The sequence below is a fragment of the Pseudomonas sp. FSL W5-0203 genome (assembly GCF_001896155.1).
Taxonomy (GTDB): Bacteria; Pseudomonadota; Gammaproteobacteria; order Pseudomonadales; family Pseudomonadaceae; genus Aquipseudomonas; species Aquipseudomonas paracarnis.
This window is the reverse complement of the sequence record NZ_MPOR01000039.1, coordinates 1-53335: the sequence shown is the minus strand read 5'-3', so window position 1 is coordinate 53335 and position 53335 is coordinate 1. Positions and strand designations below refer to the sequence as shown.

The window sequence follows — 53335 nt, the reverse complement described above, 5'->3', positions numbered from 1 at the left end:
TGCCCACAGAATTGGCGCCAGGCATAGATCCCTGTGGGAGCGGGCTTGCCCGCGATGGCGACCTGTCAGTCAATGATTCTTCAACTGACCACCGCTTTCGCAGGCAAGCCAACTCCCACAGAGAGAACGATCTCAAAACACCGACCACCCAATCCGCTCACTCAACAATTCCAACGCCTTCATCCCCGCCAGCGAGTTGCCCGCTGCGTTCAACTCCGGCGACCATACGCACACCGTAAACTGCCCCGGCACCACCGCGACAATTCCGCCGCCGACCCCGCTCTTGCCCGGCAGGCCCACGCGGTAGGCAAAGTTGCCCGCCTCGTCGTACAAGCCGCTGGTGGCCATGATCGAGTTTACCTGCTTGGTCTGGCGCGCCGTCAGCACCTGCTCGCCACTGTGGGCACTCACGCCTTCATTGGCCAGAAAGCTGAATGCTCGGGCCAGGTCCAGGCAGCTCATCTGCAACGCGCAATAGTTGAAGTAGCTGTGCAGCACCGCGTCCACATCATTGTGGAAGTTGCCAAAAGACTTCATCAGGTAGGCCATGGCCGCATTGCGCGCACCGTGCTGGGCTTCCGACTCGGCCACAACGCTATTGACCAGGATCTGCGGGTTGCCCGACAGGCGCCGTACAAAGTCGCGCATCGACAGAATCGGCACGGCGAAGCGTGACTGGTTGATGTCGCAGATCACCAGCGCGCCAGCGTTGATAAAAGGGTTGCGCGGGCGGCCACGTTCGAATTCCAGCTGCACCATGGAGTTGAACGGCTGCCCCGAGGGCTCGTGGCCCAGGCGTTCCCAGATGGATTCGCCGCCATGGTCGATGGCCTGCACCAGGCTGAAGACCTTGGAAATGCTCTGCACCGAAAACAGCGTGTCTGCATCTCCAGCGCAGTAGGCCGTGCCGTCGTTGCCGTATACCGCGATGCCGAGTTGGTTGGCGGGCACGTCGGCCAGCGCGGGAATGTAATCGGCGACTTTGCCGAGGCCGATCAAGGGGCGCACTTCGTCGAGGATCGACTCCAGCAGCGCCTGCATAGCTTGTCCTGTCATCTTTGTTCGAATCAGTGGTAAACGAGGCGCGGAGGATACGTCAATGGGCGCGCAACACCCACACAATCTCTACCACCCGCTCGGCAATCACCACGTAGATCAGGATCAACAACAGTTGCAACGCCAAGTGATAACGCAATTTGGCCAGGCGGCGAATGCCATCGCTGACGTTCAACAGCATCAGCACCGTCGACAGCACAATCAAGCCCCAGCCCGCGACGCTGGAGGCGAAGATACCGATCAGCAACTCGCGCGGTCCCACCAGCGCGTTGGTCCCCGCCGCAAACAACAATGCGCAGACCAACAGATTTTTAACATTGTCGAAAATCTGCGTGCTCAGGTCGTTTTCCAGCAACGCCAGGTACCGCGTCCATAAAGTGCGCATGCTTGAATACCGAGTGGGAAGGCTCGTCAATCAAGGTAGTTCAATTGTGGACGCTGTCGAGCTTTGGCCAGGCTCAGAAATGCGCCACATCCGACACTTCTGTATCCAGCACATCCTGGGCCAACGCCCAGGCGCGATCCTTGGACTCCACCACCAGCAGCGGGTAACCCCAGGCCTTGCCGAACGTCACGGCAAAGGGCTTGAGGGCCAGGCGCTTGGCAGCGCTGGGCTCCACTTGGATCATGCCTTTGACGTAGGCGCGCAAGGCAGCCTTGTTTTTCTTCATCCAGATAGAGGCGCGCTTGCGCTCTTCGTGGGCGTGTTCATGACTGTTCTCATCCACGGCTTTTTCGTGCAGCAGCAAGAAGGGCTGCTCACGGGCCAGCAGACGTTCGAAGGTCAGGAAGGCGTCTTCCGGCGCACCTTCGCTAGGCGCGTCGAAAAAGATTTTCACCACCGGGAAAGTTGAACTGTCGAGTCGCATGGCAAAGCTCCTTTGATGAGATTGGTTCTCATCATAGGGCGACTGGCGCTGGACAGCATTGCACAGAATAGCCAGAATATTTCGCAATCCAGCCAAGGCAGTTCTCACCATGGTTCATCACCGCCTCGACCAGTACGACCCCTGCCGGGTCCGCGACGCCGCCGCGATCCCTCGCTCGATTGTTGCAGTGGGCGCCTCGAGTACGTCCGAACGCTGGGAACATACCCCTCACCACCATCAACACGGGCAATTGATCTACACCTTGCGCGGCGTGGTGCATTGTGTGATCGAGGCGGGTATCTGGATCGTGCCGCCGCAATGCGCGTTGTGGATTCCCGGCGGAGTAACCCACGCGGCACGCGGTGCCGGCGAAGCGGATGTGTACTGCCTGTTGATCAACCCGAACGCCGCCAGCGCCCTGCCCCGGCAATGTTGCACGCTGTCGGTGTCGCCATTGCTGCACGAATTGATCGGCAAGGCGGTCAGCTTCCCGCAGCTCTACGACGAAGACGGCGCCCAGGGCCGCCTGGTGGCGACGTTACTCGACGAGCTGGCCCAGGCCCCCATCGAAGCCCTGCATTTGCCGATGCCCCAAGACCCCCGCTTGCATCGGCTGGCCAACAGCTTATTGGCCAACCCCGGCGATAAATCCACCCTGGGCGAATGGGCCGTGCGCATCGGCATGAGCGAACGCAGCATGACCCGCCTGTTGTTGGAAGAGATCGGCCTGAGCTTCGGTCGCTGGCGCCGGCAGTTGCATGTAATCCTTTCACTGCAGCGCCTGGCCAACGGCGAGAGTGTGCAGAGCGTGGCGCTGGACCTGGGTTATGAAAATGCCAGCGGGTTTATCACCATGTTCCGCAAGGCCATGGGCCAACCGCCGGCGCGTTACCTGGCGGACCGTGCCAGTACCGTCGGGCCGCACAGCAACGCGTCAACTATCGCCTTGACGTGAGGTTTTGATGATCGTTCCCACGCTCTGCGTGGGAATGCCTCGTGTGCCGCTCCGCGTCACGCTTAGGGACGCAGAGCGTCCTGGGCTGTGTTCCCACGCAGAGCGTGGGAACAATCCAATCCACATCCGACTCAGTTCTTGTAGTCGGTATCGGTACGCTCAAGCTGGCGCACCAGCGCATTCCAATGCCGCGCCACGCCCGGGCCTTCGCCATTGCTGAACACCTTGGCCTGCTGCTCGACTTTGGCCACCACCTCTGCGGGTGGGAAGATCAACTCGGCATTCCCCGCTGCCTGTGCCGCAATCTGGATGTTGCAGGCCCGCTCCAGGCTTTGTAGTTGCTGGAAGGCATGCTCGACGCTGACGCCACCCGTCAACAAGCCGTGGTTGCGCAGGATCATCACACTCTTGTCGCCCAAATCCGCCACCAGCCGTTCACGCTCGTCCAGGTCCAGCGCCACCCCTTCGTAACCGTGGTAAGCCACACGCCCCGAGAATGCGATAGCGTGCTGGGAGATCGGCAACAACCCCTGCTTCTGCGCCGACACCGCAATACCGTCGCGGGTGTGGGTGTGCAGCACCGCTTGCAAATCATGGCGTGCGCCGTGGATGGCGCTGTGGATCACATAGCCGGCGTAGTTGATCCCCAGGCCCGTTGGGTCATCGACGATGGTGCCGTCCAGATCGACCTTGACCAGGTTGGAGGCGCTGATTTCGTCGAACAACAGCCCGAAAGCATTGATCAGGAAATGCGCCTCGGGCCCTGGCACCCGCGCTGAGAAATGCGTGTAGATATGATCGGTCCACTTGTACAACGCCGCCAGTCGGTAGGCCGCGGCCAACTTGACCCGCACCTCCCACTCTTGCGGTGTTACCCGCTGGCGCACATTGCTCAAGACACTGGAAATCGGCGTGACGCTACTCATGGCAAATCTTCCTGGATGGCCTAAGGGGACTTCCAGGCAAGGCTAGGGGATGGTCATAAATAATAAAAAGCACATTTTAATCTAAGCTAATTATTATATTTATTTATAAAAAGCAGCAATGGCAGCGTTCAGGCCACCACGGGAGCAAGCTCCTTCGCCGCCAATCAACTCAGCAGGTTCAACGCCCGTTGTTGAGCTTTTCGTTGATTGCATCCGTTTGCCGTTCAATGTCCTTGATCGAGGTCGGCGTCACGACTTTGTCGATGGTGTCAGTCTTGGGGTTTGCAGGTTCAAGCGTCTGCCCTTTGGTGGCCTGGGCATTACCTTTTTGCGCGTCTTCAGAGCTGACGGGGTCGGGGGTTTTATCGGCGGTTTTATGATCAGTCACAGTGCAATCCTCCTGGCAGTGGCAGGCCCCTGAGATGGCGGCCCTATGCAGCAGAACCCTGGGAATCCGAATTGGTTCAAGTCAATTGCCGCGCCTCACCGCTGGGCAAAAAAGCGCAAAAAATTTTAAACCTTTTACCCGCCTCTCGATTCAACAGTCAGGTAACGGCATCCCGCCATTTCCAAGGAGAGACACCATGAAAACTCGACTGATGAAACCGATGGGCCTTACCTTCATGCTGATTGCAGGCTCGATTTCCACCGCGATGGCGGCGACCTCCAACGACTTTGTCGACAACGCCGCCGAGGGCGGTATCACCGAGGTGGAAGCGGGCAAGCTGGCCCTGGAAAAAAGCAGCTCGGCGGACGTAAAGACCTTCGCCCAGCATATGGTCACAGACCACACCAAGGCCAATCAGGAACTGATGGCCCTGGCGAAAAAACTCGATATCGAAGTACCCGATGACGCCGCGCTCACCGACCAGGCGAAGAAAGCCATCCTGGAAATGCGCGATGAATCCTTCGACAAGGCCTATGCCAACAACCAGGTAGCGGCCCATGAAAAAACCGTCGAACTGTTCAAGAAAGAAGCGGCCTCCTCGGACAATCCCGAGCTGAAAGCCTTCGCCACCAAGACCCTGCCCACCCTTGAAGCCCACCTGAAAATGGCCAAGGAACTGCAAACCAAATACGCCCATTAATCAACCCATGACCTAAGGAGACCCTCGACCATGAGCGCGCAACTCAACGGCAAGCACATCCTCGTCATCACCTCCAACACCGGCATCGAGCGCGACGAGTTGCTCAAGCCTCTGGAAACGCTGCGTGGCTACGGCGCGACCGTGACGCACGCCTCCAGCAAAGGCGGCACTACCCAGACATTTGTCGGCGACACGGAAAAGGACCAGACCGTGGAATCAGACGTGCAACTGTCGGATGTTGTCAGCGCCGACTTCGATGCGCTGGTCATCCCGGGCGGCACAGTGAATGCCGATACGCTGCGCCAGGATACTGCCGCACTGCGCCTGATCAATGAGTTCGTGCAGGCCGGCAAGACCATCGCGGCGATCTGTCACGGGCCATGGACCCTGATCGACGCTGGCGTGGTCAAGGGCAAAACCCTGACCGCCTATAAAAGCGTGCGCATCGACCTTGAAAACGCCGGCGCGGCCAGCGTAGTGGATGCCGAGGTTAAAGAGTGCCAGGCCAATGGCTGGACCTTGATCACCTCGCGCACGCCGGACGACCTATCGGCGTTCAATCAGGCGATTGCCAAGGCCATCGGCGGCTGATCGGCTTAGCGCAATGAAAACAGGCGCCCCATGGGCGCCTGTTTTTTATCACTCACCGCTTCAGCTTTTACGCTGCTGCGCCATTTCACGCTTGGGTCCGAACATTGCCCACGCAATCAACCCCAGCAGCGGCACGAACACCAGCACCACGACCCACAACCCCTTGGTCTCCCATCCGCCAGTGCTGCGCAAAACGATATTGATCGCCCAGAGTTCCAAGAGCAGCAGAACCACCGCCAATACGATCCAGATATATTCAATTTGCATGATTCACCTCCTGAAGTCTAAGCGTTAGGTCAAGCAGAAGCCCCAAGGGTTCCATTAGAATTTTCCTGGCCCCACTTTATGGCCCCCCGTTGCGCTGGAGTGTCAGCAACCGGCTGTGCGTTGTGCAACCTCAACGCGGCCCGACCATGCAAGCTGCACGACCGACAAGCGCACATGAAAATATAACCATCTGATTTTAAAGATGATTTATAACCATAAAAGTTGGTACGCCTGATGCAACCTTCCTCACCACGAGGCGTGCACTTCGACACGCCCGCACACCCCCGTGAGGTTACCTATGAATGCCATCGACCTGCTCAAAGCCGACCATGAACGCGTCAAGACCCTGCTGACCCAGTTGAGCGAATCCACTGAACGCGGGGTGAAAAAGCGCACCGAGTTGCTGGCCAAACTTGAAATGGAAGTCACCCTGCACACCCAACTTGAAGAAGAAATCCTCTACCCCGCGTTCAGGAAAGCGGGTGGCAAGGAACAGGACATCATGTACCACGAAGCCAAGGAAGAGCACCGTACCGTCGACTCGCTGGTCCTGCCGGACTTGAAAAAGACCGACCCATCTTCCACCGAGTTTTCCGGTCGCGTCAAAGTGGTCAAGGAGCTGCTTGAGCACCATATCGAAGAAGAAGAAACCGAGATGTTCCCCCAGGCCAAGAAACTGCTGGGTAAAGCGCTGCTCGAAGAGCTGGGGGCCGAGATGGAAGCGATGAAGGCTGCGCACAAAAAAGCCATGGCGAAAAAACCGCTGGCCGCGTAACGGCTGCCTCCTCGTAGCAATGTTCGCGCGACAGTGACCCACAGGCCCTGTCGCGCTATCGATTTGCACCGATGATTTCTCCTCGCTCACTCAGCGATCCCGCCGACCGAGCCAGCCTGGCGCCCCATGCTAGCGTGCCATTGCCCTTGGCAGTGGCCGGGGGCTTTCAGGAGATTCATCACAATGGACACGCACTCCCCCACCTATACCCACCTGTTCAAAGAGGACTGGCACCTGCTGTGTTCGGCCTCTTCCATGGCGGCAATCGACTCCCCGATCGCCTACCTGAAGGCGTTATACCTGTTTGCCCAAGCGCTGGAAAAAAGCGGTAAAGGCAAACAGCCCAAGGTCACCCTCGACCAGCGACGCCCCGAACTCAAGACGCTGCCCCTGGACGAACGCAGCCTCAGCGCTGTGATTCCTCAACTCTCGATGATCAACGAAACCCTGTCCCGCCAGATTGACGTTCACCTCAAACAAACCCGTCGTGAATACCGCGGTCGCTCACTTGATGAGGTGCTCGGCAAGCAACGTTTCCCCTTCGTGCTGCCGTTCGAACGTGCGCATCGCCAGTGCTGGCTCGGTTTGTCCGGCAACAAGCCACAATTGGGCGAACTCAGTTACCGCATCAGCCTCAAGCTGCCCACCAGCCAGCGCGCGCAAAACACTTACGGCGTGGTCAGGCACGAGGCCTATGAAGCGCAACTTTTGCTGTCCGGGCTGAGCCCTGCCCAGCAGGTGTTATTGACCGAGCCTTTTTTAAAAAGATCAGGAGACGTACAGGCAGAGGATTTTTTTACCCAGCACTATGGCACCCAGCAGCAGCCCCTTGAGGAGTTGCCCCACTGGTTGCAAAAAACCGGACTCACCGCCGATCAGACCGAAGCGCTACTGGCCTGCGGCAAGTATGTGCCGGTGCTGTCGAGCAATGTTCTGGCAAGCGCCCTGCCAACGCCGCCGGCCAAGCTGCGCCTGCACGACGGTGCTGCGTACGTGAACGGGCCGATCACCGAGGCTGGCGCGACCCAGTCGCCCCTGTCGATCACTACACAGGACAAGGGTGCTGCGCGCCTGCGCAATACCTCATGGGAACGTTACCAGCGCCTGCACCGAATGATCCGCCTGCAACGCTGGACGCAATTGCCCTTCGACGCACTCGACGCCCTGTCAACGAGCGTCGTGCGGCGTGAACACGAGGGCGACCCGGCGCGGCCCGCCAACGACAATACCCTGCGCGCACTGGGCGTCTATCGCTATCTGGAACGCCGCTACAGCCTGTCATTGCAAGCCTTTGCCGCCGTGCTGGATGAAATACCGGTGTGGGCACCCGGTACTCGCCTGTCGCTGTACGACCAGTTGTTCAACCCCGGCCCGTTGCCAGGCCAGGCATTGACGCTGGACAGGCCGACCCTGGCGTTGAGGGAGGAAATCCCGACAACCCTGCGCCACCAGCTCTGCACCGGCCTGCACCTGAGCGACACCCCGGCCTCGTTGCACTGGCTGATCAAGCAGGCCCGCCTGCATCTACCCGCTGCTTGCCCGACGCTGACGTTTTATAGCGCGCTGTATCGCCAAACCCGGATCGCGCGGATGTTCGGGCTGTCAGTGCTCGACAGCTACCATATGGCGGCGCTGCTGGGCGGTAAGGATTACACCACCCAACTGGTCAACCCGAGCCTGCGTCGCTCGGGCGTCAATGCCCCTGCCGACCTGCTCGATGTGCTGATGCAAATGGACTGGCTGGTCCGCTGGCTCAACGACACGGGTCAAACGGTTGATCAGCTTCGTCGTCAACTGCTATTGGATGCCCAATCCCCACCGCCCCACGTGCAGACGTACATCACCCAACTCGATGAGGTGGTCGAACTGACTCAGCATGGCCTGTTGGCGCAAGAAGACCTCGCTGACCTGTCATTGCCCCAGCCCGAGCCTGACACCAAAGCGGCGCCCATTGCCTGGCATGCCCTCATCGTACAAGGGCTGCTGCACAGCCAACCGCTGCTCAAGCCCGCGCCGCCCAAAGAATTGCCCAATGGGCTGGTGCAGCTTATCGAAGCCCAGACGCTGAGCCTCAACCCAGAACGCAACACGGCTCTGCACAGCGATGCCAAACAGGCAGTGACCAAGAAGCTCGGCGCGTTCTACCAACAAATGCAGCCGCTTAAAGCAAACATCGACACGCTGCTCAACGCCCCCTCACACCTTGCCGGTGACACCGCCGCGTACCTGCAATGGCGCAAACTCGTGGTTCGACAAATTGCCCGAACCGCCACTGCCGAATCCACCACGGAGCTGCACAAAAATGTACTGCTGAGCCTACCGGATGCCGAAGTGTCCTTGGGGCTGGCAGTGAGCCGTGAGGCCTTGCAGGCCTTTGTGCTCCATCCGCACTGGCTGAGCCCGGACCACACCGCGGCCTCGCTGCTCAAGCTGACGCTGAGCACGCTGTACCTGCTGCAACGCTTTGCCCATTGCCTCAGCACCTACGGACTGGCCCAGGACCGCGTGCTCGCTTATTTGCAGCGCGCCAATTCATCCTCCGTTGAAGGCTCCGCCGTATCTCACGATGGGGCTTGCACTTCGCAACTGGCCGCATTGCTCAAGTGGGATGTCGATGAAATCAACCTGCTCGTTGAATCCCTGCCTGCCAAACAGGTGAAGACCCTGGCCGACCTGGACTGGCTCCTGCGTTGCCATGAAGCCGTCAGGCTCACCGGCCTCTCCGCCAACGCCTTGCTCAAGGCTGCCGACCTGCATGCCACCTTGATGAATGAAGACTGGCAACACGTTGGCTCGGCATTGATCGCCACAGCCCCCTAACCCCGTTGTATTTCGCCTGGTTCAAGGAATGACCATGTCTGACACCCTCACCCACCACCTCAACGAACACCTGCGCGACGCGATGCTGGGGTTCTACCTCAACAGCGTGCTGCCTGAAGACACGGCAGTGGCCGATACCGTCAAGACCGTCGACGATGTCTATACCTATTGGCTGCTCGACCCCCAGGTCCGCCATACGGTGCCCACCACCCGTGTCGCCAGCGCCATTGCCAGCCTGCAGCAGTACATCACTGGCATTTACCTGGGCCTGGAGCCCGGCTACGACGAACAGGGCATGAGCGCTGTCGAGCAGATCGAGTGGCGAGACCAGTTGCTGTCCTATTCACTGTGGCGTGCCCACCAGCAACTTCAGCACTACCCGGCCACCTACCTGAGCCCTACATTGCGCCATGGCAAAAGCGACAACTTCAGGCAACTGGAGAACCAGCTCAACCAATTTCGTATCGAGCCTGCGCCGCTGCAGACAGCCGTCCACAGTTACCTCAGCCGCTTCGAAGCACTTGCCAACATCAAGACCCTCAATGGTTATATCGATGGTGATAAAGACAGCTTTGCCAGCAGCACTTATTACTTCACCGGCAAGTCCAGTCCGGAAAACACCTATTACTGGCGCACGCTGAAAATGGCCTCGGGCGACGCGACCACTCCGCCAGCCTGGTCCTCCTGGCAAAAGATCCCGCTGTCGATTGACGATAACGTCCCCGAACAGACGATTCGCCCGGTGGTGTTCAACGGGCGCCTCTTCGTGGTGTGGGCCCAATGCATCAACCCGACGTCGTCGTCGAGGGACATCACCCGGATCGGGCGCGGTGATGTTGAATCGGAGAAGGAATACCAGCAACGGCTGGAAACCCGGATAAAGACCACCTATCTACAGTTGCGCTTGTACTTTTCCTATAAAAAACTGGATGACAGTTGGAGCGTGCCGCAGGCCTGCATTCAGGAATACAGCCTGGCACAGGGCCTGGATGACTTGAGCTCGGAAGACCTGATGAGCGCCACTGCGTCCATCGCCGTACTCGATTCAAAAAGCCAACCGCCGTCACTGTTCCTGGGCCTGAGCGCACAGCCGAACCATCAAACGGCTTCCCCGCACAACGGCGTGCATCGGCATTTCTTTCAAGCCGTACGGCTGGATCAGCACTTCAACGTCCATTGGCTTGAAACCCAGGGCAGCACTCGGCGGATGTTCTACTGGCATAAAGAGGCTGAACTGGCCGGGCGCTACCTGGCCCTGTTCGGGCACCACAACAGGGCCAGATTTCAATTCAGGGCGCCCGACACGGTCCAGGTCAAAGTCCACTCCCTGACCAACGACGCGCCCCATGGCACCACCCATGGCTGGAACTACGAAGACAATCAACAGCATATCCGCAGTCTTTCGGCTGAGAGCGATATTCGGTTCAACCGAACAACGTCAGTACTGGAGGTCACCACCCGCCTGGCGAAACGCTTCGAACCGCACCGCACTGTCAGGTTCAGCAAGGCAGACGCACTGGTCAATTTGACCATCACCCTCAGCAGCAGCGGTCCTGCCCAGAACGAGACGCTGGCGTTAGGCCCCACCGCAGAAATTTTCCTGGAGGGCGCCAAGCTGGCAACCTTCTCCAACGTGCGCATCGACTTGACCCTCAAGTGCAATGAGACCGGCGTCAGCTATGCCCAACTTATAAAAAATGCTGCGAATCAGCCGACGACCTTTACCCTGCCGCAAATTGAAAAAGATGAAGAAAACCCGAAAAGCACGACATTCAATCTGCGCGACCAACGCATTAGCCAAGAAGCCTTCGACTATTTTTTCAATACGCCAGACGCCACCTATACCGTCACCCTGTCGTTCTACAACAATCAGGCGCAGACCAGCAGCCATGCCTACGACTTAGTACTGGACAAGGTCCAGGTCCAGCAGAAACAACGCCTGTACAAACCCGTGTTGATGTATCCCAAACAAGGACACAGCGCTTTACCGGAAAGCCCTCACCGCAATAACACGGTACTCGTCGGCCTGGCAGACGCTTCTCGGCGCACCCTGCGCGACACGTTCACTGAACTCTCCGAAACGCACACGCTTGAGGCGCAGATCGAACTCTCCCCCACGACCTTGCACCCCTACGACGAGGACTCCACTGACACGACGGCTTCCACATTGACGCTGATTCACGGCGTGTTGCTGCTGGAAAGCGATGTGCATTACCCCGACCCCATCATCCTGGGCTACGCGCTGAAAACCGCGACCTTCACCCTGCCGCCCGATAACAGCACCCCCATCATTCCACTGGCTCCGTTTATCCGGCGACTCGCAACCCCGCCCTATGGCGCGGCAGAATTCATTGACTTCGACGGGTCCACGATCGAGTCGATCGATAAGCCTGAAAACAAACGAGCGCCCATACGCACCAACACCTGCGTGGCCGGGCTGCTGGCAAAAACCGCGGGCGCAGGTTTGCATGAGCTGTTTGCCTTGGCCCCGGATGCCTGGCGCGAGCCGCCATTGCCAGGCGAGGAAAAGCCCAGTCCACTGGACTTCCACGGCCCCCATGGCACCTATTGCTGGGAGTTGTTTCTTTACCTACCCTGGCTGTTGGCACAACGCCTGAACCAGGAGCAGCAATACGCCGAGGCCGAAACGTGGATACGCTACGTGTTCGATCCCGTACACCCATCCGGGTTCTGGCGCCTGCCTGCGCTGCTTACCAGTGCACCACAGCGCCACAACGCCTCTTCCCTGCCCCACCCATTGGCGACAAGCAGCGCGGTACATTTTCGTCAGGCGCTGTACCTGTTGTACGTCGACATCCTGCTCAATCGCGGGGATGCAGCGTACCGGCAAATGACCCGTGACGGCCTGGCCGACGCCAAGTTGTGGTACATCCGCGCCAAGGGCTTGCTCGGGCCAAGACCGCCGCTCAACCCGGTCGATCCCTGGGCAGCCACGACCCTGGACAAACTGCAAAACCCTTCCACGCTCGACAGCACGACAGTACCTGCGGGCACCTCGCGGCTGTGTCGATCCCTGAGCCCTGATCTGCTGCTGCGCTGGGACAAAATCGAATCTCGCCTGCACAACCTGCGCCATCACCTGGACCTGACCGGCAAGCCCTTGAGCCTGCCGCTGTACGCCGCGACCCTGACGCCTCAAACGCTGCTTGCCGCGTACCAGCAAGGGGCGGTCGGCGCCAGCCTGCGCCCGTCGCTGCGCACCGCCCAGGCCGCGCACTATCGCTTCCAGGTATTGCTGGGACACGCCTTGCAAGCGGTCGACAACCTGATCCAGTTGGGGGCGACCTTACTGTCGTTGTTCGAACGCAAAGAGCAGGCCCAGTACCTGGAAACCCAGCAGCAGCAAGCCTGGGACTTGGCGAGGCTGGCCGTCGAGCAACAGGCCCAGGCCGTACAGTTCGATGCGAGGAACCAGCAAGCGCTGCTGGCAGGACGCCGCATGGTCGAAGCGCGGGTGACGTTCTTCGAACAGCAGCTCAAGCGAGGCATCAGCCCGGCCGAGGCCCAGGCCACCCAGGAGTACCAGGACAGTGCGCGCTGGGACACCGCCGCCGCCGTGGCACAAGCCGGCGCGGGGCTGGCGATGCTGATACCGAATATTTTTGGCACCTCCAACGGCGGCGTGCGCTACGAGGGCGCTTTTCACGCCCTGCACGCGACGGCCCAAGGCATTGCCAATGACAAGCGCGCCAACGCTGCCCACCTGGACCGCACCGACCTGTTTGCCCGACGCGCCGCCGAGTGGGCCCATTCGTTGGAACAGGCACGCCTTGAGCTGGCCCAGGTCGACGCCCAGTTGCAGGCTTACACCGAACAGCAAGCCCATACCCGCTTGCAACTGGGCCTGGCCCAGACCAGCCTGGCCCAAGCACGAAGCCTGTACGACCAGCTCGGCAAACGCTTTACCAACGCCCAACTGTATCAATGGCTCAATGGCCAACTTTCCACTTTCTACTACCAAGCCTATGACTCGAGCCTGTCGCTGTGCCTGGCGGCCGAGGCCTGTTGGCAGGAAGAACGGGCTCAGTGGGACAAGCACTTCATTCAAACCCAGCATTGGACCCATCAATATCGCGGCTTCAGCGCCGGCGAAGCGCTCAAGCAAAATCTACTGAGCATGAGTAACGCCTACGTCACCCACAACGAACGTTTGCTGGAGATCACTAAAACCGTGTCGCTGCGCCATCTGCACAGCCAAGACCCTGTGGCCACGCGTGACATGCCCTGGGCCGCGCTTAAAGCCGACCTGGTAAAAACCGGCGCCTTGACCTTTGAACTGACCCTCAAGCTGTTTGACGACGACTACCCAGGCCATTACTTGCGGCGTATCAAGCACGTCAGTGTGTCCCTGCCCGCCACGCTGGGGCCCTATGAAGACATCAAGGCCATCCTGACCCAAACCGCCAATACCACGCACCTCACCCCCGCGACCAGACACACCGAAGCCGCGGTAAAAAAAGACCTGCGCGCCAAACAGCAAATCGCCCTGTCCAGCGGGCTCAACGACAGCGGATTGTTCACCTTGAACTTCGACAGCGACGAGCGTTACCTGCCGTTCGAATACACAGGAGCGATCTCCACCTGGCAACTGACCTTTCCCAACCATGCCCGGCAAAACGCCCTGCTCGAATCCCTCACCGATATCATCGTGCACCTGCGCTACACCGCTAAAAACACCGGAGGTCAACGATGAGCGTGCGGCCGCCCGAACTCTTGGAACCGAAGATTCCTGCGCTGCCCAAGGGCGGTGGCGCCATCCAGGGCCCCGGCGCGCAATGGGGTGCCGTGGGCACACGGGGTGAGGCGTGCCTGGAGGTGCCCTTGCCCATTTCGCCGGGCCGTGGCTTCACGCCGGCCCTGAGCCTGGGTTATCGCAGCGCCCTAGGCAACGGGCCCTTCGGCCTCGGCTGGGCGATGTCGGCAGGCGCCATCAGCCGTGATACCCGCAAAGGCGTACCGGCCTACGGTGATGACGACCGTTTCATCAGCCCCCAAGGCATCGGCATGATCCCTGAGCGTGATGCCGACGGCGCAATTCAGGCCACCACCTGGGACCACTATAACGGCCTGGCCCTGGATGAACCCCACCGAGTGGTGCGCTATTTTCCGGTGATAGAAGCGCGCTTCGACCGTATCGAGCATTGGTCTTGTGACAGCGACAAGGCCGGGTTCTGGCTGGTTCAGGGGGCCGACGGCTGCGTGCACCTGTTCGGCAAGACTCTGATCGCGCGCTGTGCAGACCCAAACGACGGCCTACGTGTTGCCCAATGGCTGTTGCAGGAAAGCCTCAACCCTTTGGGTGAGCAGATCTATTACCACTACAAACCAGACGACCAGCCGCCAAGCGCCGCCAGGGACTATCGCGCCCAGCGTTATCTGGCGCGGGTGTGCTACGGCAACCTCAAGCCCCTTGAGCATCTGGCGCTGTGGCGTGCGGACGCCCTCGCTGACAAGCAATGGCACTTCGAACTGCTGCTGGATTATGGCGAACGCCACACCGGCCTGAGCCAAGTGCCGACCTATGCCGAACAACATGCCTGGCCGATCCGCAACGACCCGATCAGCAGCTATGCCTATGGCTTTGAGCTCGGCACCCTGCGGCGGTGTCAGCAAGTGCTGATGTTTCATTACTTCCCCGACGAGCCAAGCCTGGGCGTCGAGCCGGTGCTGACGCGGCGTCTGTTGCTGGAGTACACCCATCGCCACGCCATCGGCAGTTGCCTGAACGCTGTGCACAACCAGGCCTTTGACGCCCAAGGGGACGCCAGTGCCTGGCCGCCTCTGGAGCTGGCCTACAGCGCCTTCGTGCCGACGCTGGACGCCGCGCGCTACCAAGCGTTCGACGCCATGGCGGGCATCAACGACGGGCAGCATTATCAACTGGTCGACCTGTACCGCGACGGTTTGCCGGGCATCCTGCACCGCACCGATAAAAGCTGGTACTACCGCGAGCCGCTCAGGGCCCCCGGCCGGGCCAGCAGCAATGCGCTGATCTATGGTCCATGGCAGGCCCTGCCACGCATCCCCCTCGCCGATACCGCCCAAGCCACGCGCCAGGCACTGGCGGATCTTGACGGCGATGGGCATCTGGAATGGGTGGTGGCGCAACCAGGGCTGAGCGGTTTTTTCAGCCTCGACTCGCAGCGGCAATGGTCGGGTTTCGTGCCTTTTGCGGCGATGCCCCAGGAGTTTTTCCATCCCCACGGGCAACTGGCCGACCTGATGGGCAGCGGAAGGCTGGACCTGGTTCTGATCGGCAGCCGCAGCGTGCGCCTGTACGCTCAGCGCCAGGACGGCGGGTTTGATCCTGGCCAGCAGGTGCGCCATGCGCCCGACGATGAGGGACTGCCAACCCTCAGCCATTCGCCGGCCGAATTGATCGCCTTTTGCGACCCCCTGGGCAGCGGCCAACAACACCTGGTGCGCATCCGCCATAACGAAATCAAGTGCTGGCCCAACCTCGGCCGTGGACGCTTCGGCAAAGGGTTTGTCTTCGCCACGCTGGCGTTCGACCACGCCAGCTTCGATGCCGAGCATATTCGCCTCGCCGACCTGGACGGCTCAGGCGCGGTGGACCTGATTTACCTGGCGCCTGAACACATACAGATCTATATGAACCGCGCCGGCAGCGGGCTGGCATCGGAGCCACTGACACTGCGTTGGCCCGAGGGCGTGCGCCATGACGCGACATGCCAGGTCAGCTTTGCCGACCTTCAAGGCCTGGGCTGTTCCAGCCTGATCCTGAGCGTGCCGCACATGACACCCCAGCACTGGCGGTATGACTTCGTCAGTCTCAAACCGTATTTGTTAACCGCCACGCTCAACAACCGGGGGGCCTCCACCCAACTGAGCTACCGCAGCAGCGCCCAGGAATGGCTCGACGAAAAACAGCACGGGCAAACCCTGGGAGTGCCGCGAGGCAGTAGCCTTGCGTTCCCGGTACAGGTGGTCAAGCGGCAACAGCAAAAGGATCTGGTCAGCCGTAACCGCTCCACCCAGTATTTTCGTTACCGGCAAGCCTGCTACGACCGTGAGGAACGCCAGTTCATCGGCTTTGGCCTGGTGTTGCACACCGAACAACCTCCTACGGCCGATGCGCCGCCTGGGGTGTTGACCAAACGCTGGTTCCACACCTTTGAGCCCTCGCAGGAGGCTTTTTACCCGGGCGACCCGCAGGCGCCCGCGCTGGGGCCAACCCTGCTGGGCCAGTTGGAGGCCGGGCGCACAGGAGATACGCTGATCGCTACGCCCGGCGCAACCACCCGCCGCGCGATGCAGCGTGCATTGGCGGGTAGCCTGCTGCGTGAAGAGGTGTATGCCGCCGCCGATGCGCCACCACAGGCAGTGCCGTATTCGGTGCAGCAACAGCGCTATTTCATACGCCAATTAAGCCCGTCGGCCAAGGCCGGCGAGCCGGCGGTACTGCTGCCACTGTTGCTGGAGTCGCTGACCTGCCGCTACGAGCGCCAACCGGACGACCCATGCTGTCGGCATATCCTCAATCTGCGCTGGGACCGCTACGCCGGCAATCTGCACAGCGTGGTGGTCGACTATGCCCGTCGCAAGACGGTCAGCGACGCCCCACCGCCGGGGCCAGCCCACGAGCAGCAGTGGTGGCGTGACGCACACGATTCGGCGCAGCAGGCGTATTACCTCAACGAAACCCGCGCCCGCTTCATTCACCTTGACGCCGCGCAGCGCTGGCGCTTGCACTTGCCCTACCAGCAACGACGCAACGTGCTGGTCCTGAGCAAAGAGGCGTTAGCAATTGAAAAAATAAGCTATGAACACTTCATTGCGCAGGGCCCGTCCGCTCCACTGGGAACAGCGGCCGAACGCAAGCTGGGGGGGCTGTCGGTGCAGCATTACTGCGTGGCGGAGCACACCGCCCCCTTGCCGGCCGGCACCGCAAGTTTTCAGGCGCTGCCCGCCTATATCGAGACAGCCGAACTCGATCAGCAAGCGCTGGAGGTGTATGAGGGCCGCCCTGTCGCTGCCACGCTGAGTGCACAGCACTATCGGGCCATGGCCGCGTTCCTGTCACCGGCCCCCGGGCAGGACGAGGCTATCACCCTGTGGTCGCTCGGCCAGGGGTACACCCGTTACGGCCAGGCTGAAATGTTCTATCGGCCTCGTCGGCATCAGGCGAGCCTGAGCCATGGGTTCACGCAGTCCGAGTACGACCGCTATGGGCTGTACATCATCAAGGTGCAATTGGCGGACGGCTGCACGACCCAGGCGCAGTACGACTACCGTCTTGGCCTGCCGGTGACGGTGACTGACGCACAGCGTACGCAACGCTACGCGCACTACGACGCCCACGGGCAGCTGCTGGCGACCGGCCTCAAGGGAGAGGAGCAAGGAAAGCCCGTCGGCCATGACGCCCAAACGCCCTTCATCCGCACGCCCGATACGGGCCCGGCGCAGGCCCTGGCTGATCCGAAAGCGGCGTTGTTCAACGCTCAAAGCGCGTGTTTCTACGACGTGTTCAGTTGGATGGGGCACATTCCACCCGCCAGCATCCAGGCGCAATGGGTAAGCAACGGTTACCTGCTGCCCAGCGGGCACATTCGTGCCTCGGCGTTGGCACGCCTGAACAGCCTGAGCGCTGCGCGCCCCCATCATCAAACCCTCAAGCGCCTGATTCAGGCGGCCAGGCAAGTGCCGGTGCACGTCGTGGTACTGCACGCCGACCGTTGGCAAGGCACGTCGCCAACCCCGCAGATTCAGGTCGCTCTCGCCTTCAGCGACGGCTTTGGCCGCGTGCGGCAAACCCAGGAAAAGGCGCAACCAGGCCCGGCCTTTGCAGTCGATGACGCCGGTATGTTGAGCGCGGGTGCCGAGCCAATCGACGCCACTCGCCGTTGGCGGATCAGCGGCCGTGTGGAGTATGACAATCAAGGTTGCCTGGCGCGCACCTGGCGACCTTACTTTGCCGACCGTGCTGGCTATATCGACGATGCGGCCTTCAACACCTTGCGCCCCAGCGAGCAACATTTTCATGACGCGTTGGGACGGCCGGTGCGCGTGGTCAATGCCAACGGCGACACACGGCGCCAGACCTACTGCGCCTGGTACAGCATCGCTGAGGACGAAAACGACACGCACGCGCCGGACTGACAACAGAGCCGGGCCGTTACACGGCCCGTGCTCTTTGGGCTGACGTTAAGCGTATTAACGGCGGTGAGGGTTCATCACCCTGACCGCCCGATAATTGAGCCCGCTGATGTGCTGAATCATCACTCGATAGGCGCCACGACCGCGCTGCCCGCGATAGCCCGGCAAGTCAAAACTACGCACATTCTGCCCGCCCGCCATGGCATGCCCGGTATGAAAGTCCAGGGTGCGCGCTTCCAGGCGGTTGATCACATTCCTGATAATCCCTCCCCCTACGCCACGCAGCTCATTGAGAACAGGCTCAACGTCAATCACGAGTCGCTCAGGTTCCAGCCCGGAGGAAGGTCCTGAGCTTACCGGTGGCGCGGCGGGCTCTTCAGAAGCGGAGCCTCGGCGACCCACGCTCGTGACCCTGGTTTGCGGTTGTACTTCGGTGTGGGTCAGCCCAGCCGCAGGAAGCGGGCCGGCGCCCACCTTGCGTGCCGGGGCACGAAGTTCTATCCCGACAAACCCCAACCTCGCAAGCGTAAAACTAGGGTTACGCTCCGTTTGTGAGGCTATTTCAGCCTGCTCCCGGTGCTCGGTGGGCCCAATGTACCCATAGAGCCCGCCCCGTGCTGCCGGCGTCAGTCCGTAGGACAGGCGCTTAGTGTCTGCGGTGGCCAGTCGGTGTTCCAGAAAAAAGTCCGCCAACTCGCTGACTTCATGTTCGGTAGCGCCATGCCGATGGCCCAGCTCTTGCGCACCGGCCAATGCGGACTGCGCATAAAACGCTCTGCGCCGAACGTCAGTAGTGCTGAGCCGTTGATGCGCGTAAAAGGCGACACCCACCACTCCTGAAATCAGCCCAAAGTAAGCCAGCTCAACCCTGTATCCAACCTCTATACCAATCCCATGCCCGATCAACAACACCAGGAGCAGAACCGTCACCACCTCCAGCATCGAGCGGCGCTGCAAACCGTCTTCGTCTACATAACCCATGGGGTTGTTCCCCACCATCGTATACAGGTTCAACCCATCCACATCCCCCGCCGGGTCAGCGCTGATCCACCGCAACAACCACGGCGCGTAGTACCTGAAGCCGTAGTAATACAACCCGCTGGCGTCGCGCTCCTTGCCCGAATAACGTCGGGTTTTATAGTTCGCTTCCAAGGCGCTTTTTGCCGCCCACCAGGCGGTTGCGCCGAAAGGGTAATAACTTTCCTGGCTCAACAGGCCGGCTGCCTCGTCCAGCTCCAGGGTGCCGCTGCCCAAATGGTCGTCGAGGCTGAACCGCAGTTGCTCGTCCTGCATCTCCTCGGGGCGCTGCTGCTCCCACTGCAGCGCTCTGACCGAATGGCGCCCGCCCGGCGCGAGCATCACGTTCAACCACTCGCCATCCGGCCCGTGGCGATGCAGCTCCAGCCCTGGCAGATAAAGCACTTCATGGGTGTGAGCCTGCGTCTTGCCATGAGCCACGCGACGCTTGATGACTCGCTGGCCGGCGCCGTCGTACAGATACACCTCATCGTCATGTTCGCCATTGTCACGCAGCACCTGCGCGACGCGAACCAACTGGTTGCGTCCATTCCAGGTCAATGCCTGCCCAGGCGCCAGAGCCTGGAGATTGCCACGTTGGTCGAAGCCGTTACCCAGGCCCGGCGCCTTTGCGCCCTCGCGGGCAATCACGCTGTGATTACTGTGTTCGCCCACCTGCATCCGTTGGGTATAACCGCTGCCGGTGCTGGGCACATGGCGCATCTGCGTCAGATTACCGGCCGAGTCGTAGGCATAGTGGCGGGTGTAGCTGCCCCAGAGACTGTCGTCTGTGGCGCCGAACGTGATTCGGCCCGGCAGTGCGGATGCGCCAGTATTGCGCGCGTTTTCACGGCCAGTGGCCTTGATCAATCGCGACAGGCTGTCGTATTCGAATGTGCTTACTGCCTCCACCTGCACGTTGCTGGCCCAGCGGGTCGGCTGCGCCGCATCGCGGATGCGCAACACATTGCCGACCCGGTCGTAGCTATAGAAGAGGTCTTGCAGGCGCTTGCCTGCCGAATCCTTGAGGTGGGCGCTCAAGCGTGTCAAACGTCCATCGGTGTCCGAATACTCGGCAACGCTGACCACGCCATTACCCAGGCGTTCGCTCAACACCTGGCCCGAGGCGTTGACGCTGCGTTGATCCACCAGGGTCTTGCGCGCTCCGCTTTTGAACAGGATCTCGCTTTTCGTCAATTGGCCGTCGACACCGTATTGAGATTGCTGGCGATTGCCGCGCGCGTCGACCTGCTCCAGACGTTGCCCCAGCGCATCGTGCTGCCAAGTGGTGGTGAAGGTCTGGGCTTGCAACTGTGCATCCCGCTCACTCATGGGCAGCGGCCAGTCGGGCGCGGTGTGCGACGTGCAAAGGCGCCGGGTTTGCTCGGTGATGTTGCCTTGCACGTCGTAGCGCTCAACGAGCAACGTGCCTGCCGGGTCATCGTGACGAATCATGCGCCCACAACGATTGCGCGCCGCCTCCGTAGACGTCATGCCCGCGTAGGTCATGCGCTCGACACAGCGTTCAACCGCCACCTCCTCCGTGCGCTCGAATACCGCCACGGGGCGCAGCAACGGGTCGTATTCGAACCGCTGGCGCGTGCCTCGACTGTCCCACTGTTGCACGACCTGGCCGCCACTGCCGAGCAAGCGCGTCTGACGGCCCGCATCCACGCTGTCGGTGCTCAGCACTTGCCCGCCCAAACTATAACGATGAGACAGATTGGGCGGCACTTCGGGGTCGGCAGCGTGCAACTCAAACAACCTGGGGTCCCACTGTTGCTGCAACAGGCCGCGAGCGTCGAACACCTGCCGCGTGACCTGCGCGCTGGGTGATTGCTGCGCGGTATTGCGAGGGTACGCCACGCTGCGCACGGTCAACCCTCGCGGGTCGACCACCGTCAGCGTGGGCGTGTTGTGATGCAAAGAAGACATAACCTGATGACCTGAAAACCAAAGAAGCCTAGAGCCTAGTCATCAAGTCGGTGCCAGCCTGCGGGCCCCGCACGCTGCGCCGTGTGCGGCGCTTCCGAGGGTGTCGTGAGGCTTACCGGACGCGGCGCTTCATGGCACCGGCAGCCAACCGCTGAAAGCGCCTTGGGCATCCAACGGGCACCAGGCAAAGTCCCAGGCGGGCGGCGGCAATGCCGGTCGCGGCGCGGCTATCGAAGGGTGATGCTTCCAGTCGAACAGCGTGCAATCGCGCCAGCTCAGGACAATGCCTGCCGACGGGCTGTCGTCCGTCAGCACCCAGCGCGCAGCAGCGGCGGCCATGAAGGCTTCGATCGGTTCCTCATCAATCTGTGTGCGGTACGCCGAACTCAGCAACCAGCGGCATACGTTCAGATGGTACGTCCAGTCCAGCGGCGGCTGGTTGCGATAGGCCCAGGTCATGAAGGCGCGAAACAGGTTCAAGCCCTCCGGTGGGTCGAGCTTGAGCAACGCCGGACAGATGTCGAACAAGGTATGCCAGTGAGGCAGCAGGCGTGCATCCAGGTGCACGAAGCAGCGCGAATTACTCGGGTAATCAGGCAGCGCCGGTTGCGCACGCAGGCGCCGCGACGCCTTACTGACCAGGCGGCTGGCGCCGGCAGGCAATTGAGGGTTCATAGAGTGTTCTCACAATCGTGACGAGAGAATGCCTCCTGGTCACAGGAAGCCCAAGGCACACGTCAGGATGCGGGAGAAGCGCGGGGGTTGGCCGAGGGCCAGGAATAGCGCGGCGGCGCCTTGTTGCGCCGCTCATGGGCGACACGTGGGGTTTGCGTAAGACCGAGCAGCCAGGCCAGGCCGATCAGGAACACCAGGGCGACGGTAACCGCGTTGCACACCGGGCAGGCAAAGTAGTTCGAGATGTTGCTGGAAGACGGGTTTGCCAACCCTTTGTCGGAAATGGGCGACTGCCCGCCGTCCACAGAACAGAACAGCCCGCCGATGCCGTTGAGCTGCTGCCCCATCATCTGGCCATGCCCCAAACCGCAGGCGAACAGGTTCATCAGCACGCAGAAGTACAGGGCCCAGGCGATCAGTGAGCGGTCAGAGTGGCGCAATTTCATGGCGGCGACTCTACCACCGAAGCCATAAAAGGACGAAATGCGCCGCGCCCCTGTGGCAGAACGTCGCAGATTACGCGCACCGGCCAGGGTTGCTAGACTCTGTCCCCTTCTCGTTACTCCTTTTCAAAGCCTGGCGGAGCAGCTCCACGGCCCTACAGGCGTTTCACAGGATGCACAGTTGATGAGTACGTTATTCACCCGCCGCAAAGTGCTGACCGGCATGGGCCTATTGGGCCTGGGCAGCCTGCTGGGCGGCTGTGACTACAGCCCCAAGCTGAACTTCAAGTACGGCAAGGACCTCAGTGACAAGATCATGGGCCGTACCTTCAAGCTCAAGAACACCGACGGCGAAACCGTCACCCTGAGCTCGTACCGCGGCCTGATGCCGGTGGTGTTCTTCGGCTTCACCCAGTGCCCGGCCGTCTGCCCGACCGCCCTGGCCCGCGCCGCCCAAGCCAAGAAACTGATGGGCCGCGATGGCAAGATCATGCAGGTGGTGTTTATCACCCTGGACCCCGAGCGCGACACCCCCGAGATTCTCAACAATTACGTCAAGGCCTTCGACCCCAGCTTCGAAGCGCTCTACGGCACCCCGGAAGAAATCGCCGTGGCCGCCAAGGAGTTCGGGATCTTTTATGAAAAGATCCCCGCCGGCGACACCTATACCCTCTCCCACACCGCCACCAGTTTCGTGTTCGACACCCGTGGCAACCTGCGCCTTGGCTTGCAGGCATCCCTTACCGCTCAAGAGTGCGCAGAAGATCTGCTCACCGTCATGGAGGTCTGCTAATGACTGCCGTTCAACACCTCAAGCGTCTCACCCTCGGCCTCACCCTGCTGGGCCTCGCCGCCCACGCCAGCGCCCAAGTACAAGTAACCGACGCCTGGGTACGCGCTTCCGTACCCGGCCAGCCTTCCAGCGGCGCCTTCATGACCCTCACCGCCGACAGCGACAGCAAACTGCTGAGCGTCGCCTCGCCGGTCGCCAAAGACGTACAGATTCATGAGATGAGCATGAAGGACGACGTGATGCGCATGGGCCCAGTGGACTCGGTGGCCCTGCCTGCCGGCAAAACCGTCAAGCTCGACCCGAACGGCTACCACGTGATGCTGATGGGCCTGACCGGCCAGATCAAGGAAGGCGACCAGGTACCGCTGACCCTGACGGTGCAAGATGCCAAGGGGGAAAAGCAGGCTGTCGAAGTGAAAGCGACAGCCCGTGGGTTGGATGGCATGGACCATAGCAAAATGGACCATAGCAAGATGCATTGAGTAGGCGATTAAACCTACGGCCTTTTCTCCCGCGTAAGCGAGCTGCTTTTGAGCTTGATCTCAGGCGCCCCGTTAAACCACGCTGGCCGAACGCAGGCGGGGTGCCGAGTGGTGGGGGCATGTACTCGGTATAACTGTGTCGACCATCAGGCCGCCTTCGCGGGCAAGCCCGCTCCCACAAGGACTTCGTCTGGCGCTGATTCTGCGGGCAGTACATAGCCCTGTGAGGTGTCAGGTGGAGAGGAGTCAGCTCCATCACACGTCCCGCGCCATATGCTCCGCAATCCTGCCCCTCAACCAACGCTCCGCCGGGTCGTTGTCATGCACCCCGCTCCACACCATCGACAGCTCCGCCGCATCAATCGCAAACGGCGGGTCCTCGGCGCGCAGGCGTGTGCCTTCGGTCAATGCGCACGCGGCGTAATCGGGCACGGTCGCGATAATCTGCGTCCCCGCCAGCAACGCCCGCAACCCACTGAACTGCGGCACCGCCAGCACCACCCGACGCGAGCGGCCGATGCGGGCCAGGTCCAGGTCGATATTGCCGCTCAGGTCGCCAGAGAACGACACCATCGCATGGGGCCTTGCGCAGTAATCATCCAGGGTCAGCGGCGCCTCGCCGTCATCCCCGCGCAGGACCTTGCAGGGGATATCGCGCAGCTTCTTGCGCTTGGCATTGGCCGGCAGGTCGGTGGTGTAGCTGACCCCCACGGAAATTTCTGCGCTGGCCAGCAGCGAAGGCATCAACAGGTAATTGGCCCGGCGCACCACCACAATGATGCCCGGCGCTTCTTCGCGCAGGCGGCTGAGTAACGACGGAAACAGCCCGAACTCCGCATCATCGGACAAACCGATGCGAAACACCGCGCAGCTGGTGGAGGGGTCGAAATCCTTGGCACGGCTGACGGCGCCCGAGATGGTGTCCATGGCCGGTTGCAGCTCCTTGAGTATCGCCAGTGCACGCGCCGTGGGTTCCATGGCACGGCCGTTGCGCAGCAGCAACGGGTCATCGAACAAATCGCGCAAGCGGCCCAATGCAGCGCTCACTGCCGGTTGGCCGATAAACAGTTTTTCGGCGACCCGGGTCAGGTTTTTCTCGAACATCAAGGCTTCGAAAATCACCAGCAGGTTCATATCGACGCGGCGCAGATCGTTGCGGTTCATGGGTGCTATCCAAACGTTTTCCAGAGGGCCAGGGAAGCATGCACTGCACGCCTGGGATTGCATAGCTGTGCTGTCTTTTCCAGCACCGCACCTGGCGAAATTAACAACGATTAACTCGTCAGCCAGGCACTCGGGCAACAAGATAAAGCGCGTCTACACTGCACCCATCCACCGGGAACGTTCCCATCGACTGCGGATATTTGTCATGGCCCGACTCGAGCAATATGCCCCCCGGTTATCTCCCACCGGCGGCCTGTGCCCCCGGCGTGAGCGTATCGCCAAGCAACTGATCCTCGCCAACCTCGGAGAAAGCCTGGCGATTGCCGACCTGGCCCAGGCCTGCGCCTTGTCGCGCAGCCATTTTTCCCGCGCCTTCAAGTGCACCACCGGGCTGTCGCCCCAGGAATGGATTCGCCAGCAACGCATCCAGCGCGCCAAGGAATTGATTACCGGCTCGTCCCTGAGCCTCACGCAGATCAGCCTGGAATGTGGCTTTTGCGACCAGGCGCACTTTTGCCATATGTTCACCCGCAGCGAAGGCGTCAACCCCATGACCTGGCGAAACCACCACTCGCGTAGCAAACCTGATGTGATCGCTGCCTAGTGGTCTGCACGTACCTGGAATATGCTGGCCGCTTCCTTCCTCCAGAACCTGGGCAGCCATGAATGACTTGAGCGACCAGGCCGTGCATTTCGGCCCCTACCGCATCCACCCGCGCCAGCGCCTGGTGCTTGAGGCCGGCCGGCCGCTGCGCCTGGGGCGGCGGGCGGTGGACATTCTGCTGATCCTGCTGGAACACGCCGGCAATGTGGTGAGCAAACAGGAGTTGATCGCGCGGGTCTGGCCCAAAAGCGTGGTGGAAGACGGCAACCTGCGGGTGCACATGGCGGCGTTGCGCAAGGCACTGGGGGACGGCCAGGCCGGGCAGCGTTATATCGTCACGGTCGCCCAGCGCGGCTACAGTTTTGTTGCGCCACTGAGCATCGAACCCATGACGCTGCCCACCGACGGCGCGCCCCAACGCCCCAGCCATAACCTGCCCTTGCGCCGCACACGCATGATCGGCCGCCAAGCGCTGATCGACGCCCTGGTACAACAACTGCCGCAGCAACGCTTCATCACGCTGACCGGCGCCGGTGGCATCGGCAAGACCACCGTCGCCCTGCGCGTCGCGGAATTGCTGATTGGGCATTACCGCGACGGTATTCACCTGCTGGACCTGGCGCCGCTCAGTGCAGCGTCCATGATCCTGCCCAACCTGGCCGCCCTGCTCGGCCTGACGCCGGGCGAGAATGCGTCCCTGGCCAGCCTCGCCCGCAGCCTGCAGGCACGCCAGATGCTGCTGGTGATCGACAACTGCGAGCACCTGCTCGACGACATTGCCCTCATCAGTGAAACCCTGTTGCGCCATGCACCGCACCTGCACATCCTCACCACCAGCCGCGAAGCCCTGCGCGCCGAAGGTGAGCATGTGCAGCGCCTTGAACCGCTGGCCTGCCCGCCCGCCACCGGCAACCGCGCCCAGGCCCTGGGTTACCCGGCCATGCAATTGCTGATCGAGCGCGCCATGTCCCACCAGGAAAGCTTTGCCCTCAGCGACGCTGAACTGCCCCTGGCGATTGATATCTGCCAGCGCCTGGACGGCATTCCCCTGGCGATAGAACTGGTGGCCGCGCAAATCGAACGGTTTGGCTTGCCGGGCCTGCTGGTGCAGATGGAAGACAACTTTCGCCTGCTGACCCGTGGGCGACGCAGTGCCCTGCCTCGCCAGCAGACCCTGCGCGCCACGCTCGATTGGAGCTTTGACCTGCTCACCGCGTGCGAACAAATCTGCCTGCGCCGCCTGGCGGTCTTTCGTGGCGGCTTCAGCCTGGCCAGCGCAGCGGCGGTAATCGCCGGAGAGCAGGTGGCCCCCGCCGAAGTGCTGGGCTCGATTACGCAACTGGTGGCCAAGTCGTTGTTGAATGTGGAGGCCAGCGATGACGAGATGGTCTATCGCCTGCTGGACATCACCCGCACCTATGCCCTGGAAAAGCTCAGCCAGGCCTGCGAGCTGCATGCCACGCGAGAGCGCCACGCCGCCCGCTGCCTGGCACTGATGGAACAGGCCCAGGGCGATTGGGATTTGATCGCCACACAGCCGTGGATCGACCGTTACGCACCGCTGCGCGAAGACGTGCGTGCCGCCCTCGACTGGGGCTTTGCCGAGGGCGGTGCGCAGTTGCTGGCTATCCGCCTGACGGTCAGCGCGATGCCGCTGTGGCAAGAGTTGTCGTTGCTACGTGAGCACGGCGGCTATGTGGACCAGGCGCTGGCGCTGATCGGCCAGGTCAGCGCGCCCTGCACGCAATTGACCCTGCAACTGCAATTGGCGCTGGGCAGCCTGTCCTATCACGCCATGGGCGCTGCGCCTCGGACCATCGCGGCGTTTGAGGGGGCTGCGCGCCTGGCCGAGATGCGCCAGGACCGTGCAGGCCAGTTGCGCGCGGTCTCCGGGCTGATGGCGGTGAACCTGTGCGCCGGGCGCTATGGCCCTGCGCAGGAGCTGAGCCTGCAGTTCGATCGCCTGGACCCACGCACCGAGCCGTTGCTGGACCTGAGCGCCCAGCGGCTGCGTGCGCTGGGCCAGCATTACACCGGGAACCAGGCTCTTGCCAGGCACCACGCCGAGCAGGTGCTGCAGCGTATGTCCCAAAGTGGTCACGTGAACCGCTTTGCCCTCGGGGTTGGCGTGCAATACGACCAGAGCGTCGCCTCCTTGACCGTGCTGGCGCGAATCCTGTGGTTACAGGGTTTTCCCGAGCGCGCCTGGCGCACCGCCAGCCAGGCGCTGGAGCTTGCGCTACAGATCAACCACGGCACCTCGATCTGCTACACCCTGGCCCTGGCTGGAGTGGTGATCGCCCGCTACAACGGCGCCGAAGACGACGCCCAAGCCCTGCAAAGGCTGCTGCTGGAGCAGTCGCACAAGCATTCTGTGCAGTTGTTCCAGACCTGGGCCGGGCATTACGCCGGTATTCTTGGCCAACCGGATTGGCAGGGCCTGGGCCTGATCCAAGACACCTTGATCACCTTCGGCACCCATGCTGTGGATGTGCCAACCCTGGAACGCGCGCGCAGTGGCGCTGCGGGCTGGTGCGCCCCGGAGATTCTGCGGGTGTACGCCTTGCAGCTAGAGGATGAGCACGCCGCGCAAACCCTGCTGCTGGAGGCGCTGGGCCTGGCGCACCAGCAAGGCGCCCTGGCCTGGGAGCTACGCTGCGGCGCGTCCCTGGCGCTACTGTGGCAACAGCAAGGGCGCATTCAGCTCGCCAGGGACTTGCTCAGTTCAATCCATGCACGCTTCAGCGAAGGCTTCGCCACCCGGGATCTACTGCGCGTGCGCTGCCTGCTCGACGAGTTGCAGGACAAGCGGCCGGCCTGAGAACGCGCCCAGGCAAGGCGCATAGCCTTGTTGCAAACGCTCGACCTGGCGCGGGTCCCGCAGTTGCCCCAAGGCGTAGCTGCGCACGCAGTTGAGCAGGCGATAGCGCGGCGGGCCCAGGCCGGGCTCGACGCTCAGCAGCGAGACGTTGACCAGGCGCGCCAGCAGGTAAGACAGGTCGGCATGTTCGAGCTCGGTACCGGCCACCAGGTCACTCAGGGTGGGTAAGGTGACTGCCATCTTGAACAGACTCAACTGCAGAAACAGCCAGCACTGCGGCAGGCTCAAGCGCTCGTAGCTCCAATCCAGGGCCGCGGTCAGTGATCGATGGCGCGCCACCGCCGTGCGGCGTCCACGGGCCAGCACTTGCAAGCCCGTGCGTACTTGCATCTGCACACCGCCGATGCCCAACGCATCCACCTGGGCCGCCGCCAATTCCAGGGCCAACGGCAGGCCATCCAGGCGCCGACACAGGTCGCGCAGCGGCGCCACATCCTGAGGCCGCAAATCAAACCCCTGCTGATTGGCACGCGCGCGCGCCACGAACAGTTGCACCGCAGGACAGGCCATCGCCTGTTCGACATTGGCCGACGGCGCCGGCATCGCCAGCCGAGGCACGCGCACCACCCACTCGCCCGGGGCCAACAAGGCTTCACGACTGGTGATCAGCACGCTGATGCCAGGCGCCATCTCACGCAGCGCACGCAGTAGCTGTCGACACGCGCCCAGCAGCAGGTCGGCGCCATCGAGTATCAGCAGTAACTGACGCGATGCCAGACGCCGGCACAGTTCGTTGAGGCTGGCGGGCGCCGAATGCAACAGCAAGACCTTGGCCAGGTTATCGAGCAGCTCGCTTGGCGCTTGCACAGCGGCCATATCGACCCACCATACGCCGTCGCGATAACGCGGCAATACCCGCTCGGCCAGGGCCAGGGCCAGCGTGCTCTTGCCAATGCCGGCCACACCGGTGAGGGTCAACAACCGCTGCGCGGCCAACCGTCGCGCCAGCACGCCCACCAGTTCATCACGCCCCCACACCGGGCTGAGCCGTGCAGCCAGGTTGTGCTGAGGCAGCAGCGTCGGCAGCGCGTCCTGCGCAGGCGCAGCGAAGCAGTAACCGCGCTGGGGGTGATTGAGGATCCAGCGTTGGCCGTCCAGCGCACGACGCAGCGCGGCGATGTGCACGCGCAGGTTGCTGTCTTCGACGACGCTGTTGGGCCACACCCGTTCGATCAAGGTCGCCTTGCTGATGAAGTGCCCGGGCGCTTCAAGCAGTACCGCGAGAATATCCAAGGCTCGCCCGCCCAGCGGCACCGGCCAACCCGCCTTGCTGACCAGGCGCTGCTGCCGATGAAAGGTGTAGGGGCCAAAGCTCACCGCCGTACCATTTTGCATGTCCGTCACAGCGCTGAAACACCCGTGCTTGAGTGCCTGCGCATCCTTTTCCATGGGCTCGACGCTATCTTGCCAGTTGGCGATGACAGGACAATGCTGGCACGGGGAGCAATACGGACAATCGGGTGCCTGAGACGGACAGGGTGTCGTTAACTGAACTGTTGTCGGTATTGGGTAGGGTTCAGCCCGAGCTTTTCGCTGAACAGAAAGCGCATATGCCGCACGCTGCCAAAGCCGGCGTGGAAGGCCACGGTCTTGAGCGGCAGGTCGGTGGTTTCCAGCAGGTGCCGGGCCCGGTCGATACGCGCGCCCTGCAGGAACGCCATGGGCGTCATCTGCACGTCCTTGGCGAACAGCCGCGCAAAGTGGCGCGCGCTCATCCCGGCCAACTCAGCCATGGACTCGATGGTAAAGGGTTGATCCAGATGCGCCAGGACGTGGTTCTGCACACGGGTGATCGGGGTTTCCTGGGGCGCCACGGCGGCAGTCATCGGGCTGAACTGGGCCTGGCCGCCCTGGCGTTTCATCACCACCAGCAGCACCTTGGCTACGTCCACCGCCACTTGCTTGCCATGGTCCTGGGCAACGACCGACAGGGCCAGGTCGATACCCGCAGTGACGCCCCCAGAGGTGATCAGGCGCCCGTCCTGCAAATAGATGCGGTCGGTTTCGACGATGGCGTTGGGAAACGCCTTGATCAACCGCTCGGTGTAGTGCCAATGGGTGGTCACGCGGTGCCCGTCGAGCAAGCCTGCGTGGCCGAGCACAAAAGCGCCGGTGCAGATCGAGCCAATACGCCGAGCCCGTGGCGCCGCAGCTTTGAGCCACGGCAACAGCGCGGGGTGGCATTCGTTATAGGCGCCGGGGCCGCCCGGCACCAACAGCAAGTCATAAGCCGCCTGGGCCTGTTCCAACAGCAGGTCGGTCTGCACGCTCACGCCATTGGAGGCCTGCAACGGGCCGGGCTCAGTGCCGATGGTCAGGATCTGGTAGTGATCGGCCGCTGGCAGGTAGCGGTTGGCAATCGAAAACACTTCCAGCGGCCCGGCCATGTCGAGCAGCAGGAAGTCCGGGAACAGCGCCATGGCCACGGTTTTCATAAGCGGGAAATGTCCATCGAGAAGGAGTGCGGCGAGCATTATGGCACGACTTTAACTGTCAACCTGAAAGCGACAGTTATTCTATTTTCATCTTCTTAATCAATCATTCGTTAACCATTAACCTTCTTCTCAACGCAAGCGCCCTGCATCTCGCAGCCCGCGCTCACTTGAGGACTGGACCATGCTGACCCTTCGCAAAGCTTCCGAACGCGGCGCCGCCAATCACGGTTGGTTGAAGTCGTTTCATACCTTCTCATTCGCCAACTACTGGAACCCCAAGGAACAGGGTTTTTCCGACCTGCTGGTGATCAATGATGACCGCGTCGCCGCAGGCAAAGGCTTCGGTCAGCACCCGCACCGCGACATGGAGATCTTCTCCTACGTGCTCGAAGGTGCGCTGGAGCACAAAGACACCCTGGGCACCGGCTCGGTGATCCGCCCTGGCGATGTGCAACTGATGAGCGCGGGCAGCGGCGTGGCCCACAGCGAGTTCAACCACAGCCAGCGTCACGGCGTGCACTTCCTGCAAATCTGGATCGTGCCCAACGAAGCCGGCGCCAAACCGCGCTATCAGCAAGAGCATTTCACTGAAGCGCAAAAACGTGGGCGCTTGCAGTTGATCATCTCGCCAGAGGGTGCCAACGGTTCGCTGAAAGTGCGCCAGGACGCACGGGTGTATGCCGGCCTGTTCGACGCTGACGAAAGTGCCCGCCTGGAACTGGCACCGGATCGCTACGCCTACATCCATGTGGCGCGCGGCAGCATTGAGCTTAACGGCCAGCGCTTGCAGGAAGGCGACGGTGTACGCGTACGGGACGAACGCCAGATCCGCTTGAGCCATGGCGAAGACGCCGAAGTGCTGGTGTTTGACCTGCGCCCCAACGAACTGCCGCAAATGCCATGACGGTCGCAGTGATGGTCCCGCCAGCGGGACCATCGTTGGCATCGATAGTCACCATCAGCGCAATGAAGTTCTCTTAAAAAATGCAACGCGTAACATCAAACCCATGCCAAACGGCACCCAACTTAAATACTCGGAGCACACCATCATGAAACGCCAAATCCTGCTTAGCCTCGCTTTCTCGGTACTCGCTGCAAACGCTTTTGCCCACCCGGTTGTCGCTGAAGGCGGCGCGGATCGCCTGATAGAAACCCGTGTTGCCGAAGGTGGCGCGGATCGCCTGCAAGAACGTGGTCTGGCTGAAGGCGGCGCTGATCGCTTGCAGGAACGTGGCCTGGCTGAAGGCGGCGCTGATCGCTTGCAGGAACGTGGCCTGGCTGAAGGCGGTGCTGATCGCTTGCAGGAACGTGGTCTCGCTGAAGGGGGTGCCGAGCGTCTGCTGAGCACCCACGTATAACCCCGCACTGTTGGCGGGACACCCCAAACCGGCCTGATCAGCCGGTTTTTTTTCGTCTTCGATTTGCAAAGTCTCTACATCACACGCTGTCAGGCCGCCATCGCAGGCAAGCCAACGCCCACATTGGGATCGTGGGTGTATCAGGTCGTCTTCACACCCTGGGCGATCAGGAACTTCTTGCGATACGCCGCCGGCAGCATCCCCACCCGCTGCTGAAACAACCGCCTAAACGAATTACTGTCTTCATAACCCACCGCATACGTGATGCTATCGAGCGTCATACGTGTCGACTCAAGCATCTGCTTGGCTCGCTCCAGACGCAGGCTCTGCAGATAACCAATCGGTGTAGAGCCCGTGGCGTCCTTGAAGCGCCGCTTGAAATTACGCACGCCAAAGCCAAAGCGCTGGGCAACCTCGTCGATCACCAACGACTGCGCAAAGTGCTGCTCCAACCAATGTTGCACACGCAGGATCTGCGCATCACCGTGGCTCTTGGGCAACGACCACATCGCATAGGCCGACTGTTCGGTGCGCCCGGCATCGATCAGCAAGTACTTGCCGCAGGTATGAGCCAGCTCCGGCGAGCCGAAACGGCGGATCAGGTGCAGCATCAAATCCATCGCCGCCGTGGCGCCACCGCACGTGACCAGCCGATTCTCTTCGCAGAGGATCTGCCGCTCATCCAGGCTGACCTGGGCATATCGACGCCGGAAGAACCCGGCAAATGCCCAGTGGGTCGTCGCACGCAAGCCGTGCAATAACCCCGTCTCGGCCAGCATGAACGCCGCCGTGCACATCGAAGCCAACACAGCGCCTTGCCCATGCTGCTCACGCAACCAGGGGCCGTAGGTGGCGAACGTCGGCATGGCTTCTTTGAGGGTAAAGAGAAAACCGGGAATCAGCACCAGGTCGGTATGCGCGATCTGCGCCAGTGAACCCTGCACTTGCAGGCATTGCCCGCCCCACGCCGTCACCGGCAGGCCGTCCAGGGACGCCAGCGTCACCTCGAAGGGCGGGCTGTCGGCGAAGAGATTGGCCGCGCTGAGCATTTCCATGGCCAGGGTGGCACTGGCAGCGGAGCATTGGTCCGCCAGGAGCAAGGTGACGTGCATGTAAAAACTCCAGCTTGCACTTTTCGCATGTAATAAGTCATTTACGCATCTACCTTAGCCGATTCCGGCTCCGTACAGTGCAGCCATTGATCAACTGTCTGGCGTCTTTATGAATCTCTGGTTTCGATTACTGCATATGCTGTTGCGCCGCCCCTGGCGCAAACCGGTCCATGGCCTGGCCACCACAGTGGTGCGCATGCGGGTCTGGCCCCTGGATCTGGACCTGAACCGGCATGTCACCAATGGCCGATATTTCACGCTGGCCGACGTGGCGCGCATGGATTTTGTGCTGCGCACCGGCGCCTTTCGCGTGGCCCTGCGCCACAAGGCCATGCCGATAGTCGGCGATACCTGGGGCAAGTTTCGCCGGGAATTGAAGCTGTTCGAAGCATTCGAAGTGCACACTCGCATTCTCGGCTGGGACCACAAGTGGAACCTGATGGAGCACCGTTTCGTCAGCAATGGGCGAGTGGTCGGCGTGGTGGTGATGCGTGGGTTGTTTCGCTCCGCCAAGGGCACCCTGCCCCCTTCCGAGTTCGTCCGCGAGCTGGGGTTGGACGACACCTCGCCGCCGATGCCGCAATGGCTCAGCGACTGGTCATGCAGTTGCGATGAGATGAGTGCGCAATTACGGGAACAAGAGCGAGCCTGAAGGGTGTCCAGACCACCGAAACGCGACTAACCGCATGTCGCTATTGGTCACACTCCATCCTTTGCCCGAGCGGAACTCTCGCAGCTTTTTCCTTCACCCAACAATGCGTCTGAAATTCAGACGCACTCCTCAGGAAACTTGCCTATTGGATATTCGCCTTACAGGTCCCCGCCCATGCTCAGTACGACCAAGCAAGCCAACCCCCACTGGTATGACGTCCCTTTCCACTCTACCAAGCCCGATGGGCCACCTCGCCAGCCACCGCTGATCGAGCCGCTAACCACTCTCCCTGCCTTGGCTGGCGCGACGCACGCGCCTGCACCGAAAACCTACAAGGAAGGGTTCGGCGACAGACACGACCTGCAAACGCTGACCACGAAACTCGGAGACATCGCGAAGCAATTGGATGTGAACACCACGCCTCAAGCGATACTGGCTGCCTTGAGAGCCCCCCTGGATATTCATCCTGACTCATCGTTCCCTGTGCGCCCCAGTGAAGGCGCGACACTGGAGAGCTTTATCAGGGCCAAGGGCTGGCCGATACCTACCACCCAACTTTCGCTGACCGAGCTGATAAAGACGGTGAAACAGGAAGCCCTGACGCAGCCGATGGGTAATTTTGGTGGCGCGTTGTCGTGGTCAATACCCCTGAGCCAGGCTGAGCAGAGCCGACTACGCATTATCTCCATGAGGTCTGACTACCTGAACGCCCTGGATGCCTTGCTGGCCCAGCACCCGCTAACCCCCGAGGTACAAAGTGACCCCGCGCAAGCACTGGAGGCCCTGCTCAGTTCCTCCGCAGGCCAAACGCTAGGTAAACACCTGCAGGAGCAATCCGGCGGTATCGCCACTGCCAACAGCGCCACCGACTACCTGATGGCTGCCATTCAGTTGCAACTGGACCCCGAATCTATTACCGCCCCTCAACGTAATAACGTGGCGGGGTTTGACCTGGCGCACGCGCGCCACTGGGGCAAACCCGCGTCTACAGTGCTGGATACGTTGAGCAAGCATTTGGTCGACAGTGGCAGGATCAGCCCTGTGCTGTCCAAAGTGGCTGCGTATGTGTTGCTGGCCAAGAAGGCCCCTGTTTACCTGATCAAAGACATACCGCCCTCCGTGAGGCACGGCAGCCCAGCCTGGCTGAACCTGGTCATTACCGTGGCGAGCATTGAAGCGAGTACGCCGGGGAAAGTCCCGAACATGACGTTTGCCCAAGTGATGCAGGAAGGCGAACATGCAAGGGTGGCGCAACCCGAGGCGGCTGCGCAAGCTCGTACAGCAGCGCTGGTAGATTGGGGGGTTTGCCATAACGTAATTGCCCGCAAGGACGACACGCAATACACCGTGCAAGAGCTGGAAACCCTGAAAACCACCTTCACAGCCCGACAGCAGGACATGCTAGGCGCCTCTGCCGCCTTGGATCTGGAATTGCCCACCCGAGAAAAGATGGCCATGGCCGTACTGGTGGAACGGTATGGCGACCTGGGTGATCTGTTCAAACAAAAACTGATCAAGACCAGCAACATTCCGCGCAGAGGGCAGAACAAGGCACACACATGGCTACCCGGCCTGCATTCGATGCTCGACATCGCAATGATGGATCTGAGATTGCCCTATCTCTTTGAAGCCGCGAACAAACGTGTACCGATCAACGACTTGAACGCCCGCTACCGATTTGGTGTGAGCGATAACTTCGAAAAGCGCTTTGAGGAAACAATCAAGAAGAAAAAGATCGCCCTCGCCACGACGGTCAAACACCTGATCGCGCAGCTCCCCCTGGAAGACCGTAGAAACTTTGAGTACGGCAAAGTTACGTATTATCGAAACTCATCCACTGAGTTGGGTTTCTGGAGCAAGTCCGACCCGGTGTATGAAAAAAACCTGCTGGTGAAAATTGAACGCGACGGGCAATCCAGCGGCTACCGTATCGACCCGACCAAAGGCGAAATCGTGCCCATTGAAATGTGGGCGCTGAAAGAACGTGAATCCAGGGAGGCGAATGTAGCGTTCAACACCAGCGTGTTCGTCCCCAAAAGCGTCAGTGCCGACCACGCAAACGAACGCGCCGGCGCAACTGACGCAGCTATTGATAGTTTTGCTACCGACCGCACGCAAGACATTGCTGATGCCTTCGTTGAGCATTTCAATCTCGATGACCCGGATATCAAGAAATACGCCAGAGGGCAGACGACCCAGGACCTGGCGAACGAGAAAATCAATCAGGTAAACGATTTCTTCATGAACTTGATTCCTTTCCGCTCGGCAATTGAAAACTTTAAAAAAGGCAACAACGTCGAGGGCGGGTTTGACTTGGCCCTGGATGTGTTTGGCTTTCTCACAGCGGGCGCGGCCAATATCGGCAAACTCACCAAGGTCGCCGGCAGTGCCGCATCCCTTGCCACCAAGGTCGCGCGAACGGGCAAAGTCATCGGCATGGTCACCTTGAGCAACTTCAACCCTCTGGACGGGCTGGCTGACCTGGCCATTGGCGGCGCAAACCTGCTGAGCAAAGGGTTGACCAAAAGCACCGCGTGGCTGGCCAACATACGAAACACGGATAAAGCCCATGATTGGTTGAAGGCTATCAGCCAGGAGCATGGCAATGCATTGCTCGGTTCGATCACCTCCGGCGGGCGCTCGGTTGATAGTGTTGTGGTATTCAAAAACGATCAGTGGCACCACTACGACCCCATCACCCGTCAACCCTACGGCACGCCGGTGAATGGCTTCACGCCGAGAGTCCTGGCAACCCAGGGTGAAATCAACGGCACCCTCAGCGAGTGGGTCGCCAACTGGTTCAACCCGGCAAAACCCGGCATACCCATACCGGAGGCCTTCAACGACGCAGTTGACGCAGCAAAAGCAACCACCACAGGCCACGCGGCATTCAATCAGGGGTACAACACGCTCGCCCCGGCCAGCATTTCTGGCTATTCAGCAGAGCTGGGCATCACTCAGTTGAAAAAACTGGCCACGGACGCCACCGCGTCACCCGAGGTACTGGGTAGCCTGTCCAGGCGTATCGACGAGCTGGAGGCGCTGCCAGGCAAAGTCAAAACACTCTACGAAAAGCTCATTCCGCCCACAAAGCCATTGCCCGGCAAGCCCGCGACGCCAGAACAATTGCAGTTTGAAGAGGCGCTCGCAAGGGGGGCTCCGGACGGGATCAACGGCTTCTCACCGACAATGAAAATGCATCAATTGCGCGAACTGATACTGGACCCGAAGCTGACGTCTGCCGAAGTCGGGGCTCTGTTCAAGCATTTGCAAAAACGAGCAATGGAAACCAGCTTAGAGCTAAGCAGAAAATTCGCTGATGACATGACCGCCGCCCATGGCACTTTGATCGCCATGCCGCAAGGGTATTACCTGAGCCAGGTCAACGTTGCATCCGAGGGCGGCTGCGCCGCGTTGGCGAATACCATGGCTATGGCCATGCTCGATGGCTCGGAAAACACCTTGATCAGCAACTTCTTCCTCAGTCTGGCGCACCCCAAACACCCTAATACTGAAAGGTTCCGCGACAGCCTGGAGAGATTTCAAAACACCCTCAGAGATGATTTTCACTCTGGGCAGCTCACCCGCAGTGCGACCTGCGACAGGATCATCTCGGATTTGGCAACGGCCACCACCTCCAAAGCCTTTCTTATCAGCAATTCAAAGCACGGTGTTACCGCTGGCGTCAAAATCACGAAGGACCAAAAGATCTGGTTTTACTATGACCCCAACTTCGGGCTCGTCAAATTCTCCAAGGAGGCGGACATGCGCAGCGGTATGGAGCGTGCACTCAATAGTGGCCAGACCAGCCATTTGTTCCAGCCGCTCAAAAAGGCCGATGGGTACACGGTGTCTGAATTCAACGAGTTATACCTGATCAACAAGATAGGGGATCCTCGAAGTGTCAGCGGGCTGTATTCGGCAGCGATATCGGTGACCTAGAGCGCCTGCAACACGTTTTAAAGCGTGTGCGTGACCTTCAAATGTCGGGCATACCACGGCCGCCGCGGCACGCGCTTGAACAACCCCTTGAGCACGTCCTCATCGGCGCCGAAGGTAATGCGCAGGGCCAGCTTCATGACTTCCGGATCCATTTCCATCGAACGCCCTCGTTGCAGCCCCGGTGTGGTACTGCAGCCATGGGTGTCCGGTCCCAGCCAAGGGTCGCCTACTTCAACCCAGCGGCCCTGTGCAAACCAGGCTACGCCGTTGACTTCCAGGCGGCTCACCTCGCCTGGGTTGAAGCGTTCGTGGGCGCGAAACCAGTCTTCGATGCGGTCATCGATCCAGCCGTGGAAATGCCAGAACACCGGGTTTACATGGGATGAAAACGGGTCGCCCAGAAAGTCGTTCTCCGGCGCATACCAACGTGGGGCAAAGTCCGCGGGGTCACGGGCGAAGGGTACCGGGGCGCCGTTGGACGGATCGCGGGGCACCGAGGCCCAACGCATATGCAGCCAGTCGTGCAGGCCCAGTTCCATTTCCGAGCCCAACTGGCCCAGGGTCAACTTGGCCAGGTAACGCGGGTCGCGGTATTGGGATTCCCACACCTGGAAATTGCTGTGGTAGGTCTGGGCGGCCTTGATATCGCTGACCCACTGGGTGTAGTCGGCATCATCCGGCGCTGACCAACAGGGCGGCAGCGCGAAACCGTCGTGGTTGTCGAAGTAGCGCACAAAGCCCAGGCGATCACGCTCCAACGGCGGTTGCGGCTCGGGAAATTGCGGCCAGGACGGCAAGTCCTGCATGGAGCGTGCGGTGCCAAGCATATGGCGGTGCATGAAGAAGAAGTCGATGCCCGACCCATTGCGGTCCTTGCGCTTGCCGCGGGCGTCGCGCTCCTGGCCACGGGGCCCGGGTTGCCAGCCGATGCCACGCAGGGCCTCGCGTTTTTCTTCGGAGAGCTTGTGCCACTGATCGCGGGTGGCGTGCCACAGTTGGTGAAACAGCCGATGCTCGGGGGAAACCAGCCAGGCCAGCAAGGTCGGGTTGAGACCGATGCGCTGGCGGGCTTCGGGGAACAGTTGTTTGTGGGCGATAAAACGGTTGTCGCGTTCGGTCAGCGCCAAGGGCCGCTCAAGATCGAGGATGTGCCCGCTGAGGGTGGCGCTGCCGGCATTGCTGAAATCGGCCCAGACTTCATCTAGGGTCATTTTGAATTCATAGGCCGGCACACCGCCGGCGGAATCGCGGTCGATCAAGCGCCAATAGAGCACGGCGCCCTCGCCCGTCAGCACATCACCCAAGACGCGGTAGCGCGGCTCGCCGTCCGCACGCAGCTGCTCGGCGGTGTCCAGGTAACCGCGCAGGCCACGCCCACGGGGAGCGATGTCCAGCAGCAGCTCCAAGCCTTGCAGCGGCAGGCCCGCAAGGCCCGCATCGCGGCCTTCCAGGCGCAGGCTCCAGACGCCCCGCAGGGTGTTCGCCAGGTGCTGGCCCTGGGTGTCAGCGAGGTCGACCGTAGCTTCGCCGGGGGTGATGGGAAACTCGTCTTCCCGCGTCAACTCGCGATGGGCATAAAAGGCCGCAGGCACCGCTGCACCGGTCAGCGCCAGGCCTGCGATGAACCCACGTCGAGAGATTGTCATTGGCTACCTTAGGAAACGGCTTGATCAGAGCTAGAACGTTTGCAACCCGATGAAATTTACCGCCCTGCCCCCGCCACCTAAATTTCCCCCGTCATCGCTCGTCCTTCCCTGATAGCAAAGGCCTCAACTGACTGAGATGGCAATGACAAAATCACGTTCGAAAAAGGCGCTGTATATCGGCCTGCCGCTGGCCCTGGCTATCGGCGCCGGGGCTGGCTTGCTGGTCTGGGATCAGTGGTTCAAGGGCAACGCCGGCTACCCGCTGGAGGTGATCAAGCAGGCCAATGAAATGCAGGACCGCCTGTTGTCATTTGACAGCCACATCACCCTGCCCCTGGATTTCGGCACGGCGGGCAATGAGGCCGACAAGGATGGCAGCGGCCAGTTCGACCTGGCCAAGGCCGCCCGCGGCCGATTGTCGGGCGCCGCGCTGACGATCTTCGGCTGGCCGGAAATCTGGAACGGCGATAACGCTCCGCACAAACCCACCGATGGTTTTGTCGAAGAGGCCCGCCACGAGCAGGAGGTGCGCTATAAGATCATCTCCGGCATGGTGCGCGACTTTCCCAACCAGGTGGGCATCGCCTACACCCCGGACGATATGCGCCGCTTGCACGGCGAAGGCAAGTTCGCGATTTTTATCAGCATGCTCAACGCCTACCCCCTGGGCAATGACCTGAACCAGCTGGACCTGTGGGCCGCACGCGGCATGCGCATGTTCGGGTTCAGCTACATCGGCAATAACGCCTGGTCCGACTCGTCGCGCCCGCTGCCGTTTTTCAATGACTCCCCCGACGCCCTTGAAGGCCTGTCGCCGATCGGCCAGCAAGCGGTGCATCGCCTCAATGACCTGGGGGTGATCATCGACGTGTCGCAGATGTCGACCAAGGCCCTGGAGCAGGTCGCGCAGTTGAGCCGCACGCCGATGGTGGCGTCCCATTCGGCGCCTCGGGCGTCAGTGGATATCCCGCGCAACCTCAGCGACAAGGAACTGCAACTGATCAAGAACAGTGGCGGCGTGGTGCAGGTGGTGGGCTTCCCTGCCTACCTGCGCCCCTTGAGCCAGCCGACCCAGGACAAGCTCAATACCTTGCGCGCACGGTTCGACCTGCCGCCACTGCCGAATCTGGCCATGGCCCTGATGCCCGGCGATGCAATCATTGCCGCCTGGCCCGAGCAACGCTTCGGCCAATACGCCAGCGCGCTGTACGGCATTCTCGAGGAAGAGCCCAAGGCCACCCTCAAGGACCTCGGCGACGCCATCGACTACACCGTGCGCAAGATCGGCATCGATCATGTCGGCATTGCCTCGGACTTCAACGACGGCGGCGGCCTCCAGGGCTGGGAGAACGTCGGCGAAGTGCGCAACGTCACCGCCGAACTGATCCAGCGCGGCTACTCCGAAGCCGATATCGCCAAGCTGTGGGGAGGCAACTTCCTGCGGGTGTGGGACCAGGTCCAAAAAGCCGCCAAACCCTTGGCCAACCGCTAACCACCACGAAGTAAGTCCATGACCGACCGCCGTACATTTCTCAAGCAGGCCGGCGTCTTTGCCGCGAGCCTGCCGCTGGGCACCGCGTTGCTGCCTCAGGCAGTCGCCGCCGCCACGAACGACCCATGGACGGGATTGAAACAACTGTTCAACCAGGACCCCAATTACCTGCATTTTTCCAACTTCCTGGTGGCCTCGCACCCCAGGCCCGTGCGCGAGGCCATCGAACGCTACCGCCAACAGATCGACCGCAACCCTGGCCTGGCCATGGACTGGGACCTGCAGGAAACCTGGAAGCGTGAGGGCCAGGTACGCGAGTGGGCCGGCCGCTACCTGAACGCCACGCCAGCGCAGATCGCCCTGACCGGCAGCACGTCCGAAGGGCTGGCGATGATCTATGGCGGGATCAAGGTGCGCGCCGACCAGGAAATCCTCACCACGGTGCATGAGCATTACGCTACCGAGTTCAGCCTGGACTTCCGGGTACGCAAGGAGCAGACCCGGGTTCGCAAGATACGCCTGTTCAAAAACCCCAATCAGGTCTCGGCCGATGAAGTGCTGGGCAATATCCAGCGCAACATTCGCCCCAACACCCGTGTACTGGGCATGACCTGGGTGCAATCCGGCAGCGGCGTAAAACTGCCCATCGGTGAGATCGGCAAGCTGGTGGACGAACACAACCGCAACCGCGACGAGCCGGACCGACTGCTTTATATCGTCGATGGTGTGCACGGCTTCGGCGTGGAAGACCTCGACTTCCCCGCTATGCACTGCGACTTCTTCATCGCTGGCACCCACAAGTGGATGTTCGGCCCGCGGGGCACCGGCCTGGTGTGCGCCCGCGAGACCGAAAACAAATACGTCACGCCGATGATTCCGACCTTCTCCGAAGACAAAAACTTCGCCACGACCATGACGCCAGGCGGCTACCACGCCTTCGAACATCGCTGGGCCGCCGACGAAGCCTTCAAGTTGCACCTGCAACTGGGCAAGGCAGCGGTGCAGGCACGCATCCATGCCCTCAACACCGAACTCAAGGCCCAACTGCTGGCCCACCCGCAGATCGAACTGGTCACGCCGCGCAGCCCCGAGCTGTCAGCAGGTTTCACCTTCTTTCGGGTCAAGAACCAGGACAGCGATGCCGTCGCGGCCTACCTGATGAAAAACCGCGTGGTGGTGGACGCGGTGGAGCGTGACGTTGGCCCGGTGATTCGCACCTCGCCGGGCCTGCTTAACAACTCCGATGAGATCCAGCGCTTCATGACCCTGCTGAGCCAGCGGTTATGACCCCTTTTCCCTTTGAACGAGACGCCTCCATGACGCCATCCCGACTCAAACCGCTCACCGCACTGGCACTCACCGCCCTGTGCGGCGCCCTGCTGCCCGGCCTGGCCCATGCCGCCGCCCCACAACCGGGCAAGGTCTTCAAAGACTGCAAGGACTGCCCGGAAATGGTGGTGCTGCCCGCCGGCACCTTCACCATGGGCACCCCGGAAGACGAAGTGGGCCGCGAGCCCGACGAAGGCCCCATGCATGCCGTGACCTTCGCCAAGCCGTTCGCCATGAGCCGCTTCCACATCACCGCCGGCGAATGGGACAGCTACGTGCGCCAGACCGGAGTCAAGATCGCCAATGGCGACGACCGCCCCGGCCGCGAATGCATCGCCAGCAAGCCGCGCTACCCCCAGGGGCCACGTCAGCCGGCGGTGTGCATGGACATGGACGACATCAAGCAGTACGTGAGCTGGCTGTCGAAGAAGACCGGGCACACGTACCAGATGGTCAGCGAAGCCCAACGCGAATACGCCGCCCGCGCCGGCACCACCGGCCCGTTCCCCTTCCCGTTCGACGAAGGCAAGGGCTACAGCATCGCCCAGCACGCCAACACCTACGGCCCGGCGGACGGCTACAGCTATTCGTCGCCCGTGGGCAGCTACCCACCGAATGCCTTTGGCATGTATGACATGCACGGCAATGTGTATGAGCGGGTGGCTGATTGCGAGCATCCGAACTACGTCGGCGCGCCAACTGATGGCAGTGCCTGGGTGGAGCCCAACTGCGAGGCCTACCAGATTCGCGGCAATGACTGGGGCGAGGCGCCGGTGTTTTCACGCTCGGGCAATCGCAACAACATCTACCCGCAAACACGGGGGGATTGGATTGGGTTCCGGGTAGTACGCGAACTCTAATACCTTGTAGGAGCGAGGGGGACGCCTAGTTCTTGCTCGCTCCTACAGGGTTCAGCCTTGTTTGGCCAACAGCTCCAAGCCTTCATGCAATGCCGGGAACAGGCTGTTGTTGAAGTTGTTCCAGCGCAACTCAAGGATGGTGTCCTCGGGCGAAATCTCGGTCTTGAGCACGTCGTGGAACACCTCTCCCGAGTCGATGCCGTTATCCACGTAGTGGAATGACGCACCGGTCCAATACAACGGCTCGCACGCCTGAGTCGCCTTGGTTGCCCAGTCGGTAATCGCCTGCCCACGTGCGCCGTACAGCGCATTCCAGGTGGCGTACGCCCCACGGCGTTCGTAAGGCGACTCGAGGCGGGTGATGCCCGGATGAATGTTCATGATGCGCCGTGCAAACGGCGCACCCGGGCGCACCAGTTCGTCGAGGATCACCAGCAAACCATCCAGCACCACGATGTCAGCCTTCAACTCCACCAGGGTGTCATGCAGCCGACGCTCGAAATCCTGCTTGCCGGCGACATGTTCGGCGCTGCCCCGTGGCAGGCGACGATAGGTCGACGGCACGCTGAGCAGCAGGTCATTGACCAACGTGCCTTGCACACGCAAATCCGCCGGGTACAACCACTGGCGACCCGGCTGGTAAGCAAAGCCATAGTCCGCCACCAACTGCTGGTCCCGCGGGTTGTGCTCATCGTCGTCATACACCACGCCTACGAGGTTGTAAGCCTCGCCCAGCGACGTGTCGTTGAGCGAGCCCACCAGAAACTCCAGCACCGATTTCATATAGCGCTCGTGGTCTTTATAGGCCACCGGTTGCCCCGCCTTGTCGGCGGCGGCGTTTCTCAGGGACCAGACATACACCAGGTTCTTTTTCGTCATGTGTTTCGCTCTCGCTCAAAGGGCCACGCACGGCATTGATACACGTGCGCCTACAGAACAAGAACGAACCAGGCCCCGGGCAATTTATCGCCCACTGCCACCGCCCGGCACGCCGCGCTAAATAGTCACGCCACAGCTTCGTTTGTCATGGGTAAGGGTCTGTGTGCCCAGCCCCCTCTTTTTCACTTTCCGGGAAGTATTTATGACCGACCCCAAGCGCGGCGCCTTCAAAGGTTTGCTCGCATTGCTCAGGCCCTTTCGCACCATCGTGACGGTGTCCGTCGCCCTTGGCATGGCGGGCGGCCTGGCCATTACCTTGCTGTTGGCGACGATTAACAATGCCCTGCATTCGGCGGGGGGCATGACCCAGGGTGTGGTGTTGACCTTCGCCGCATTGTGCGTGGTGGCGCTGGTCAGCTCGATTATTTCCGACATCGGCACCAACTACGTCGGGCAACGGATCATTGCCGCCCTGCGCAAGGACCTGGGTGAAAAAGTGCTGTCAGCGCCCATCGGGCAGATCGAGCAATATCGCTCTCACCGCCTGATCCCGGTGCTGACCCACGACGTGGACACCATCAGCGATTTTTCCTTTGCCTTCACGCCCCTGGCCATCGCCGCCACCGTTACCCTGGGATGCCTGGGTTACCTGGCTTACCTGTCCGTGCCGATGTTCCTGATGATGGTGGTCGCAATCATCATCGGCAGCGCCGTGCAATTCATCGCCGGTGGCAAAGGCATTCAGGGCTTCGATCTGGCCCGCAGCCACGAAGATGAATTGCAGCGTTACTACAATGCGATTGCTTCTGGCGCCAAGGAACTGCGCATGCACCGCCCGCGGCGGTTTCGCATGAACACCCACCGCATCCAGGAAACCGCAGACCGCATCAGCGATATCCAGGTGCGTTCGGTCAACATCTATATCCTGGCCAAGACCTTTGGCTCGATGCTGTTCTTCGTGGTCATCGGCCTGGCCCTGGCGATGCAGGCCTACAATCCCAACCCCGATCCCACCGTGATTACCGGCTTCGTGCTGGTACTGCTGTATATGAAAGGCCCGCTGGAACACCTGCTGGGCTATTTGCCCGTCGTTGGCAAGGCGAAGATTGCCTTTGGGCGCATCAGCGAACTGTCGGAACGTTTTTCTTCGCCCGAGCCCCACTTGTTGATGGACGACAGTGAAGCGCCGAAGCCTGTGGTCAACAGCCTCGAACTGCGCGGCGTCAGCTACAGCCCGCCAGCGGTTGAAGGCAGCCAACCGTTCCACCTGGGGCCGATCAACCTGAGCATCAAACAAGGCGATATCGTGTTTGTCGTGGGCGAGAATGGTAGCGGCAAGACCACCCTGATCAAGCTGCTGCTGGGCCTGTATCCGCCTCAGGCGGGTGAGATCCTGCTCAACGGTACAGCGGTGACCGACCCAGCGCGCGACGATTATCGCCAGTTGTTCACCACGGTGTTTTCTGACTATTACTTGTTCGATGACCTGGTACAAGGCAGCGCCCCCCAGTCCCTGGACAGCGCCACCCAATACCTTGAGCGCCTGGAAATCGCGCACAAGGTCAGCGTCAAGGACGGTGTGTTCAGCACCACTGACCTGTCCACCGGCCAACGCAAGCGCCTGGCCCTGGTCAATGCCTGGCTGGAGGAGCGCCCGGTACTGGTATTCGACGAATGGGCCGCCGACCAGGACCCGGCCTTCCGCCGCATCTTCTACACCGAGCTGCTGCCGGACCTCAAACGCCTGGGCAAGACCATCATCGTGATCAGCCACGACGACCGTTATTTCGACATCGCCGATCATTTGGTGCGCCTGCGCGCCGGTCAGGTGGTGCATGAGATGGAGCCTGCATGAAGTACCGGAATAATTTTTTCCGGTTTTGCGAAGTAGGAACGTCTCACTAGTGGTAATGAGAACTAAACTCAATAAACACTTAGAATTGCCCACTTAAAACATAGAAGAGAAAGCATCCATGCCAGCACGACTCGGTCTCAGCCCCCTGAGCAAAGCGCTATCCATGCGCCGGGCCCTGAACATCAACCTCTTGCCCAGTACCCTGGCGTTGGCTGTGTCGATGCCGATTGCAGGCTATGTGCAGGCCCAGGAGATCGAGTTGAATATTCCTGCGCAGTCGCTGGGGAGCGCACTGCAGGAATTTGGCCGCCAGACCAATGTGCAAGTGCTCTACAGCCCAGGCGATGTGCAGGGCAAGAACAGCCCCGCCGTCAAGGGCAAGATGCAGCCACAGCAGGCCATCAATGCATTGCTGGCCGGTAGCCAGACCACCTATAACCTCAATGGCAATACCTTGACCGTCACTGCTGCTGGCAGTGGTGGTGGGCTGGAGCTGAGCCCGACGCAAGTCACTGGCAACATGCTGGGTAACGTCACCGAGAATACCGGCTCCTATACGCCAGGCTCGATTGCCACCGCAACGCGCCTGGTCCTGACGCCCAAGGAAACCCCGCAATCGGTGACCGTCGTCACACGTCAGCACATGGACGACTTTGGCCTGAACAGTGTCGACGACGTGATGCGCCACACGCCGGGCATTACCGTTTCAGCCTTCGATACCGAGCGCAGCAACTACTATGCTCGTGGTTTCTCTATCAACAACTTCCAATATGACGGGATCCCTTCCACCGCGCGCAACGTGGCTTACTCGGCGGGGAACACGCTGAGCGACATGGCGATCTACGACCGTGTTGAAGTACTCAAGGGCGCGACTGGCCTGCTGACCGGTGCTGGTTCACTGGGGGCCACCATCAACCTGGTACGCAAAAAGCCGACCTCTGAGTTCCAAGGTCATGCCACGCTGGGTGCCGGTTCGTGGGACAACTACCGCAGCGAGTTGGACGTGAGTGGCCCGCTGACCGAGACCGGCAATATCCGTGGCCGGGCCGTCGCCGCCTATCAGGACAAACACTCGTTCATGGACCGCTACGAGCGCAAAAGCCCGACTTACTACGGCATCATGGAGTTCGACCTGTCTCCCGATACCCTGCTGACAGTCGGCGGCGATTATCAGGACAGCCTGCCGAAAGGCTCATCCTGGTCGGGCAGTTTCCCATTGATCGACGCCCAGGGTAATCGCAACGACGTCAAGCGCTCGTTCAACAACGCGGCCGACTGGAGCAGTTGGGAGCAATACACCCGCACCGTCTTCGCCATGTTGGAGCACGACCTGGGGGATGGCTGGATAACCAAACTGCAACTGGATCACAAGATCAACGGCTACCACGCACTCATGGGTTCCATTCAGGGTGACACCCCGAGATTGGATGGTAAGTCACAGCTGACTTCGGGCAAATACACCGGTGAAACCGTCAGTGACTCCGCCGATCTGTATGTGAGCGGCCCCTTCAGCCTGGGAGGCAGGGAGCATGAACTGGTATTCGGCGGTTCCATCAGCGCTTCGGAATGGAATGGCAACGGTTACTGGAACCTCGCCCCCAACCTGGTGGACTTCAATAACTGGCACGGCAACGCCCCGCAACCGGATTGGGGCAAACCACAATCGAAAAACGACGACACCGTCCGCCAGACCGGTATGTACATGACAACACGGCTGAACCTTGCTGACGACCTGAAGCTGCTGCTCGGTGGCCGGGTAGTCAACTACACGGTGACCGGCTACAACCCTACCTATCGCGAGTCAGGACGCTTCGTACCTTATGTCGGTGCGGTGTACGACCTGAATGACACCTACTCGGTTTACGCCAGCTACACCGATATTTTCATGCCCCAGGAAAGCTATAACCGCGACAGGGACAACAAGCTGCTTGAGCCGGACGAAGGCCAGAATTGGGAGCTGGGTGTAAAGGCCGACTTCCTGGATGGTCGTGTAAACGCCAGTGCGGCCTACTTCGAGATCCATGAAGACAACCGTTCCGTTTCGGACGATGACTACAACAACTTGAAACCTACCCCCTCGAACTACGCGTTCAAAGGCACCCAGGCCGTGACGAAGGGGTACGAGCTGGAGATGTCCGGCGAACTGGCTCCGGGCTGGCAGCTCCAGGCTGGCTATACCCACAAGATTGTGCGTGACGACAAAGACGTCAAGATTTCCACTTTCGAACCCGAAGACCAGGTCAGCCTGTACACCACTTACAAGCTCAAGGGTAATCTTGACAAGTTGACCGTTGGCGGTGGCGCTCGCTGGCAGAGCGTAGGCTGGCAGAATATCTATAACTCTCCCCGTGGTGGCTACGAGGAGTTCTCTCAAGAAGCGTACTGGTTGGTGGACCTGATGACCCGTTATCAATTCACTAAAAACGTGTCGGCGACGCTGAACATCAACAACGTTTTCGACAAGTCCTATTACACCAACATCGGCTTCTACAATTCTGCCGCTTATGGTGAACCCCGTAACTTCATGCTCAGCACTCGCTGGGACTTCTAAAGCAGGATCAGACGCCCCGAGGCAATGACTGCCCGGGGCGTTTTGTTTTTCTGAATACTATAGAGAGGGCCATAAAAAAGCCCCCAGTCGCTCAAGGTGACTGGGGGCTTTTCATATTGGCCTCTGGTCAGCTCATCGCGGCAGCGAAGCTATGGACGAACTCTGCGTTATCGATTAATCGGTCATGGCTGGTCTCGATCAACACTGAGCGCTCGATCGTTGATTGCACTGCAACTTCCAGCATGCTCGCCTCAATCAATTGATGATGTACCCCAGTACGACTCAAGGTCGCCCACCAGCAACTTATCGGTGCCTTGATCGCCTTGAAGTCGGCATCGTGCAGGCGCTGCCCGAGAATGCGGTCAACCTCCCAGGAAATCTGCGCTTCGTGGCCACTGAGCAACTCATCCTTGAGCTCGCCAAAACGCGAGCCCAGGGTTTCCTCGGCCCAGTGGCTGAATGCAGTCCATTGCTCGCCTTCTGCAGCCTCTAAGCATTGCAGCTCGGACCAGTGGGCATGAATCTGCTGAGAGAACTCAGGGAACATCACCTCCAACAGTTCCACACGCCGTTCATTGGTAGAAATATCTCTTTCGTCAACCATCACCGCCGTATCCCAAAACGGCTTGACCCACTGCGGCGGGGATGCGTCGATCCAGCCAACACACTCGACCTGTCGGCCCGCCTGCTCCAGGCCATAGGCGACTTCCATCGCCAGGTTGCCCCCCAGCGACCAACCGGCCAAACGGAACGGACCCTCGGGCTGAGCCTTCAACAATTGCGTCGTGTAGTCCTCGACCATTGCAGCCCAGGCTGGCACCTCGCTGCCCTCCTCGGCCAAGGCGCGACACATCACCCCCATCACCGGCCTGTGCTCACGCAACGCAAGGGCAATCGCCTTGTAACAATGCACCGAGCCATAGCTGGGATGGAACAGGTACAACGGTGTTCCACGGCTTTGACTGTTGAGCCTCACGATCAACGAACTGCCAGCGCTTCCCTCAAGGCAAGCCGCCTGCCCTGCGACGCTCGGATTGAGCATCAACTGACTCACCGACAGCTCCACGCCAACAGCTTTGCGGATGCGCTCCTTGAGCATCAGGACCAGCAACGAATGCCCGCCCAACTCGAAGAAGTTATCTTCGACACTCACCTGCTCAAGCTCCAGGACTTCGCGCCAAATGGCTACAAGTGCTTGCTCCAGCGTATTGCGCGCTGCGACGAAGTGCCGTTCGTGCAAGTTTGAATCCGGCGCAGGCAACGCCTTGCGATCCAGTTTGCCGTTGGGGCTCAGTGGCATATGGTCCAGCAGTACCCACTGCGCAGGCACCATGTAGTCCGGCACATGTGCCAATAAATGAGTGCTCAGTGCATCACGCCAGGCGAGTGTCGAATCCTGCAGCACCACATACCCAACGAGATACTTGCCTTCATGCACTTGCACCGAGGCGTCGCGCACCAGTGGATGCTCCAGCAAGCGCGCCTCAATCTCACCCAGCTCTATGCGCAAACCGCGTAGTTTTACTTGATGATCCAGGCGCCCAATGTATTCGATCACGCCATCCCTGCGCTGTCGCACCCGGTCGCCGGTACGATACAATCGCGTGCCAGGCTGGAACGGGCACGGTACAAACCGCTCTGCGGTCAGGCTGGGACGTCGATGGTAACTGCGTGCCAGCCCGACGCCCCCCAGGTACAACTCGCCCGCAACGCCCACCGCGACTGGCTGCAACTGCGCATCCAGCACGTAAGTGCGCAGATTGGAAATGGGTCTGCCAATCGGCACGCTGTCACGATGCTCATCGACGCACGTCCAGTGAGTCACATCAATCGCAGCCTCAGTCGGTCCATACAGGTTGAACAAGCCCGTATTCGGCAGCTCGGCGAATACGTGTTGCTGCACCCCCACCGGCAAGGCTTCGCCACTACAGATGATACGGCGCAACCCCTGACAGCTGGCCACTTGTGAATCCTGCAGGAATGCGTGCAGCATGGAAGGCACGAAATGCAGGGTGGTCACTTGGTGCCGATTGATCAACTCCACCAACTTCGATGGATCCCGATGATCTCCAGGGGCCGCTACCACCAGCCGTGCACCGGTCATCAAGGGCCAGAAAAACTCCCATACCGATACGTCAAAACTGAACGGTGTCTTTTGCAACACCGTATCTTCGGCGCCGAGCGTATAAGCCTGTTGCATCCATAGCAGCCGATTGGTCAACGCACAGTGGCGGTTACCCGCCCCTTTCGGCTGGCCGGTGGAACCGGAGGTGTAAATGACGTAAGCGAGATTTTCCGCGTCTACGGCCACATCAGGATCGGTATCGGCATACTCGCTCAGCCAGTGATCGTCGGGCTCGACCACCAGACAGTGCGAGGGCGCGCTGACCGGTAAGGCCTGTAACAAATGCGCCTGCGTCAGCAGCAGCGGTACGTTGCTGTCTTGCAGCATGTAGGCCAGGCGTTCGCGCGGGTAGTCCGGGTCCAGCGGCACATAGGCGCCACCTGCCTTAAGCACAGCCAGAAGTGCTACCACCATTTCAATGGAGCGTTCCATCGCCACACCTACCAACACATCAGGCGCGACACCGGCCTGGATCAAGCGGTGCGCCAATCGATTGGCTCGTGCATTCAACTGCGTATAACTCAGTGTCTGAGCGCCAAACACCAAAGCCTGGGCATTCGGTGTGCGCCGCACTTGCGCTTCGATCTGCCTCTGCACGCTGTCTTCCAACCGATAATCCTGCGCCGTGTCGTTCCACTGTTCGACTATCACCTGATGCTCAAGAGGTTCCAATAGCGGTAGCTGAGCGACACGTTGGTGAGGGTCATCCAACATGGCCTGCAACAGGTTCTGCCAATGGCGCGCCATGCGATTGGGCGTGGCGGCATCGAACAGGTCGGTCGCATAAGTCAGGGTTGCCCATAGCCCATCGACGGTTTCCTGTGTGTCCAGGCTCAAATCGAACTGAGCGGTTTGCGTGCCCCACTCCAAGCTTTCAATCCTCAGGTCGGGTAGTTGCTGGCTCGTACTGGCTAGACGCGCTTGACTTTGATGATTGAAAAGCACCTGAAACAACGGATTGCGGCTCAAGCTGCGTTCAGGTTGCAGGGCTTCGACCAATTGCTCGAACGGCAAGTCCTGATGGCTTTGGGCGTCCAACGCCCGGTGCTTGGCCTGCTGCAACAGCTGGGTGACCGTCAGCTGCGCATCGAAATCGCCCTTTAGCACTTGGGTGTTGACGAAAAAACCTACCAGGCGCTCGGTTTCGACCCGGTTACGATTGGCAATAGGCACACCCACGCGAATATCCTGCTGCCCGCTGTAGCGGTGCAGTAGAGCCTGGAACGACGCCAACAAAACAATGAACAGCGTGACATCCTCACGCTGCGCCAGGGCCTTGAGCCCCGCCACGAATGCCGGTGCAAGCTTGATCTCCAGGCTTGCACCACGAAAGCTCTGCACCGAAGGTCGCGGCCGATCAAGGGGTAGCTCCAACACTGACGGCTCACCGCCAAGCAGAGCCTGCCAGTAACCCATTTGCCGATCGCGTTCACCACCCGTCATCCAGTCACGCTGCCACTGGGCATAGTCAGCATATTGAATCGGCAATGCCGGCAGTTGCAGGTCCTGGCCCTGGCTGTAGGCGGCATAAAGTTGCACCAACTCATCCACCATCACCTGCATTGACCAGCCATCGGAAACGATATGGTGCTGCACGAGCACCAACACATGGTCGTCTTCGGCCAGGCGCAACAAGGTTACGCGCAGCAACGGCCCTTGCTGCAGATCGAAAGGTTGCGCAATCTCGGTCTCTACCCGACGCTGCATGTCCGCCTCATTGACCTGCTCATGAAGGATGGCCACAGTGCCGTTTTCACGGATTATCTGGAAGGCCTGCCCTTCGTCCTGATGTACCTGCGTTCGCAGGCTTTCATGACGGGCTACCAGACTGTCGAAACTGCGTTGCAAAGCCGCATGATCCAGCCAGCCACGCAAGCGCAAGGTGCTGGGTACATGGTAGGCCGCACTGTGCGGATCCAATTGCCAGAGAAACCACTGGCGCTCCTGGGCATAAGACAGCGCCAACGGCTGTTGACGGCTGACCGGCAGGATCTGAAGCACACTTGCCTGTGATTCATGGGAGTTGCACAGGGTCTCGACAAACCCCTGCAGTCGCGGTTGCTCAAACATTGTTCTGAGGGGTACTTCCCGACCCAACAGTTGACGCAGGCGGGAAATTACCTGCATCGCCAATAATGAATGCCCCCCCGATTCAAAAAAGTGATCGGCCAGACCGACACGCTCCACGCCCAGGATCTGGGCCCAGATGGCCGCCACCTGTTGCTCCAACTCGCTCTCGGGCGCCACATACACCTGCTGCATCTGACTCACATCCGGCAGCGGCAAGCCCTTGCGGTCGAGCTTGCCGTTGGGGGTCAGCGGCATACGCTCAAGGAACATCAAATGCGTCGGCACCATGTAGTCCGGCAAGCGGGTTTTCAAGGCGCGCCGCAAGGTTTCGCGACCGGTGGATTGAGCGACAGCATCATCCAGGAGCGTCCGGTCCAGTGGTACGACATAGGCCACCAGTTGCTTACCGGTCGGCCCCTCTTGGGCGACCACCACGGTTTCACCGACACTGGCTTGCTCACGCAAGCGCGCTTCGATTTCCCCCAGTTCGATACGGAAACCGCGGATCTTCACCTGATGGTCCACACGCCCCAGGTAATCCACCACGCCA

The 53335-nt window shown here is 60.7% G+C and carries 36 protein-coding genes; 20 read left to right on the top strand and 16 right to left on the bottom strand.

The annotated features are described in order from the left end of the window. Positions 1-132 precede the first annotated feature (132 nt). From glsB to BOP96_RS24415, 3 genes are all read right to left on the bottom strand, one after another. Complete coding sequence (gene glsB, locus BOP96_RS24425) at positions 133-1041, bottom strand: glutaminase B (RefSeq protein WP_014718789.1); 909 nt, start codon at positions 1039-1041, stop codon at positions 133-135. A 55-nt stretch (positions 1042-1096) separates the two neighbouring features. Further along, positions 1097-1441 (bottom strand): hypothetical protein, encoded by a 345-nt coding sequence (locus tag BOP96_RS24420; RefSeq protein ID WP_014718790.1) that lies wholly within the window; start codon positions 1439-1441, stop codon positions 1097-1099. Positions 1442-1514: 73 nt separating this feature from the next. After that, complete coding sequence (locus tag BOP96_RS24415; protein WP_014718791.1) at positions 1515-1925, bottom strand: hypothetical protein; 411 nt, start codon at positions 1923-1925, stop codon at positions 1515-1517. A 109-nt stretch (positions 1926-2034) separates the two neighbouring features. On the opposite strand from BOP96_RS24415, the gene BOP96_RS24410 reads away from it, so the two are divergent. Then, a complete protein-coding gene (locus BOP96_RS24410; RefSeq protein WP_038452182.1) occupies positions 2035-2880 on the top strand; it encodes an AraC family transcriptional regulator in 846 nt (281 codons plus the stop codon). A gap of 131 nt (positions 2881-3011) precedes the next feature. Here the strand turns inward: BOP96_RS24410 and BOP96_RS24405 are convergent, their stop codons facing one another. Beyond that, positions 3012-3806: a class II aldolase/adducin family protein gene (locus tag BOP96_RS24405; RefSeq protein ID WP_058410543.1), complete on the bottom strand. Its 795-nt coding sequence runs from the start codon at positions 3804-3806 to the stop codon at positions 3012-3014. Between the two features lie 178 nt (positions 3807-3984). Next, positions 3985-4194, bottom strand: coding sequence for a hypothetical protein (locus BOP96_RS24400; RefSeq protein WP_014718794.1), 210 nt, complete (start codon positions 4192-4194; stop codon positions 3985-3987). Positions 4195-4390: 196 nt separating this feature from the next. Between BOP96_RS24400 and BOP96_RS24395 the strand changes: the two genes are divergently transcribed. Next, positions 4391-4894, top strand: a complete 504-nt coding sequence (locus BOP96_RS24395) for a DUF4142 domain-containing protein (protein ID WP_020303039.1) — start codon at positions 4391-4393, stop codon at positions 4892-4894. Positions 4895-4924: 30 nt separating this feature from the next. Further along, complete coding sequence (locus tag BOP96_RS24390) at positions 4925-5485, top strand: type 1 glutamine amidotransferase domain-containing protein (protein WP_073454246.1); 561 nt, start codon at positions 4925-4927, stop codon at positions 5483-5485. Positions 5486-5545: 60 nt separating this feature from the next. Here BOP96_RS24390 and BOP96_RS24385 read toward each other — a convergent pair whose 3' ends face one another. Next, on the bottom strand, positions 5546-5752 hold the full coding sequence (locus BOP96_RS24385; protein WP_003191730.1) for a hypothetical protein: 207 nt from the start codon (positions 5750-5752) through the stop codon (positions 5546-5548). A 298-nt stretch (positions 5753-6050) separates the two neighbouring features. On the opposite strand from BOP96_RS24385, the gene BOP96_RS24380 reads away from it, so the two are divergent. The 4 genes from BOP96_RS24380 to BOP96_RS24365 all read left to right on the top strand — a co-directional run bounded on the left by BOP96_RS24380 (position 6051) and on the right by BOP96_RS24365 (position 18488). After that, positions 6051-6527, top strand: a complete 477-nt coding sequence (locus tag BOP96_RS24380; protein ID WP_020303041.1) for a hemerythrin domain-containing protein — start codon at positions 6051-6053, stop codon at positions 6525-6527. Between the two features lie 183 nt (positions 6528-6710). Then, entirely contained in the window at positions 6711-9347 is a 2637-nt protein-coding gene (locus BOP96_RS24375; protein WP_014718798.1) for a Tc toxin subunit A, read from the top strand. A gap of 34 nt (positions 9348-9381) precedes the next feature. Further along, entirely contained in the window at positions 9382-14061 is a 4680-nt protein-coding gene (locus BOP96_RS24370) for a neuraminidase-like domain-containing protein (RefSeq protein WP_073454244.1), read from the top strand. After that, positions 14058-18488: a SpvB/TcaC N-terminal domain-containing protein gene (locus BOP96_RS24365; protein ID WP_073454242.1), complete on the top strand. Its 4431-nt coding sequence runs from the start codon at positions 14058-14060 to the stop codon at positions 18486-18488. The genes BOP96_RS24370 and BOP96_RS24365 overlap by 4 nt, the downstream gene beginning before the upstream one ends. Positions 18489-18542: 54 nt before the next feature. Here the strand turns inward: BOP96_RS24365 and BOP96_RS24360 are convergent, their stop codons facing one another. The 3 genes from BOP96_RS24360 to BOP96_RS24350 form a co-directional block, all read right to left on the bottom strand. Then, entirely contained in the window at positions 18543-21437 is a 2895-nt protein-coding gene (locus BOP96_RS24360; protein ID WP_073454239.1) for an RHS repeat-associated core domain-containing protein, read from the bottom strand. A 129-nt stretch (positions 21438-21566) separates the two neighbouring features. Next, a complete protein-coding gene (locus BOP96_RS24355; RefSeq protein ID WP_014718802.1) occupies positions 21567-22112 on the bottom strand; it encodes a putative natural product biosynthesis protein in 546 nt (181 codons plus the stop codon). Between the two features lie 62 nt (positions 22113-22174). Beyond that, a complete protein-coding gene (locus BOP96_RS24350) occupies positions 22175-22558 on the bottom strand; it encodes a DUF2946 domain-containing protein (RefSeq protein ID WP_003191740.1) in 384 nt (127 codons plus the stop codon). A 181-nt stretch (positions 22559-22739) separates the two neighbouring features. Between BOP96_RS24350 and BOP96_RS24345 the strand changes: the two genes are divergently transcribed. Both BOP96_RS24345 and BOP96_RS24340 read left to right on the top strand, forming a co-directional pair. Then, on the top strand, positions 22740-23348 hold the full coding sequence (locus BOP96_RS24345; protein WP_003191741.1) for an SCO family protein: 609 nt from the start codon (positions 22740-22742) through the stop codon (positions 23346-23348). Continuing rightward, positions 23348-23830: a copper chaperone PCu(A)C gene (locus BOP96_RS24340; RefSeq protein WP_014718803.1), complete on the top strand. Its 483-nt coding sequence runs from the start codon at positions 23348-23350 to the stop codon at positions 23828-23830. Before BOP96_RS24345 ends, BOP96_RS24340 begins: the two co-directional genes overlap by 1 nt. A 255-nt stretch (positions 23831-24085) precedes the next feature. On the opposite strand, the gene BOP96_RS24335 is transcribed toward BOP96_RS24340, so the two are convergent. Continuing rightward, complete coding sequence (locus BOP96_RS24335) at positions 24086-24994, bottom strand: LysR substrate-binding domain-containing protein (protein ID WP_073454237.1); 909 nt, start codon at positions 24992-24994, stop codon at positions 24086-24088. 205 nt (positions 24995-25199) lie between these two features. On the opposite strand from BOP96_RS24335, the gene BOP96_RS24330 reads away from it, so the two are divergent. Next, positions 25200-25598, top strand: a complete 399-nt coding sequence (locus BOP96_RS24330) for a helix-turn-helix domain-containing protein (protein ID WP_014718805.1) — start codon at positions 25200-25202, stop codon at positions 25596-25598. A gap of 58 nt (positions 25599-25656) precedes the next feature. Continuing rightward, positions 25657-28419, top strand: a complete 2763-nt coding sequence (locus BOP96_RS24325) for an ATP-binding protein (protein ID WP_073454235.1) — start codon at positions 25657-25659, stop codon at positions 28417-28419. Here the strand turns inward: BOP96_RS24325 and BOP96_RS24320 are convergent. Both BOP96_RS24320 and BOP96_RS24315 read right to left on the bottom strand, forming a co-directional pair. Continuing rightward, positions 28366-29868, bottom strand: a complete 1503-nt coding sequence (locus BOP96_RS24320; RefSeq protein WP_073454233.1) for a winged helix-turn-helix domain-containing protein — start codon at positions 29866-29868, stop codon at positions 28366-28368. The two genes, BOP96_RS24325 and BOP96_RS24320, sit on opposite strands and share 54 nt — an antisense overlap. A gap of 95 nt (positions 29869-29963) precedes the next feature. Then, on the bottom strand, positions 29964-30914 hold the full coding sequence (locus BOP96_RS24315; RefSeq protein ID WP_019816841.1) for a GlxA family transcriptional regulator: 951 nt from the start codon (positions 30912-30914) through the stop codon (positions 29964-29966). 181 nt (positions 30915-31095) lie between these two features. On the opposite strand from BOP96_RS24315, the gene BOP96_RS24310 reads away from it, so the two are divergent. Then, positions 31096-31818, top strand: a complete 723-nt coding sequence (locus BOP96_RS24310; RefSeq protein ID WP_014718809.1) for a pirin family protein — start codon at positions 31096-31098, stop codon at positions 31816-31818. A 145-nt stretch (positions 31819-31963) separates the two neighbouring features. Further along, positions 31964-32272, top strand: a complete 309-nt coding sequence (locus BOP96_RS24305) for a hypothetical protein (protein WP_072434039.1) — start codon at positions 31964-31966, stop codon at positions 32270-32272. Between the two features lie 140 nt (positions 32273-32412). Here the strand turns inward: BOP96_RS24305 and BOP96_RS24300 are convergent, their stop codons facing one another. Continuing rightward, complete coding sequence (locus tag BOP96_RS24300) at positions 32413-33384, bottom strand: GlxA family transcriptional regulator (RefSeq protein WP_014718811.1); 972 nt, start codon at positions 33382-33384, stop codon at positions 32413-32415. Between the two features lie 109 nt (positions 33385-33493). On the opposite strand from BOP96_RS24300, the gene BOP96_RS24295 reads away from it, so the two are divergent. Then, positions 33494-34036: a thioesterase family protein gene (locus BOP96_RS24295; protein WP_014718812.1), complete on the top strand. Its 543-nt coding sequence runs from the start codon at positions 33494-33496 to the stop codon at positions 34034-34036. 174 nt (positions 34037-34210) lie between these two features. Next, positions 34211-37978 carry a hypothetical protein gene (locus tag BOP96_RS24290; RefSeq protein ID WP_073454231.1) on the top strand — a complete coding sequence of 1256 codons (3768 nt, stop codon included), beginning with the start codon at positions 34211-34213 and terminating at the stop codon, positions 37976-37978. A gap of 17 nt (positions 37979-37995) precedes the next feature. On the opposite strand, the gene pvdP is transcribed toward BOP96_RS24290, so the two are convergent. Beyond that, the gene (gene pvdP / locus BOP96_RS24285; RefSeq protein WP_019816837.1) at positions 37996-39624 is read right to left on the bottom strand and encodes a pyoverdine maturation tyrosinase PvdP; all 1629 of its coding nucleotides are present in this window, start codon (positions 39622-39624) and stop codon (positions 37996-37998) included. Positions 39625-39766: 142 nt separating this feature from the next. Here pvdP and pvdM point away from each other — a divergent pair, with 142 nt between their 5' ends. From pvdM to pvdO, 3 genes are read left to right on the top strand one after another with little or no spacing between them, the layout of a single operon-like run. Further along, on the top strand, positions 39767-41116 hold the full coding sequence (gene pvdM / locus BOP96_RS24280; RefSeq protein WP_019816836.1) for a pyoverdine-tailoring dipeptidase-like protein PvdM: 1350 nt from the start codon (positions 39767-39769) through the stop codon (positions 41114-41116). An 18-nt stretch (positions 41117-41134) separates the two neighbouring features. Continuing rightward, positions 41135-42403 (top strand): pyoverdine-tailoring periplasmic protein PvdN, encoded by a 1269-nt coding sequence (pvdN, locus tag BOP96_RS24275; protein WP_073454229.1) that lies wholly within the window; start codon positions 41135-41137, stop codon positions 42401-42403. Between the two features lie 29 nt (positions 42404-42432). Further along, positions 42433-43305 (top strand): dihydropyoverdine dehydrogenase, encoded by an 873-nt coding sequence (pvdO, locus tag BOP96_RS24270; RefSeq protein ID WP_014718817.1) that lies wholly within the window; start codon positions 42433-42435, stop codon positions 43303-43305. Between the two features lie 51 nt (positions 43306-43356). Here pvdO and BOP96_RS24265 read toward each other — a convergent pair whose 3' ends face one another. Beyond that, positions 43357-44184, bottom strand: coding sequence for a N(5)-hydroxyornithine transformylase PvdF (locus BOP96_RS24265; RefSeq protein ID WP_014718818.1), 828 nt, complete (start codon positions 44182-44184; stop codon positions 43357-43359). A gap of 202 nt (positions 44185-44386) precedes the next feature. On the opposite strand from BOP96_RS24265, the gene BOP96_RS24260 reads away from it, so the two are divergent. Together BOP96_RS24260 and BOP96_RS24255 are read left to right on the top strand one after the other, a co-directional pair. Further along, positions 44387-46039 (top strand): cyclic peptide export ABC transporter, encoded by a 1653-nt coding sequence (locus BOP96_RS24260; protein WP_073454228.1) that lies wholly within the window; start codon positions 44387-44389, stop codon positions 46037-46039. 118 nt (positions 46040-46157) lie between these two features. Further along, a complete protein-coding gene (locus BOP96_RS24255) occupies positions 46158-48590 on the top strand; it encodes a TonB-dependent siderophore receptor (protein ID WP_175563013.1) in 2433 nt (810 codons plus the stop codon). Between the two features lie 127 nt (positions 48591-48717). Here the strand turns inward: BOP96_RS24255 and BOP96_RS24250 are convergent. Beyond that, positions 48718-53335, bottom strand: a 4618-nt coding sequence (locus tag BOP96_RS24250) for an amino acid adenylation domain-containing protein (protein WP_138726244.1), incomplete at its 5' end; no start/stop codon positions are given.

Coding starts and splice junctions, on each gene's coding strand:
- pvdP (WP_019816837.1), bottom strand. CDS start 39,624: ATGACAATCTCTCGACGTGGGTTCATCGCAGGCCTGGCGCTGACCGGT.
- BOP96_RS24390 (WP_073454246.1), top strand. CDS start 4,925: ATGAGCGCGCAACTCAACGGCAAGCACATCCTCGTCATCACCTCCAAC.
- BOP96_RS24375 (WP_014718798.1), top strand. CDS start 6,711: ATGGACACGCACTCCCCCACCTATACCCACCTGTTCAAAGAGGACTGG.
- BOP96_RS24380 (WP_020303041.1), top strand. CDS start 6,051: ATGAATGCCATCGACCTGCTCAAAGCCGACCATGAACGCGTCAAGACC.
- BOP96_RS24415 (WP_014718791.1), bottom strand. CDS start 1,925: ATGCGACTCGACAGTTCAACTTTCCCGGTGGTGAAAATCTTTTTCGAC.
- BOP96_RS24365 (WP_073454242.1), top strand. CDS start 14,058: ATGAGCGTGCGGCCGCCCGAACTCTTGGAACCGAAGATTCCTGCGCTG.
- BOP96_RS24385 (WP_003191730.1), bottom strand. CDS start 5,752: ATGCAAATTGAATATATCTGGATCGTATTGGCGGTGGTTCTGCTGCTC.
- BOP96_RS24305 (WP_072434039.1), top strand. CDS start 31,964: ATGAAACGCCAAATCCTGCTTAGCCTCGCTTTCTCGGTACTCGCTGCA.
- BOP96_RS24335 (WP_073454237.1), bottom strand. CDS start 24,994: ATGAACCGCAACGATCTGCGCCGCGTCGATATGAACCTGCTGGTGATT.
- BOP96_RS24350 (WP_003191740.1), bottom strand. CDS start 22,558: ATGAAATTGCGCCACTCTGACCGCTCACTGATCGCCTGGGCCCTGTAC.
- BOP96_RS24405 (WP_058410543.1), bottom strand. CDS start 3,806: ATGAGTAGCGTCACGCCGATTTCCAGTGTCTTGAGCAATGTGCGCCAG.
- pvdN (WP_073454229.1), top strand. CDS start 41,135: ATGACCGACCGCCGTACATTTCTCAAGCAGGCCGGCGTCTTTGCCGCG.
- BOP96_RS24310 (WP_014718809.1), top strand. CDS start 31,096: ATGCTGACCCTTCGCAAAGCTTCCGAACGCGGCGCCGCCAATCACGGT.
- BOP96_RS24315 (WP_019816841.1), bottom strand. CDS start 30,914: ATGAAAACCGTGGCCATGGCGCTGTTCCCGGACTTCCTGCTGCTCGAC.
- BOP96_RS24395 (WP_020303039.1), top strand. CDS start 4,391: ATGAAAACTCGACTGATGAAACCGATGGGCCTTACCTTCATGCTGATT.
- BOP96_RS24325 (WP_073454235.1), top strand. CDS start 25,657: ATGAATGACTTGAGCGACCAGGCCGTGCATTTCGGCCCCTACCGCATC.
- BOP96_RS24355 (WP_014718802.1), bottom strand. CDS start 22,112: ATGAACCCTCAATTGCCTGCCGGCGCCAGCCGCCTGGTCAGTAAGGCG.
- pvdO (WP_014718817.1), top strand. CDS start 42,433: ATGACGCCATCCCGACTCAAACCGCTCACCGCACTGGCACTCACCGCC.
- BOP96_RS24300 (WP_014718811.1), bottom strand. CDS start 33,384: ATGCACGTCACCTTGCTCCTGGCGGACCAATGCTCCGCTGCCAGTGCC.
- BOP96_RS24330 (WP_014718805.1), top strand. CDS start 25,200: ATGGCCCGACTCGAGCAATATGCCCCCCGGTTATCTCCCACCGGCGGC.
- BOP96_RS24370 (WP_073454244.1), top strand. CDS start 9,382: ATGTCTGACACCCTCACCCACCACCTCAACGAACACCTGCGCGACGCG.
- BOP96_RS24290 (WP_073454231.1), top strand. CDS start 34,211: ATGCTCAGTACGACCAAGCAAGCCAACCCCCACTGGTATGACGTCCCT.
- BOP96_RS24410 (WP_038452182.1), top strand. CDS start 2,035: ATGGTTCATCACCGCCTCGACCAGTACGACCCCTGCCGGGTCCGCGAC.
- BOP96_RS24260 (WP_073454228.1), top strand. CDS start 44,387: ATGACCGACCCCAAGCGCGGCGCCTTCAAAGGTTTGCTCGCATTGCTC.
- BOP96_RS24420 (WP_014718790.1), bottom strand. CDS start 1,441: ATGCGCACTTTATGGACGCGGTACCTGGCGTTGCTGGAAAACGACCTG.
- BOP96_RS24255 (WP_175563013.1), top strand. CDS start 46,158: ATGCCAGCACGACTCGGTCTCAGCCCCCTGAGCAAAGCGCTATCCATG.
- pvdM (WP_019816836.1), top strand. CDS start 39,767: ATGACAAAATCACGTTCGAAAAAGGCGCTGTATATCGGCCTGCCGCTG.
- BOP96_RS24295 (WP_014718812.1), top strand. CDS start 33,494: ATGAATCTCTGGTTTCGATTACTGCATATGCTGTTGCGCCGCCCCTGG.
- BOP96_RS24345 (WP_003191741.1), top strand. CDS start 22,740: ATGAGTACGTTATTCACCCGCCGCAAAGTGCTGACCGGCATGGGCCTA.
- BOP96_RS24265 (WP_014718818.1), bottom strand. CDS start 44,184: ATGACGAAAAAGAACCTGGTGTATGTCTGGTCCCTGAGAAACGCCGCC.
- BOP96_RS24320 (WP_073454233.1), bottom strand. CDS start 29,868: ATGGAAAAGGATGCGCAGGCACTCAAGCACGGGTGTTTCAGCGCTGTG.
- glsB (WP_014718789.1), bottom strand. CDS start 1,041: ATGCAGGCGCTGCTGGAGTCGATCCTCGACGAAGTGCGCCCCTTGATC.
- BOP96_RS24360 (WP_073454239.1), bottom strand. CDS start 21,437: ATGTCTTCTTTGCATCACAACACGCCCACGCTGACGGTGGTCGACCCG.
- BOP96_RS24340 (WP_014718803.1), top strand. CDS start 23,348: ATGACTGCCGTTCAACACCTCAAGCGTCTCACCCTCGGCCTCACCCTG.